The sequence below is a fragment of the Luteimonas sp. e5 genome (assembly GCF_054031035.1).
In genome coordinates, this window is the sequence record NZ_JBSTRX010000002.1 from 112830 (window position 1) to 168919 (window position 56090).

Below are 56090 nucleotides of genomic sequence, written 5' to 3' on the forward strand. Positions count from 1 at the left end.
GGTTTCGCGCAATGGCGCGGACACTCTTGGATGAGGTGCTTGGGTTCCGGCCCGATTTCATCGAGCATCAGCTGGCGCACGCGGTTCGTGACCCGCTAGGCCGAGCCTACAACCGGACCACGCATCTCGAAGAGCGAAAAAAAATGATGCAATCGTGGGCCGACTACCTTGAGCAACTGCGACTCACGTCCGTCGATCGGGAGCGTTCGATTTAAGGGCTGTGGGCGACATCGGAAGGTACCGGATCTATTCGCGAAAGCGCGTCCGTAGCGGCAAGCCCCTCTTACACAGTAGCTTCAACGGTCGCAGCGTCCACAAGCGACGCAACTTCGGTGTACATATCAACTCTAGTCCCTGGTGCTGAAATCGAGATCACCAGTGCGTAGCGCCCGATATCTGTAACGCGCCGCTGACCGGTATGTGACTTCCACCAGCCCCCGACAGGATAAACAGCGATCAAATCGTGTCCCGCGAGGTCGATCGCGTGACCCCGCCATAGGTCGCAGTGGAGTGAGCCGGCTTGTACGGCCTTGGAACCTAGGAGCCAGTAATCCTGTTCGCGTTCAGCGGGGGACGTGCCGCGCTCTTGGGCAGCGTTGACGCGAGCGCGAAAGGCCGCCGCCGTCTCGTTACGCTTCTTCATCGCGAACCGAAGTCCAAACGAGCGGTAGGTCTCGGGGCGCGTTGCGGCCTTTCCAGACAGGTTAGGTTCGACGAAATAAGATAGGGTCACTTTCATCGTGACAACTTGGTTCTCAAGCTGCTCAAGCGCTTCGCGCGGCCACGGAAGATCATAAAAGTGCATCTCGTTGAACACGCCTGACCGATCATCGGCGCCCAGGGCAAACGGCTGGATCTCCGCTTCTGCAACGAGAGTTAGGTCATTACTTGCCGAAAGAGCCGCGCGCTCGAACTCCGGTACCCCATAGCCAACTTCGCGCAATAGCATCTGCCGCTGCCGTTTGGATGAGCCTCTCCAATGATCCCCTCGGCCAATTAACTGATCGCGGATCGGCTTGGGCCATCTTGCAGCATCGACTGTTAGCGCGCGGTGGGTCTCCGGCCATAGATCTGGCAGCGCGGCTTGTAGTCGCCCCATAAAGTTTCCAGCTACGCCCACGGCTGCACTAGTTGCCCAGAATGGCACCAGTGGCTCGGTCGTTACCTCTGAACCGGTTGCAAGCAGCGATACTGCTTCGTGCCAACCGCAAAAGTTACTGGAATCCGCTGCCATGTTACCGGCTTCAAACAAGACCTCGGGTTTGATTGGAGTGAGGTCGTAAGGTAAAGACCGCGAGCCGCGGCTGAATGGGCTACGATTATTGGCCTTGACCACGGGCTTATATGACGGGGGTGGTGCGGGCATCTGCTCCTTGCGAGTAAAACCGCCAATGGTCAGTGCGTTCCAACTCTGCGAAGGATCTTCGAGCGGCTTTGGCTGCACGACGTCGTCTAACATCCCTCCAGAGACGTTTCCGGTGGCCACCATGAGCAACCGCTTGGGCGTACGGGAAGCATGGCTATTGTCTGCTGCATCTCCGGCTGTCGAGCCAGAAGCTATCTGGTCCAGAGCGCCACTCCAAGTAGAAGGTCGGTCCGACGGGAAGTCTGTTGTAGTGGTTGCAAGACAAAAAGCGCGAGCGACCCCGGGACGCGCGACTTCTACCTGAGCTACTGCACCTTGTGTTACGACCCCGTAGCTAGGCGGTTCCGTTGCAGGAAAGCCGTTCGGCGGCAGCAACTTCATCGACTCCACCGCATGAGTGAGTTCTACGGGGCCCGTGCTGTTCATGTAAGGCTCGAGGTCGCCGTAGAGGATCAGACCAGCCAAGGCGGTTCCGTGCCCGCCGTCAGGGTAGTGATCATCGGCTCCCCAAGCCTCATCATACGCCCACGCGCCTTCCAGGCCGAAGGAAAGGAGTGGATGTGCGGCCGCGACCCCCGTATCAAGAGTGCATACCACGCCGGCTGTCTCAATAGGCCGGACAACCCGAGTGGCCAAATCGTCAACCCAATCCGAAGAAGTAACACCGGTGCCGTAGCGGTCAAGGAATGGCTGGATCGTCCCTGTTGCGCGCCGGACCTCGGTGATTGCACCCGGCAGCCGGGCGGTGAACTCCGCCAAAGCGCGGGCGTGCGTATGCACGAAAACCACAACAGTCTCTGGAAACGCCAGTCGGTCGGGATGAACGTCGAGATTCAATGAGCGAGCAAGATTCGATACGTAGTCCGCGCGCCGTGAATCTCCCGGAACCCACAATTCCCACCAGGCCGCAGTTGTAGATCCTAAGTCCACGTCACCGACAAAAATCGACTCTGCCCTAGCAGCGCTGATTGTCTCGAGCACTTCAAAACGCTCGATGTCAGGTCGCCGTGTGTTGCGCGGCGCGCGGCCGTAGGCGGCGAGCCGGTCGCGTAGAAACGCACGTGCGTCGTCAGGAATGAATAGGAGAGCGCTCTCGATCCTGTCAAGACGTTGAGTTCGCAGGGTTCGTATGTCCTGCGAGGCAAAGTCAAGCGTGGTCGGCACCTTGACGGCATTTACAAACGAGCCTTCATCTGGCGGGCGCGTTGTAACCTCAACTATCCTGCCGAGCTTCAAATCCGGAATCGGAAGTCGTGTGTCCGCCTCGCCTGTGGGTACTTCATCCAGCGCGGCGGTGAGCTGACTAATGAGCCCCTCCGCATGTGCGGCGTAGTTTTCGCGCAGAGGTCTCCTCGATTGGGCGCGTGAAGGAAACCCATACCTGGCGGATTCGCGAAACGCGTTAATGGTTAGGTGCGGCTTATCGCGCGCTCCGTACTCATTAGACTCTGTCATGCTACCCCATTGCTACGCATGTTCTAAACACCGCTTTCCCCGGCGGTGGCCTAATCAATCGTAGAGCGGCGAAACTTTCCCTTCAGCGTGTGACGGTTCCTTAGGGCGTGCATGAGCGCATTCCCCGATACCTTGGACGAGCCCTCAAGGATCGCATCTTTAACCACCGCGTCTGCGGCACGCACTAGTTCACCTTGGCTTAGCCCACACGAAGCAGGCGCAATCCCAGCCAACACCTTTGGGCCGGGCTTCAACTTACCAAGGCGTCGTTCAAGAATGGCTCGAGCAGCCAACGCATCCGGCACCTGATATTCAATTACTTCGTCGAATCGCCGCGCTAGTGCCTCATCAAGAATTTCAACGTGATTGGTTGCGGCTAGTACCAGGCTGTCGGTTGAGTTCGGCTCTTCCATGAAGGCCAAGACTGAATTGAGGACGCGTCGAATCTCACCTACGTCGTTAGGATCGCCACGGCGTGCGCCTATCGCGTCGAACTCATCGAGTAAGTAGACACCACGAGTTTGTGCGATCTGATCGAATAGGAGTCGCAACTTCGCAGCCGTCTCTCCAAGAAATCGGCTAAACAGTGCTTCAAGCCGAACGGTGAAGAGCGGAAGATGGAGCTCACCCGCTAACGCAGACGCTGTCATCGTCTTGCCGGTGCCGGGAGGTCCAACCAGCAAGATGTGCGTCGTCGGGCGATGACCGTGCTCTCGTAGTCGTGCGCGTTCTCGCTGCTGACGCACGACGCGAGCAAGCCGCTGATGCACGTCTTCCGATAGGACCATGCTCTCTAGAGTGACCTTCGGATAGGTGCTCTCGACGAGACCCTGTAGCTCTCCACGCGGACGGGCGAGGGGGATCGGTGTCTGTCCGCTTGGCTGTCGTTCGTTCCGTTGCTGGTCCCGGGCGCGCTGCACCAGACGCTTGAGCTTATTGGCCTCCTCAAGGCGGCCTTGCCTAGCCTCTTGGGCTGCAACTTGAAGAGCAATTGACAAGAATTGCTCCTCGTCGCGCTCAATGTGCGAGTTGAGGAGCGCAATCAGCTGCTTTGTGGACATAGGAGGCTCCTCGCGTTACAGCTGCCAGACGCGTGAACATGCACATCGTGGTCTGCGCCAGATGTGCGGTCGAGCATGTCCAGCCAGCGCTTTAGGTTAGCACGAGCCGGTGCACAAATCGTGCCCTGTGTTGTCTTGAAATGGCACTGGTTCCGAAAGTATTCAAAGCAAATGAGTTTCAAATACATATTACTCTTGTGAGGCTGGCTGAGGGCCCGCCTCGCGGGAGGGCGCTCCGCATCGTAGCGCCTCTGAACGGCTGAAACATGATCCCTCCAAAGAACGACATCGTGACCTGTGTTCTCGTGGTCACCGCAGCACTGTTGGTGAGCCTCGCAAAATGTGCGGGCTGCACGACCAGGCCCCTCTGAACCTATTAACCAATGCCACCGCACAAGGCCCGGGTCGTCCCGGGCCTTGTGCTTTATGGCGTCTGAGGAATTGAACATGCATCTTGTTGAGTCAATGGCCTACACCGGGGCGACTCCCTGGCACGGGCTGGGCAATCGGCTTCCGTCGAATCAGTCCATCGACGACTGGAAGAAGAGCGCTCGGATGGACTGGGACATCCGAGAAGCCGAAGTCCGCTACATCACCGGTGAGGACGGCATCGGCGTCGTCAACGCCTTCCCAGACCAGAAGGTCCTGTACCGCTCCGACACCAAGGCTCCCCTGTCGGTGGTCGGCAAACGCTTCAAAGTGGTCCAGCCTGGGGAGGTCCTGGAGTTCTATCGGGACCTGACCGAGGTCGGCGGGTTCGAGCTGGAGACGGCGGGCGTGCTGCGGCAGGGGCGCAAGTTCTGGGCGCTCGCCAAGACAGGCCAGAGCACGATGCTCAAGGGCCGGGATCGGGTCGAGGGCTACCTGCTGCTGGCGACCGCGTGCGACGGCACCCTGGCGACGACCGCGCAGTTCACGTCGGTTCGTGTGGTCTGCAACAACACCCTGGCGATCGCGCTGGGGAGCAACGCAGGTGCCGTCAAGGTTCCGCATCGCAGTCAGTTCAACCCCGACGTGGTCAAGCGGCAACTGGGAATCACGGTGTCCACGTGGGATCCGTTCGTTGCCCGCATGAAGGCGCTGGTGGAGTGTCCCGTCGACCCGGACTCGGTGGATGGGCTCCTGCGTCGCGTCCTCACCTACCCGACGCCGGATGGAACCGGCGTTGTGGTGAACGAGCAGGCGTACAAGGTGGCGCGAGCGCTCTATGACGGTGCTGGCAAGGGTGCGGACATGAAGTCCGCTCGCGGCACTGCCTGGGGCGTCCTGAGCAGCGTGACGGAGTACGTAGACCATCATCGACGTGCGCGCAGCGATGACCATCGCAGGGACGCGGCTTGGTTCGGGGTCGGTGCCCAGATCAAGCAGCGGGCGTGGGATGAAGCCGTGAAGATGGTTGCCTGAGCATGGACGTGGATCCACTCGATATCGCGTACATCGCTTTGGGCGCGAAGCAGGCGTTGTCTTCGAGCCGTCCGTCCCATGGAGTGGGGGCCTTCGACGGCGAGCTGGCCTACGTGCAGGCGTGCATCGAGCACGCAGGTCTGCTCGATGAGGCATGGGAGCGGTGTAGCGACACCTTCCCGGGTGTCTGGTGCTACGAGGTCGCCGAGCCCTTCGGTTTTCAGATGGGCAAGCACCTGCTCCATGGCGGGGATGCGAAGGAAGCCCGGTCCATCCTGGACACGATCGTAGCGGCCGTAGACCCGGTACCTGCGTAACCGCCTTAACCAATCAACCCGTACGACAGGCCCGGCCTCAGCAAGGAGTGCCGGGCCTTCTTCTTTGGAGGATTCGTAATGAGCAGATCACCGGCATTGCGCCTGGTCGATACGCGTTCGCTCCCGCGCCAACAGTGGCTGGAGGTTCGCAAGAAGGGAATCGGCAGCTCGGATGCTGCCGCCGCAGTTGGCCTGTGTCCGTACAAGAGCCAGTTGGAGCTGTGGATGGAGAAGACCGGGCGAACTGTCCGGCAGGAGGAGCCGGGTCAGGACTCGCCGATGTACTGGGGCACCTTGCTGGAGCCGTACGTGGCGACCGCCTATACAGAGCGCACCGGCAACAAGGTCCGTCGCCTCAACGCCGTCCTGCAGCACCCCACCTACAGCTACATGCTGGCCAACATCGACCGCGAGGTCGTGGCCAACCCGCACGTCCAGATCCTGGAGTGTAAGACGGCCGGGGAGTTTGGATCTCGCCTGTGGCGCGACGGGGTGCCCGAGTACGTCCAGCTCCAGGTCCAACACCAGTTGGCCGTGACGGGCAAGCAGGCCGCCGATGTGGCCGTGTTGCTGTGTGGCCAAAAGCTTGAGCTCCACCGGATCGAGCGTGATGAGGACTTGATCGGACGGTTGATCGTGCTGGAAGCACGGTTCTGGGAGCACGTGACGCAGGACGTGCCGCCGTCTGCAGACGGCAGCGAGTCAGCGGCCAGGGCGTTGCGCAACCTGTATCCCGGCACGGACACGACGATCGATCTCACCGAAGACCGCCAGCTATGCAGCGACTTCCAGTCCTTGGTCGCGTTGCGCGATGAGATCGCCGAGAAGGACAAGCAAGCGGAGTGCCTGCGCCAGCGCCTGCAAGAGGCGATGGGCGATGCATCCCGCGCGCTCTTCCTCGGTGGGGAGATCACCTTCCGTCGCTCCAAGGACAGCACCAGCGTCGATGCCAAGCGGCTCGCGCAGGAGCACCCGGAGCTCGTAGCGCAGTACACGGTCGACCGCCCCGGCAGCCGCCGGTTCCGCATCGTTCCCCACAAAGAAGGAGAGTGAGCATGTTGAAGGGCTTGGTGATCACCCCGCCCGTAGTGGGGAGGATCTCGATTGGACGTGTGGTTGAACGCAACGGCAAGCGCCTGCCCGAGAAGGACGACCAGTTCACCCTGACCAGTCAGGTACAGAATCGGGCAGGGTGGGTGCTCCACCCGCTGGATGAGGCATTGCGCAAGAACGCGGGGGGCAAGCTGCGATCGATCCCGGTGCGGCTGCTGTTCAACGACCCGGGTCTGAACCTGCGAGCGGACTACTCGTTGTTCGATCGGGCGACCGGACGGCCGATGTGTGTAGGCAACGGCGAGAGCTGCCGGCGCTTGGACAAGGGGGAGATCTCCCAAGTGCCCTGTCCGGGGCCCGACAGCTGCGCGTATGCAGGGGGAGACTGCAAGGCCTACGCACGTCTGAACGTTGGGATCGGAGACGAGGACGAGTTGGGCAGCTTCGTGCTGCGCACAACGTCTTACAACACGATCCGCACCTTGGCGGCACGGCTCGAGTATTTCAGCGCGGTGTCGGGTGGGCTGCTCGCGTGTATGCCTTTGGAACTCAAGCTGCGGGGCAAGTCCACCGCGATGAGCTTTCGGTCGGCGATCTACTACGTGGACCTGGTGGTTCGGTCGGGGATGACCCTGGAAGAGGCCATCACCCACGCGCGTGAGGTGGACCGGGCGCGCAAGGAAGCGGGCTTTGACCAACGGGCGCTGGACGAGGCTGCTCGACGGGGCTTTGCGAAGGGCGCGTTCGAGGACCTAGACGAGGACGTTCCCAGCGTGGTGGAGGAGTTCTATCCCGACGGCAGTGAGGTCGCAGCGGCGGAGCCGGCCAGTGCGAAGCCAATCACCTTGAACGACCGACTGGAGCAAAAGGTCGCCTCGGCTAACAATAACCACTAGGAGGGCAGACGCAATGCTCATGAAAGCAATCGGCAGCGTCGTCGTGTACGGCTTCGCGTTGTACGGGCTGGGCGGGTTCCTGAAGAGGGTCCACGCCGTCAGAAAAGCACAGCCACAGGTTCACGTGGATGGGTGAGGAGCAGATGGAGATCACAAGCGCAGTAGCCACACCGCTCTACGTACGGAGCAAGTCCCGCTCCTACAAGGCGGCGAGCAGCGACGAGATCTTGGAGGCGGCGAGGGCCGTCGTTGGGCAGCGGATGAGCCGCGGGACGTGCTTTTCAAACCCTGGCACTGCCAAAAGCTTCTTCCGGGACAAGCTGGGCGGCCTTCACCGGGAGGTGTTCGCGGCCGCGTTCCTAGACACCCGCCACAGGCTGATCGAGTACGTGGAGCTGTTTCATGGATCGATTGATGGCGCAGAGGTGCACCCGAGGGAGGTTGTGCGGCACGCACTTCGGTGCAATGCAGCCGCAGTCCTCATCGCGCACAACCACCCGTCGGGCGCGGTCGATCCTTCTGCAGCGGACCGAGCCGTTACCATCCGGCTCAAGCAGGCTCTCGCGCTCGTGGATGTCCGATTGATAGATCACATCATCGTGGGCGGGCTGAAGACAGCGGCACTGGCCGAACGAGGGGGGCTGTAGGGGAGCAGGTAGGAGTACCGCCGGGCCGGGGGCGCATTGCGCCCCCGGCCTCCGTGCCCCGCCTCCTTTTTTGCCTCTTAATCACAAAAGTAGGCTCTACCCTATTGACGTCATGTCTACGGAGGCGTAGATTGCCGACCGTCAAGGCAGGCGGAGCAACCATGAACACGACACTTCACTTTTCACAACGGATGTCCCAGCGAGGGGTCAGCCGTGAAATGGTGCGACTCGTCCGTGAGTACGGAGTTCTCGAAGGCGAGAAGGTGGTGCTGGGCCAACGTGCCGCTGGGCAAGTGATTGATGAGCTCATGGACAAGCTCAGGGTGCTCAAGAAGATCCAGGACAAGGGAGGCGTGATCGTTGTCGAGGACGGCGACTCGCTTATCACGACCTACAACTATTCCCGACGCCGTAAGCGGACGGGAGCGAGGCGCTCATGAGCTCGAAGATTTTGCGGCAGGTGACGGAGGCACTCCGGGGATCACCCATGCCTCGCCAGGACATCGCCATCCTCGCGGTGCAGCTTCTGGTTTGGGCAAGGATCGGCAAGAAGGAGTGGGTGACTAACACGGTGCCTAGCTTGAGCGAGGCGGCTGACTCGGGATTGGGACTTCTCGACGCGGGTGTGGCTGCCCTGGAGCGCGCAAACGGCACCTTGGGGCAAGCATTTGCTGGCATACAGCGGCGGGCCGAGCTCGCTGGTCCCGGCCTCCTGGTCGCCGCGAACATCTGTATTCGTCTCGAGCGCGACGGGTTGTTGGATGGACTCGATCTCCACGAGTTGATCGCCAGTTTGGGCGCGGAGGTCGGTACAGAGTGGGCGCTGTACCACTCTTCCTTGGTTGACCTAATGGTTCGTTTGGTAGGGCCTACGGCTGGCACCACCACCTATTGTCCTTGGGACCAGATCGCCCAAGCCTCGTCCAGCGTGCTCCGTGCCGGGGGTGAGGCAGCTGTAGAGAATCCATTGATCACTCCGTTTCCGGCCCTGGCAGCCATCTTCTCGGGGAAGGAAAGCCGGACTGCCTACAGCGACCCCATCGGGTCACCATCGTTTATTGAGAGCGGAAGGCTCGAGCGTTTCGATCAGTCCGTCGCACTCCCCCCTCTCGGGATCAAGGTGCGTGGTGACGTGGTTGACCGAGACCTGTTTGGCCGCTTCGACAACCCCAAAGCCACTTGGGCTGTCTTGTGCATTCAACACCTGATGGCGCACTCGCGACGTCGGGTTGTCGTCGCTGTTCCGTACAGCCTGCTGACCGGTGTTGGTGCCGACAAGAAGCTGCGGGAACAACTGGTCCGAGCCGGCCAGGTCCGGACCGTGATCTCGCTATTTCCCGGGCTGGCGTCCGGCACCGCGATCCAGCTGGCGATCTTGGTGCTTGATCCGCGGGGCGGCACCAAGCAGGTGCGCTTCGTCAACGCAAGTGGGGAGTGCTTCAAGATCCAGCAGGGGCGCTCCAGGGTTGCGATCGGCAACGTGGATAAGCTCCTGGAAACGGTCCAGTCGAGAAGCGAATCCGACCTGGCACGCTCCGTGGAAATCGGAGAGATCGAGGCCAATGAGTTCTCGCTTCAGGTTGAACGTTACGTTCTCGACGAGGGCAGGATGGAGCTGCAGCGCAGGCTTGCGCACCTAGAGACAGTCGCTCTTGGTGACCTCGTTTCCACCGTACGAACCCCTCCTGCATCCAAGGCGGACTCGGATGGCGTTCCGGTGCTCGAGGTCGGCGCGTCTGACATCGCTCGTACCGGCTATACGCGCCCGGGACGAGAGGGAACGGTGCGGGATGTCGACAGTCACGACCCGGATCACTTCCTCAGGGAAGGCGACATCGTGCTTACGATCCGCGGCAACGTCGGCAGGGTGGGAATCATCCCACCGGACGCCGCCAGGCCGGGGCGCGGGGGCTGGACGGCAGGCTCGTCATTAACCGTCTTGAGAGCTCGCCCTGAGAATCGCGTTGATCCGGCGGTTCTCGCACTCTTGCTCCGGTCGCCGTTGGGACAAGAGCTGCTGTCGGGGATCTCGTCTGGCGTCACGATTCCGATGATTACGTTGCGTGATCTGCTTCGACTTGAGCTCCCGGCGCCGGGCACGAATGCCTCGCATACAGCTCGAGCAATTCTCGATGAGGAAGAGGCTCTCGGCAGGCAGATCGCCGAGATGGTCAAGAAGCAACAGAACGTGGCTGGGCTCGATTCGGCCTATGGCCTTTTGGACTAGTCCGGAGACAGACAAACAACTGATGAATACGCCTGGTACAGACCTGAAGCGACTTGAGAGCCATCTGTGGGAGTCGGCGAACATCCTGCGGGGGCCTGTCGATGCCGCCGACTTCAAGACCTACATTTTCCCGCTTCTATTCTTCAAGCGCATCTGCGACGTCTGGGATGAGGAGTACCAGGAGATCGTCGACGAGACGGGCGATGAGCAACTCGCTTGGTTCCCGGAGTCGCATCGCTTCCAGATTCCCGAGGGTTGTCACTGGAACGACGTGCGGTCAACGGCCATGAACGTGGGCGCCGCACTACAGCGGGCGATGCGCGAGATCGAGAAGGCAAATCCGGACACGCTCTACGGGGTGTTTGGCGATGCCCAATGGTCCAACAAGGAACGCCTATCGGACGCGCTGATCAAGGACCTGATCGAGCATTTCTCGAAGATCCCGCTTGGCAACGCGAACGTCGACTCTGACGTACTGGGTGATGCGTACGAGTACCTGATCAAGAAGTTCGCAGATGCCACAAACAAGAAGGCGGGCGAGTTCTACACGCCCAGAAGCGTGGTGCGCTTAATGGTCGAGATGCTGGACCCTCACGAGGGGGAAACCATCTATGACCCTGCTTGCGGAACAGGCGGTATGCTCCTGGCCGCGGTTGAGCACGTGCGAGAGCGGCGCGGGAACATCAGACTGTTGTGGGGCAAGCTGTACGGGCAAGAAAAAAATCTCACCACGTCATCCATCGCGCGGATGAACCTGTTTCTCCACGGCATCGAGGATTTCCAGGTGGTGCGCGGCGACACGCTGCGCGACCCAGCCTTCTTCGAGGTCGATCGGCTGGCCACCTTCGACTGCGTGATCGCGAATCCGCCGTTCTCGCTGGAAAAGTGGGGCGAGGATCTGTGGCTGAACGATCCCTTCGGCCGCAACTTTGCCGGTTTGCCACCCTCATCCAACGGTGACTTCGCGTGGGTGCAGCACATGGTCAAGTCAATGGCGGAAGTCAGCGGTCGGATGGCCGTGGTACTGCCCCAGGGCGCACTGTTCCGCAAAGGTGTGGAAGGCAACATCCGCCAGAAGCTACTAGAGATGGACCTGGTAGAGGCCGTGATCGGCTTGGCGCCCAACTTGTTTTACGGCACCGGCCTGGCCGCCTGCATCCTGGTTCTGCGCAAGCGCAAGTTGGTTAAGCACAAGAAGAAGGTGCTGATCGCCGATGCGTCGCGTCTGTTCCGCCGTGGCCGCGCGCAAAACTATCTGCGGGCCGAGCACGCTGCCGAGATCCTCGGCTGGTATCGCGGCTTTGCCGATGTGCAGGACGCGGCCCGAGTGGTCAGCCTGGACGAGATCAAAGCCGAGGACTGGACTCTGAACATTTCGCGCTATGTGCTGCCGCCATTGCAGGAAGACACCCCACCGCTGCCCGATGCAATTGCGGCATTCAAGGACGCGCTCACCCGCTGCCGTGAAGCCGAAGAGCGGCTCGCGCAGGTCATGACTGAAGGGGGATGGCTGAAATGAGTCACCCAGGTAAACGAATCAGCCAACAAGAACTCGAAAGCTACCTGTGGGGCGCCGCCGTATTACTGCGCGGTCTCATCGATGCCGGCGACTACAAGCAGTTCATCTTCCCGCTGCTGTTCTACAAGCGTATCTCGGACGTCTGGGAAGAGGAGTACCAAGTGGCACTAGCCAACTCAGGCGGCGACCTCTCCTACGCGCAGTTCGCGGAGAACCACCGCTTCCAGATTCCCCAAGGTGCTCACTGGAGCGATGTTCGCCAAGCACCCAAGAACGTTGGCGCGGCCATCAAGAAGGCCATGCGCGCAATCGAGACCACGAACCCGGATCTGCTCGATGGCATCTTCGGCGATGCCCCCTGGACCAACCGCGAGCGCCTGCCAGATGAAACGCTAAAGAACCTCATCGAGCACTTCTCCACCCAAACGCTATCGGTGGCCAATGTGCCCGAGGACGAGCTCGGCAACGCCTACGAGTACCTGATCAAGAAGTTCGCGGACGATTCCGGCCACACAGCCGCCGAGTTCTATACCAACCGCACCGTTGTGCACCTGATGACACAACTCCTGGCGCCACAGGCAGGCGAATCGATCTACGACCCCACCTGCGGCACCGGTGGCATGTTGATCTCGGCGCTGGACGAAGTGAAGCGCTCGGGCGGCGAGTACCGCACGCTCAAGCTCTACGGGCAGGAGCGCAACCTCATTACCTCATCCATCGCTCGCATGAACCTGTTCCTGCACGGCGTGGAGGACTTCGAGATTATCCGGGGCGACACCCTGGCCGAACCCAAGCACATCGAAGGTGACCGTTTACGCCAGTTCGATGTGATCCTGGCTAACCCGCCGTATTCCATTAAGCAGTGGGATCGCGAGGCCTGGAGCAGTGACAAGTGGGGCCGCAACTGCCTGGGTACGCCGCCGCAAGGCCGCGCCGATTATGCCTTCCAGCAACACATCCTGACCAGCCTCACGGCCAAGGGGCGTAGTGCCGTACTCTGGCCCCACGGTGTGCTGTTCCGTAATGAAGAACAGGTCATGCGCGCCAAGATGGTGGAGCAGGACTGGGTCGAGGCCGTCATCGGCCTGGGCCCCAACCTGTTCTACAACTCCCCGATGGAGTCGTGCATCGTCATCTGCAAACGCAAGAAGGCCGCCGCTCGCAAGGGCAAGGTGATCTTCATCGACGCGGTGAACGAGGTCACCCGGGAACGGGCGCAGAGCTTTCTGAAGCCCGAGCACCAGCAGCGCATCCTGAGCGCCTACCAGACCTTTGCGGACGTGCCCGGTTTTGCCAAGGTCGCCACCCTGGCTGAAATCGGCGCCAATGCGGGCAACCTCTCGATCCCGTTGTACGTGAAGCGCATCGCCGCCGCCATCGCCACCGACAGCAATGGTGACGCGGTATCGCTGCGCTCAGCCTGGGATCAATGGCAAACCGATGGCCGTGCCTTCTGGCAACAGATGGACGCGCTGGTGGAAACGCTGGATGGACTGAATACGGAGCACATCGAGCGTGTCTGACAAGAACAATAATACCCTGAAGCCCGGCTGGCGTCGGGTGAAATTCGGCGACGTGGTGCGCCAATGCAAAGAAAAGGCCGATCCGGAAACCTCGGGCCTAGAGCGCTACATCGCAGGCGACCACATGGATACCGATGACCTACGCCTTCGTCGCTGGGGTGAAATTGGCGCGGGTTACTTGGGGCCAGCCTTCCATATACGCTTCAAGCCGGGTCAAGTGCTCTATGGATCGCGTCGAACCTATTTGCGCAAGGTGGCGGTGGCGGATTTTGAAGGAATCTGTGCCAATACGACCTTTGTGCTGGAGCCGAAGAATCCCGAAGAGCTTCTGCCGGAGTTCCTACCATTCTTGATGCAGACCGAGGCATTCAATGAATTTTCGATCAAGAACTCAAAGGGCTCAGTCAATCCCTACATCAACTTCTCTGACTTGGATCGATTCGCGTTTGTACTGCCGCCGATCGAAGATCAGCAGGCCGCCGTTGATCTCGTGAAGAGTGCCAAAGGCCTTTGCTATGCGGTTGAAGAGGTTCATTTCTCGACCGGTCGAATGCTGCAAGCGCTCAAGGATTCGTTGCTCCGACTCGATGGTTCTGAAGTGGCGAAGTCCTACGTGCTTAGCGATCTCCTGCTCGCTGCACCGGAGGGCGGTTGCAGTGCGCCCCCGAGGGATGCCGACACGGGCTACTTCGTTCTTGGATTGGCTGCATTGTCCCGAGAGGGATACGTCTCAGGAGACTTCAAACCTGTCGAGCCGACCAACAAAATGCTTGCGGCAAAGCTCTCAACAGGAGACATGCTGATCTCTCGCTCCAACACAGTAGACCGCGTTGGATTCGTTGGTATCTTCAGTGACAACCGCGATGACGTGTCCTTCCCGGACACGATGATGCGTCTCAGACCAAACCCTGTACTGGTCCGTCCGGCGTTCCTGGAGGCCTTGCTGCAGACCACATCGGCGCGCGAATACCTGATCCGAATCGCAGCTGGCACCAGCGCGAGCATGAAGAAGATCAACCGGGCCAACTTGCTACAGATGCGCCTGAATGTGCCAAGTCTGGACGTGCAAGACTCCGCGCTCAGCCAACTGCGAGAGGCCGAGAGGGCAATGGCAGCGCAAAAGTCACGTTGGGATGCCGCCCGGAAGCTGGCGAAGCTCATGACGGCCAGGGCTATTGGGGGAGAGGCGTAAGTGTTCAATGAATCTAATACCGTCGAAGCCTACGTCCGCGATCTGCTCGCCGGCCCAGTCAAGGCTGTCCCAGCCAACACCGCCCAGGAGCCTCAAGCCAGCTACGGTCCCAGCTCCAAAGGCATCGGCTGGCGCTACGCTGCTCCGTCTGAGGTGCCGCGCCAGATCCAGGAAGTGCTGGTCGAACCCTGGCTGCGCGATGCACTGATCCGCCTAAATCCCGAGATTGCCGCCCAGCCCGACCGCGCCGACGAGGTGCTCTACAAGCTGCGCGCCATCGTGCTGTCGGTGCGCTCGGATGGCCTGATCCGCGCCAACGAGGAAATGACCGCCTGGATGCGCGGTGAGCGCTCGATGCCCTTCGGCCCCAACAACGAGCATGTGCCGGTACGGCTGATCGACCTGGATGATCTGGCGCAGAACCAGTACATCGTCACCCAGCAGTTCATCTACCGCGCAGGCCCCACCGAGCGCCGCGCCGATCTCGTGTTGTTGGTCAACGGGCTGCCGCTGGTGCTGATCGAGGCCAAGACGCCAGTCAAGAAGTGCATCAGCTGGGTCGATGGCGCGGTGCAGGTGCACGACGACTACGAGAAGTTCGTGCCTGAGCTCTTCGTCTGCAACGTGTTCTCGGTGGCGACCGAAGGCAAGGCTTACCACTACGGGTCCATCGGCCTGCCGGTCAAGGATTGGGGGCCGTGGCATCTGGATGGCGACGGTGACGATGGTCAGCACCACCCGCTGAGTTCGCTCAAACTGTCTGCTGAAAGTATGTTGCGCCCGCATGTGGTGCTGGACATCCTCGGCAGCTTCACCCTGTTCGCCACCAATAAGAAAAAGCAGCGCATCAAGATCATCTGCCGCTACCAGCAGTACGAGGCGGCCAACAAGATCGTCGAGCGCGTGCTGGCGGGCTACCCCAGGAAGGGCTTGATCTGGCACTTCCAGGGCTCGGGCAAATCTCTGCTGATGGTCTTCGCCGCGCAGAAGCTGCGCATGCATGCCGGCCTGAAGAATCCCACCGTGCTGATCGTGGTGGATCGGATCGACCTGGATACTCAGATCACCGGCACCTTCACTGGCGCTGACATTCCCAATCTTGAGAAAGCGGACACCCGCGAGAAGCTGCAGCAGCTGCTGGCTCAGGACGTGCGCAAGATCATCATCACCACGATCTTCAAGTTCGGCGAGGCCACTGGCAGCCTGAACGACCGCAGCAACATCATCGCCTTGGTGGACGAAGCCCACCGCACGCAAGAAGGCGACCTGGGCCGCAAGATGCGCGAAGCCCTGCCCAACGCGTTTCTGTTCGGTCTGACCGGTACGCCTATCAACCGTGCCGACCGCAACACCTTCTACGCGTTTGGTGCCGACGAAGACGAGAAGGGCTACATGAGCCGGTACGGCTTCGAGGAGTCGATCCGCGACGGTGCCACGCTGAAGCTGCACTTCGAACCGCGCTTGATCGATCTGCACATCGACAAGGCCGCGCTGGACGCTGCCTACAAAGACCTGACCGGCGGCCTGTCGGATCTGGACAAGGACAACCTCGCGAAGACCGCCGCCAAGATGGCCGTGCTGGTCAAGACGCCCGAGCGCATCCGCAGGGTGTGCGAGGACATCGTCGAGCACTTCCAGACCAAGGTGGAGCCCAATGGCTTCAAGGGCCAGATCGTCACCTTCGACCGGGAGTCCTGCCTGCTGTTCAAGGCCGAGCTGGACAAGCTGCTGCCGCCCGAGGCTACAGACATCGTGATGTCGGTGCAGGCGTCCGACAAGAAGGAGCATCCAGAGTACGCGGCCTACGACCGTTCACGCGATGAGGAAGAACGGCTGCTCGATCGCTTCCGCGACCCGGCCGACCCGCTGAAGCTGATCATCGTCACGGCCAAGCTGCTGACCGGCTTTGATGCGCCGATCTTGCAGGCCATGTACCTGGACAAGCCGCTGCGCGACCACACGCTGTTGCAGGCCATCTGCCGGGTGAACCGCACTTACTCCGAGCAGAAGACCCACGGCCTGATCGTCGACTACCTCGGCATCTTCGATGATGTGGCAGCAGCGCTGGAGTTCGACGACCAGAGCGTCAAGCAGGTGGTCAGCAACATCCAGGAGTTGAAGGACAAGCTGCCTGAGGCGATGCAGAAGTGCCTGGCCTTCTTCGCCGGCTGCGACCGCAGCGTGCAAGGCTATGAGGGCCTGATCGCCGCGCAGCAGTGCCTGCCCAACAACGAGGTGCGGGACAACTTTGCTGCTGAGTACAGCGTGCTCAACAAGATCTGGGAGGCGCTGTCACCGGACACCGTTCTGGGCCCCTTCGAAAAGGACTACAAGTGGTTGTCGCAGGTGTACCAGTCGGTGCAGCCCTCCAGTGGCCACGGCAAGCTGATCTGGCACTCGCTGGGCGCCAAGACCATCGAGCTGATCCACCAGAACGTGCATGTGGACGCCGTGCGGGATGACCTCGACACCCTGGTGCTGGACGCTGATCTGCTGGAGGCCGTGCTGTCGAACCCCGACCCGAAGAAGGCCAAGGAGATCGAGATCAAGCTCAAGCGTCGGCTGCGCGGGCATGGCGGCAACCCCAAGTTCAAGAAGCTGTCGGAGCGGCTTGATGCGCTGAAAGACCGGTTCGAGTCTGGCCAGATCAACAGTGTCGAGTTTCTGAAGCAGCTACTGGAGATCGCCAAGGAGACGCTTCAAGCCGAGAAGGACGTCCCACCCGAAGAGGATGAGGATCGCGGCAAGGCGGCGCTCACCGAACTATTCAACGAGGTCAAGACGGCCGAGACGCCCATCATGGTCGAACGCGTGGTCGCGGACATCGACGAGATTGTGCGACTGGTCCGTTTCCCGGGCTGGCAAGGCACGCAGGCCGGTGAGCGTGAAGTCAAGAAGGCCCTGCGCAAAGCCCTCTTCAAATACAAGCTGCATGCGGACGAAGAGCTGTTCGAGAAGGCCTACAGCTACATCCGGCAGTATTACTAAAGAGGGCGGGGGATGACCACTCAGACGATAGATAGTGCAACGCATGCAACCTGGTTTGTCGGCGCCAGCTACGGCGGTACCGATGATCAGATGCCGCGATTTCTTGCAGAAGGAATTTGGGAGAACGGCTACGACGACAAGCTCCTCGATGTGGTGCGTTCCATGCGCCCGGGGGAGCGGATCGCCATCAAGTCGTCTTACACGCGAAAGCACGGTCTGCCTTTCGATAGCCGAGGCCGAGCGGTTTCGGTTATGGGCATCAAGGCGGTCGGCACGATCACCGAAAACCTGAACGACGGGAAGCGGGTGAAGGTGGACTGGGCCAAGGTCGAGCCGGTACGGGAGTGGTACTTCTACACTCACCGAGCAACGATCTGGCGTGTGCTGCCCGGCGAATGGATGAACGATGCGCTGATTGCATTTGCGTTTGACGGCAAGCCGCAGGATGTAGATCGCTTTCGCAACGAGCCCTTTTGGCGGGAGCGTTACGGCACGACGTTGCCAGAAAAGCAGCGCTTCGAGTGGACGGACTTCTACGAGGCAGTGGCCGAAAAGCTGCTGGCCCACGCAGACGATCGAACTTCGCTCATCGAGGGCATCCACGAGATCGCGTCCCGGGTGCCGGGGTTGACCTATCTCCAGGATAAGTTTCCCGATGGAACCAGTGGTCCGCTGCGGGACATTTGCCCATTCACCACGATGGGCACCTTTAACCGATCCATGACCGATGCCAACCGCAAGACCATCGCGGGTGAACTTGCCAAGTTGCTAGGTGTGACGGTGCCGGTCCCGCCTTCATTCGAAGGCATTCCCGTTCTTAACAACCAACGTTCCTGGTTTTTTGCCTATGCCGACAAGCGTGGTGCGGGTGACATCGACGCGCTATGGAAGGTATTCGTTGCCGCGAGCAAGATGGTCGATGGCGATCAGTTGGACACTCGCGATGCCTTCATCCGGGCTTATGACGAGGCAACCCAAGTGTGGGGTGTCGCATGGAACCTTTCGACAGGTCTCTACTGGGCGCATCCGTGGGAATTCCTGACCCTGGATAGCCAGTCGCGCCACTACATCAACAAGCGGCTCGGCCTGAATGTCGCCATCAGTGGCCAGCAAGGCCCATGTGATGGTCGGACCTATCTGAAGCTGCTGGACGATTTGCGTTCCCGCTTCGGCGAAGACGGCTACCCGGTCCACAGTTTCCCGGACCTGTCGCTGGCGTCCTGGATGTACAAAGACCCGGTTGACGAGCCTGTGCCGGCTGGCGATATCGCTACCACTGCCGGAGCAGAGCAGGAAACTGAAGGTGAAGTTCGCGAAGCCTCTCAGGGGGCAGCGCCAATCGTTCCCTACTCGGTGGAGGACATCCTCAAGGACGGCTGTTTCCTGGAGCGGGCCGAGATTGACCGCTTGCTCGATCGTCTGCGCACAAAAAAGAACCTCATCCTTCAGGGGCCTCCGGGCACGGGCAAGACCTGGCTAGCCAAACGGCTCGCGTTCGCGCTGATGGGGCAGAAGGACGACAGCAAGGTCCGCGCAGTGCAGTTCCACCCCAACCTGTCCTACGAGGACTTTGTTCGAGGATGGCGCCCCACTGGCGAAGGCAAGTTGTCGCTGGCGGACGGTGTCTTCATGGAAGCCATCAAGGCTGCATCGAAGGAGCCTTCGTCGAAGTTTGTCGTGGTGATCGAGGAGATCAACCGTGGAAACCCGGCGCAGATCTTCGGCGAGTTGCTGACGCTGCTTGAGGCGGGCAAACGAACGCCCAACGAAGCGCTGGAACTCTGTTATCCGGATGCGGACGGCAAACGACGTCCCGTCCATATTCCCGAGAATCTCTACGTGGTCGGCACCATGAATATCGCCGACCGATCACTTGCACTGGTCGATCTGGCACTGCGTCGCCGCTTTGCTTTCGTTGGGCTGGAGCCAAGACTGGGCCAGGTTTGGCGGGAGTGGGTGGTCAAGGAGTGTGCTGTCGATCCGGGCTTGGTCGCGGATATTGAACGCCGTATCGCCGATCTGAACGAACAGATCGCGGCGGATGCACGCCTTGGCAAGCAATTCCGGATTGGTCACAGCTATGTGACACCCGCACATCGACTGGAGGCGGGAGACACGAAGAAGTGGTTCCAGCAGGTCGTGGAGACGGAGATCGGCCCGTTGCTGGATGAATACTGGTTCGACGCGCCCGACGAAGCACAAAAGGCGATTGCACGGCTGACGCAGGGCTGGTGATGACCGCCGTCGCAGAACGGGTGGAAAGTGCATCCATGAGGGCTGAGGGGTTCATCGGACGCATTCCGGTGCGCAACCTCTGGCTGCTGATGCTCTACGCCTCTGACCTGTTCCGCACTCGCGGCATCGGCCAGATCGGCTTGGAAGACAGCCCGGACGATCTACCGGATCTAGTTGCGGAGATCCTTGCCCACTCGGTTGAAGTGCGACAGCGTCACCGCTTGAGTCTTGGGTACCGATCTCGTGACGCAGTCATCAATCGCGTGCGTGGCCGGATCGACGTCTTGACCACCGAACGCCATCAGTTGATGGATAGAGGCCTGGTGGCGTGCCGGTTCGACGAACTCACCATCGACACCCCACGCAATCGTTTCGTACGAGCAGCATTGGAGTCCATCTCCAGGATCGTTCAGAGGAAGGACGTTGCCCATCGGTGCCGCGCACTTGCGGGTGGCATGAAGGCAATGGGTGTATCAGGGGACGCACCGACCCGCGCCCAAATGAGCACCGATCGTTTCGGTCGCAACGATGCGGACGACCGGTTCATGGTGGCAGCCGCAAAGCTGGCGTTCGACCTAGTGCTACCTACGGAGGCGTCGGGTGCGAATGTGCTCTCTCTACCGGACAGGGAAGCGACGTGGGTACGCCGTTTGTTCGAGCGGGCAGTGGGGGGTTTCTACGAAGCCGTATTGAGTCCGCAGGGCTGGCGGGTGCTCTGCGGCCGGACGATGGGCTGGCAGGTCGAGCAGAAGACGGCAGGGATCGACAAGATCCTGCCGTCGATGCGAACTGATGTCGTGCTCGACCATCCGTCAACCGGGCAGAGGATCGTCATCGATACCAAGTTCACCTCGATTGTGACGAGCGGTTGGTACCGTGAGGAAACCCTGCGCAGCGGATACGTGTACCAGATCTACGCCTATTTGCGCTCCCAGGTTGGTTGCGGCGATGCGCTTGCAGATCATGCGAGTGGGTTGTTGTTGCATCCCGCGATCGGCCAGATGGTCGACGAGACAGTGGTAATCCAAGGACACCGCATCAGGTTTGCTACGGTGGACCTGGCATCGTCGCCTTCGAACATCCGATCACAGCTGTTGCGGCTGTGCGAGAGAGCTCCTGCAGACTTATCGTATCCAGGTCAGTTTGTGAGTCGATGTGAAGACCCAGGCCGGTGAGCGAGAAATCAAGAAGGCGGTCCGCAAAGCAAACTTCAAGTACAAGCTGCACGCAGATGAAGAACTGTTTGATAAAGCGTTCGGATACATCCGGCAGTACTACTGATCACTGTAGCGGGCTTGACCCGCGCTACAGGACGAAGGAGGGGTAATAATTTACCTGTGCACCACTACGGTATGAGTCGACATGGATTTGGACAGTGAGTACGTAGTACAGCGCCCATGAATAAGTAGGGGGGCAAAGCCTACGCGCACTTACCGTTTCTCGTCTGTGCGGCTCTTGGCGCACCAAAAGAGGCCTGCGGAGATGACTTCGCGGGCCTTTTTCGTGCTTTCATAACCGAGAAAGGGTAGTGCAGAAGATGGCAACGTTCCATTTCGAGATCAAAAGCGGCCGTAAAGGGACTGCTGGAGATCACGCGAACTACATAGCACGTAAAGGATTCCACGGTAAACGCGAAGATCTGATGTATGCGGAACACGGCAACCTTCCAGCCTGGGCCGCGGGAGACCCAAGCACCTTCTGGCGAGCCGCGGACAAGTACGAACGAAAAAATGGCGCGGTATACCGAGAGACCATCATTGCGTTGCCAAGTGAGTTGACCGACGAGGAGAACGTAAAACTAACACGCGCTCTCGTTCGACAGCTGGCACAAGGGAAGCCGCACCAAGCCGCTGTCCATGGACCTACGTCATCCCTGGAAGGTGCAGCCAATCCGCACGTGCATCTGATGATGTGCGACCGAGTTGATGACGGCATCGATCGCCCACCAGAGCGATTCTTCTCGCGCTACAACAGGTCAAGTCCGGCCGAAGGCGGTCGCAGGAAGGTGAGCGGCGGCCGGAATCGGATGGAACTCAGGAACGAGGTGATTGCGACACGAAGGCTAGTGGCTGAGACGATCAATCACCATCTGGAGCTGAACGGGCACTCTGCGCGTGTCGATCACCGTACGCTGCGGGAGCAAGGAGTCGAGCGACGTCCGGAGCGCCACTTGGGGCCGGCGCGGATCGGAAGCATGTCCACTGAAGAGAAAACGCAGTACATCAAGCTGCGCAGCCAACTCAGGTGCAGTGCAAGGTGATTCAACGATCCAGGAGAACGGCCCGGTCATGGCGTCGCAGGACCCACGCTCGGCTGCACCGGGCGCGATACGCGACACTTGCCGCGGAGTTGCACCCGCGCAGAGTGGCGCTTTTTGGAGGATCCAACTCCAGTGCCGGGGTGCCGAGTTCGACGGGGTCGATTTTACCATAACACTGCGCGGCAGCCAGCGAGTCCGCTTCGATCTTGGAGCGGGGCGGACTCGCTGGCTCGACTCGAATTGCTAGCCGGCGGTGACCTGACTGAACACAGTCGGGTTGAGGTGGATCCAGAGCCTTCCCTTGCCACGGACCGCGTTTTCGTGCATCACTTGGACAGAGCCCTCCATCCACAACTGGTGCAGGGCCAGCTCGAACCGTCGCTGGTCGCGAATCGGGCCGCACTTGCGAACGTCATTCCGAACAGCCGCCGTGTAGCCCGCAGTCCAGTAGCGGCGCCACAGATACATCGCCAGCGCGCGGACGTCCCTGTGCTGCTCAGGCTCGTCGTTGCTGTCGCCGAACAAGCGGACGAACTCTTGAAAGTGCCACCCCACGATGTCGAGAGCCCGATGCAGGGTCTCCATCGTTATCAACACACCTTCCTGAGCGCTGAAGTGATGGAGAATCGCTGCTACACGCCCAGCGATCTCCATCGACTTTGATGCGAAATCGCGGACGCTGACGAGGTCTCCACCGTCACGCAGGCGCGGTTCCATCGTGTTCTGCGTCTGCACCCACAATTCCTTCGCTTCAGCTGTGAAGGAAAGTGCGCGGCGCGTGTGGTCGCCCGAGGCGCGGCGTGCATGATTGGCCTCAAGGAGCTCACTGACCCGCGAGTGGAACCTCGGCAGGTGTTCCCAGACCGGCTGATCGAGTGACGTGAACCGGAAGCCCTGCGTGGACGGCGGGTACGCTACGAGGTAGCGCGCGAGGTGCCCTGATCCGCGAGCCGCGTGTCCTCGCTTGTCCATGAAGGCGCTAAACACCTTCTCCTGAACCATCATGCTGATGGTCAAGCGAGGGTTGCGCACCTCGATGTTGTCGTCCACCCGGTCCAGCTGCAGCGTCTTCGGGCCGTCCCAAGCTTTATTGAGAGTGCCGAACGTGCGCATGGCGCCGCCCTTCAAGACAATTTCACCTTCATCGCTGAGGATCGCAATTGACTTGCCATCGCCCTGCATCGCCTCGATCAACGGGCGTTCGGTGATGTTCTGATGAACGATGCGGGCCTTTGCCGGTCTGGTCGGCTTACACGCCTCATGAGAAATCAATTCTTGGCGCAACTGCTGCTCGGAGGCCTCCTCACAGTCGGTCAGGGCCTTGCCGATCTTGCGCTGAATCGACGAGTCCTTCGCCTCCCATAAACGGAGATCAGCGTGATACCCAAGCATCGCGCTGGCGTGCTCCTGTGCCATACGCGCGTCGTGGTCGTAAATGGGCGCACAGACAATGCTATCGGTGGCGGTCTTGCGCTCGCCAGAGTCCGCGACCGTCAGGATGCTAAGAGAGACAGGACGAACCTGGCCGGTCGGAAGTTCAACGTCCACGTCACCCTGGCATGCGATGGACATCGCGGTGAGGAACGAACCTGCAATCAGCGCGTCAGGTGCCTGAAGGTTGCCTTGCACTTCAAGAATAGCCTGCCTGACATCGCTGTACATCGCATGAGTCGGATAGGCGTGGGAGAGGCGGGAGTAAGTCACTTCACACCCTCCGTCGCGCCCGAGTGCCGAGACAACTTCTTTGCCTCTGCCGACATCAACTCCTTGAAGCGGGCGGGATGCAGCTTCAAGCCTTCGCTTGCCAGAACCTCGAGGATCGCCTTCTGAGTGACCTTCTGGCCCAGCATCTCAACGATGGTCGGGTACAGCAATTCAAAAAGCTGGTTCTTTCGGTGCTGCGCATTCGGCTGAAGCGCCTTCAGCTTATCGGCGACGTGGCGGGCAGCGGTGTCCAGGTCCCTCTGGCTGGACGACGCTTCGTTAATCATCTTCGTCATGGTCGTCCTCGTCACCGCGCCTGCCGAGTTTCAGACTTTGCCTGCAGGTATGCGATTACCTCCCACGCCCACCACGCCGACGGCGAGCCGGGCGATGCCCCGAGCTTGAAGGGGCGGGGGGCTTCGGGGTCGTATGCAGAGTCACGAGGGTTGAGCTTGGCGTACCACGTGCTCCGGCTCAGGCCCGTCAGGCGGAGGACTTCCGGCAGCCGGATGGCCCGCTGCAATTCAAGCGAGCGCAGATCCAGCGGACCAGGCGACGACCCGCACAGCGCGGACCTTTCATTGCCAGTGACCTGGTGGTGCTGCGAAAGAGCGTGAAAAGTGGTGTTCATTGCATGCTTCCGTAACGCTGCGACATTGCAGCGTCACGAAAGTTATTTGCCATCGTCGGCCAACACACCCGTGTCTGCATGCAGGAGGGGTAAGCGCAGGTCTATGGCGACCAGGCATAAAAAGTGGACGCTCCGCGGGTGTGCTGGCCCGGCCCATGGTGGTCACGACAGCAACGCTCGCAGTCCATGACCGGTCCCGGCAGAGGCATGAGCGCCCTTCCCAGACGAGTCGTCGACGCACCCACCCTGAGCATCAAGCTCAGGAGGGAAACACTTATGGGTAAAATGAGAAACGCGGGCTACGGGGCTTCGCTCCGCGAAACCTTTACCGTCAGTCGGAACTCGTCTTTTAGGTAGTGTACGAGTCGGAGATAGAAGTCAGAGTCGTCCAGCTCGATGCCCTCGGTGGTTTCCACGCGCGGGACATGATTGTTTCCTTCTAGCTTGCGGGTGCGCTTGCTGAAAACCGAGAATGCCTCGGAGATTTCCGGGTATGGGCCGCTGGGTAGAGCCCATTTGTCTAGGAGGTTTCGTATGCGGTCAAAAACATCATTCTTATGTTTTGCTGCGGTGCGCCCCTTTACTTTGTCAGACACCACTGCATCGAACTCAGCCACCCAGCTGGCGACTTCAGGATTTTTTGCCGCAACTTTACGTAGTATCTCTACAACCCGGTTTTTCGCACCTTCAATGCTGTCTTCTGCCCCGTTTTTCTCAATCGCATCAAGCGTCCCAACCACCATGCCTCTAAGCTTCTCTGTGCGGGCAGCATGCATGAGCTGAGCGGCCTTCGCGGTGTTCTGAATGGTCGAATGAGGGGTGCTTAGACCAAGGTGGTAATACGCCATTGCAACAATGTGCCATGCGCGATCACTCTCTCCTTGTCCACACAAGCGTCGTGCCTCATGTAGATAGATGGCCGAAATAAACAGGCCTTTGTACGGAAAGGCCTTCCGGCTGTCCCACATCGGAGGCACCTCAGACCCGAGAGTGATTTGCTGTCGCAGCCACTCTACCCAAGAGTGACTTGGCGTACGTTGCGGCTTGTAAACTAGTGACTTCGCGTGCTCCCAAATGTACGCATTGTCATGCGTGTTATTTGAGTAGACGGCTTCGTGCCAGAGAAGGATGGCGTTCTCAATGAGTAGCGTCTGCTCGACGGGCCTCGGACCTTCGTACTCGTAGAAGAAGTGTGTGATCGGGTCGTTGCCAGTGAGGCTTTCTTGTAACGAAGGTATATTTTCCATTTTATCCGTGTTAGTAAGAACTGACGTATTCGACCACCAGCAGTATCGTAAGTTGCCGCGCCCATTGGCCGCTACGGTCGCGTGATAGAGTCCCGCAAGCGGGAAGAGAGGGCTTAGCTGGCTAGCGGCGCCGCCCACTCCCGGCCAGGCTGGGCGAGAGAGGTAGTAGGTTGTCGCCAGGGACGGGAGGGAGCGAGCCACAGATGTACTGGTACGATCCGTGCCCCGGTTCAGCGCGGCTAGATGCGCCTCTCGCCCAGGCACGGGTGATACAGCCGGTTGAAGAGCTTGGCGAACACCTTCAGTTACGGGCCCTGACAGCCACGATCGCCGGGCGCGGCGCAGGACGCGATCGTCGTCAGAAGGGGTGCGACCGAGTGCAATGACACTTGCACGAACAGGCAACTGTCGTTTGCTCTCGTGCAGCTGCCCCGATGCGCCGGGTCGCCGGCACGGAAGGGACGCCCCGTAGCTTGTGAGTAAGCAAGTGAGTAACCATCAGGTGTAGCAACCATCACAATCCCGTAGTATCAGTAAGTTAGGGTGCGCACTGGGATTGATGGTGGGCCACCATCGCGGCGGGCTTTTGCACACGGCCCGACAGTGCCGCCGGCAGCCGCAGTGCTGCGCGCGCTATGCTGGCGCGCATGAGGATGAACCTGCTTCGCGGTACCTGCGTTCTGCTTTCGGTGCTCCTGCCGCTGTTCGTGCTGGGCGGCTGCGTGCATGCGCCGCGCGCGGGCAGCGCGACGGCGGCGATGCCGCAGGAGGCGCGAGAGGCGGGGCTGGTGGACGTGGCCGATTTCGTGGCCGATGCGCAGTTCGATATCCGCTATGCCGGGCACGACAATTTCGTCGGCGTGCCGGTGGATGGCTATGCGGCGCCACGCTGCTGGTTGCATCGGCCGGCGGCGCAGGCGTTGGCGCAGGTGGCGGACGAGCTGCGTGCGCAGGGCCTGCGCCTGCGCATCTTCGACTGCTATCGGCCGGCGCGTGCGGTGGCGCATTTCATGCGCTGGGCGAAGGATCTCGAGGACGTGCGCACCAAGCCGGCCTACTACCCCAACCTCGACAAGCACGAACTGGTGGGCGAATACATCGCCGAGCGTTCCGGGCACAGCCGCGCCGCCACCATCGACCTGACCGTGATGCAGTGCACGACGGCGGGCAACGCGTGCCGCGAGCTGGACATGGGCACGCCGTTCGATTTCTTCGACACGCTTGCCAATACCGATGATCCGCGCATGTCGCCGCAGCAGCGCTGCAACCGCGACCTGCTGCGCGATGCCATGCAGCGCCACGGGTTTGCCAACTATGCGATGGAATGGTGGCACTTCACCTTCAAGCCCGAGCCGACGCCGCAGACGCATTTCGACATCCCGCTGCGCTGAGCGCGACATGCCGGGCCGTTGCTTTCATGGCAGGCTATCGCCTCCTTCCGCCATGCCATCGCCATGACCATTGAATTGCCCGAAACCGTCGAACACGAAACCGCCGCCGATCCGCGCTGGTCGGTGATCTGGCTGCACGGTCTGGGTGCGGACGGCAATGATTTCGTGCCGATCGTGCCGGAACTGGTGCGCCCCGACTGGCCGGCGTTGCGCTTCGTGTTTCCGCATGCGCCGACGCGTGCGGTGACCATCAATGGCGGCATGCGCATGCGCGCTTGGTACGACATCCGCGATCTGGACATGTCCAATCGCGCCGATGCCGAGGGCGTGGCCGAGTCGGTGGCCCAGGTCGAGGCATTGATCGCGCGCGAAGGCGAGCGCGGGGTGCCGGCGTCGCAGGTGATCCTGGCCGGTTTCTCGCAGGGCGGGGCGATCACCCTCGCCGCCGGCAGTCGGCGCACGCAGCCGCTGGCCGGACTGGTCGCGCTGTCCACCTACCTGCCGCTGGGGCCGGGCATGCTGGCCGGGCTGGAGGCCGCGGCCGCCACGCAGCCGCTGTTCATGGCGCATGGCACGCATGACCCGGTGGTGCCGTACACCGCCGGCAAGCGCAGCCGTGATGCGCTGCGTGATGCCGGCTTCGCGGTGGACTGGCATGCCTACCCGATGGCACACCAGGTGTGCGCCGAGGAAATCGCCGACCTTGCGGCGTGGATGGGACAGCGTTTCGGCGGCTGAGCCGCGTCGGGTCTGCACGCGCGGCATGACCGCCGCGCCGGCCTGTGCCACCATCCGCGCATGGGGCAGGCATTGCGTGTGTTGATCGTGGACGACGAGCCGCTGGCGCGTGCGCGCCTGCGCGGCCTGTTGGCGCGCGAGGCGGGCATCGACGTCGTCGGCGAGGCGGCGGACGGCGCCGCCGCATTGCACGCCTGCGACACGCTGCGCCCGGAGCTGGTGCTGCTGGATGTGCGCATGCCGGGCATGGACGGACTGGAAGTGGCGCGCACGTTGGCCGCGCAGCCGTCGCCGCCGTTGATCGCGTTCTGCACCGCGCATGACGAACACGCGCTGGCCGCCTTCGACTGGGAGGTGCTGGATTATCTGGTCAAGCCGGTGCGCGGCGAGCGCCTGGCCGAAACCCTGCGTCGTGCGCGCGCGCGGCTGAAACGGCCCGACATCGCGCCGCACGCCGCGCCACGCACGCAGTTGTGTGCGCGCCTGGGCGGGCACATGCGCCTGATCCCGGTGGCCGAGATCCGCTACATGCAGGCCAGCGAGAAGTACGTGATGGTGCATCACGCCGCCGGCGAGGATCTGATCGAGGAATCGCTGAAGTCGCTGGAGCAGGAGTTCGGCGAGCGCTTCCTGCGCATCCATCGCAATTGCCTGATCGCGCGCGATGCGCTGAAGGAGCTGCGCCGCGTGGGCGATGGCCAGGCGCAGGTGATCCTGCATGGCGTGGAGCAGCCGCTGGATGTCAGCCGGCGTTGTCTGGCCGAACTGCGCGAAACCATGCGCGACTGGGTATGAGCGCGCGCGGCGGCGATAATGCACGGATGAACACGCTTCGCATCGCCACCCGCAAGAGCCCGCTGGCGCTGTGGCAGACCGAACACGTCGCCGGCTTGCTGCGCGCGCACCATCCCGATTTGCGGATCGAACTGGTGCCGCTGTCCACCCGCGGCGACGAACTGCTGGATCGCTCGCTGGCCGCGATCGGCGGCAAGGGGCTGTTCCTCAAGGAGCTGGAACTGGCGATGCTGCGCGGCGACGCCGATTGCGCGGTGCACTCACTCAAGGATGTGCCGATGGCGCTGGAGCCGGGCTTCGCGCTGCCGGCGGTGCTGGCGCGCGCCGACCATGCGGATGCCTTCGTCAGTGCGCGGCATGCCGACATCGCCGCGCTGCCGGCCGGTGCACGCGTGGGCACCTCCTCGCTGCGGCGCAAGGCGCAGTTGCGCGCGCGACGCGATGACCTGGTCATCACCGACCTGCGCGGCAACGTCAATTCGCGCCTGGCCAAGCTCGATGCGGGCGAGTACGACGCCATCCTGCTGGCCTGCGCCGGCCTGCAGCGGCTCGGCTTCGACGAACGCATCCGCGCACGGCTGGAGGCGCCGGACTGGTTGCCGGCGCCGGCACAGGGCGCGATCGCGATCGAATGCCGAGATGACGCCCCCGCGCTGCATGCGCTGCTGGCGACGCTCGATCATCTCGACACGCGCTGCTGCGTTGCCGCCGAGCGGGCGATGAATCGCGCCCTGGAAGGCAGCTGCCACGTGCCGGTGGCGGCGCATGCGCGGCTGCAGGGCGACCAGCTGCACCTGCAGGGGCTGGTCGGTTCGGCCGAAACCGGCGAGCTGCTGCGTGCCGAGGTGCGGGGCGCGGCCGAGCGGCCCGAGTCGCTGGGCGAGCAGGTCGCGGCGATGCTGCTGGCGCAGGGTGCCCGGGCGCTGATGGGTTGAGCCCGCGGCGACATTGCCGGCGCGCCGACGCATAATCGGTGCATGGACCGTTACGAACGCATCACCGCCCTGCATCGCCTGCTCAAAGGCGCGCGGGTGCCCCTCAACATCGCCCGCCTGATGGACGAGCTGGGTTGTTCGCGCGCCACCGTCTACCGCGATCTGGCGTTCCTGCGTGATGGCCTGATGGCGCCGATCATCGGCGACGGCGAGGCCGGCTTCCGCTACGACCCGAAAGAGTCCGACCGCTTCGAACTGCCCGGACTGTGGCTGTCGTCCGAGGAGCTGTATGCCCTGCTTGCCGCGCAGCAGATGCTCTCGCGCAGCAGCGGCATGCTGACCTCGACCCTGGCGCCGTTGCGCAACCGGGTGGAGAGCCTGCTGGCCGAACAGGCCGGCGGCAAGCCGTGGCCGATCGAGCGGGTGCGGGTGATCCAGCATCACACGCGCAAGCTGGACGAAGCCGGCTTCCGCACCGTGGCCTCGGCCACCTTGCAGCGCCGCCAGCTGGCGTTCGAATACCGCGCGCGCTCCACCGAGGAGCTGACCCGGCGCACGGTGTCGCCGCAGCGCATCACCCATTACCGCGACAACTGGTACCTGGATGCCTGGGATCACGGGCGTGAGGCGCTGCGCAGCTTTTCGCTGGATCGCATGCAGGGCGCGCGCCTGTTGCAGGAAGCGGCGGAGGACGTGGACGAGGCCGAGCTGAACGAGCACCTCGCCGCCGGCTACGGCATCTTTTCCGGCACCCCCAAGGGCTGGGCGACCATCGTGTTCAGTGCCAAGGCGGCACGCTGGGTGGCCGAGGAACGCTGGCATTCCAAACAGGAAGGCCGCTTCCTGCCCGATGGCCGCTATGAACTGAAGCTGCCCTACAGCGCCGGGCGCGAGCTGTTGATGGACGTGCTGCATTACGGCGCGGACGCGGAGATCGTGGCCCCGGAGTCGTTGCGTGCACAGGCGCGCACGCTGCTCGATCTGGCGCGCTCCAATTACGACTGAAGCCCGTCGCGCCGGGCTCCGCACGCCGGTCGCAGTCCGTGCGACACGCGGCCGGCATGCTGGCCGCACGTCCGCTTCGGAGCCCTGCCATGCCTGTCCAAGCCCCCGTGTCCGCTGCCGCCCGCGTGCAGTCGGTGCTGTCGCTGCTGTTCCTTGGCGCTGCCGCCAGCGCGCTGTTGCTGCCCTTCCTGCAGGTGCATGCCGCGATCGGCTGGCTGCCGCTGTGGCTGGTCGGATTGCCGGGCAGCGCGTGGCTATGTGCCCATGGCCTGCAACGCCTGCGCAGTGCGCCGTCCGGGAGCCGGATGCAGGAGGGGGCACGCCTGCCGCGCATGCGTCGGCGTGATCCCGCGGCGACTTGGCGGCGACGCGAATCGCGCCTGCCGCAACGCGGCGTGCGCCACGGCCGGGCATGACTTCCGGGCCGGGGCCGGCGCGGTCGGTTGTGCTAGCGTTCGGGGCTGCCTTGCCACAACGGAAGTCGCCATGAACAAGCTGTTCCACGTCGCGGGTCTGGCCGGCCTGGCTGCGGGCCTGGCCGCCTGCGCCAGCCAGCCCGTCACCCCGTCCGCCTCGACCCAGGAATCCGTCATGCCCGCCGCTGCCAGCACCGAAGACGCCCACCAGTGGCTGGAGGAGGTGGAAGGCGAGCGCCAGCTGGACTGGGTGCGCGAGCGCAATGCGCGTGCCGAGGCCGAACTGGCGGCGACGCCGGCGTTCAAGCGCATGGAAGCGGAGATCCTCGCCATCCTCGACTCCGACGAGAAGATCCCCGGGGTCTACAAGATGGGCGATCACTACTACAACTTCTGGCAGGACAGGCAGCACGAGCGCGGCATCTGGCGACGCACCACGCTGGCCGAATACCGCAAGCCCAACCCGCGCTGGGAAACCATCCTCGACCTCGACGCGCTGAACAAGGCCGAGAACGAAAACTGGGTCTGGCATGGCGCCCGCTGTCTGCGTCCGGCCTACACCCGCTGCCTGGTGGCGCTCTCGCGCGGCGGCGCCGATGCCGACGTCACCCGCGAGTTCGACATCGAAGCGCGCGGCTTCGTCGAGGGCGGTTTCTTCCGCCCCGAGGCCAAGGGCTCGCTGGGCTGGGTCGATCAGGAGCACGTGTTCGTGCAGACCGATTTCGGCCCCGGCAGCATGACCACCTCCGGCTACCCGCGCACCGCGCGCCTGTGGAAGCGCGGCACGCCGATGGAAAGCGCGCAGCTGGTGTACGAGGGCAAGCCCACCGACATGTACATCTCCGCGGTGCATGACGACAGCCCCGGCTACGAGCGCGATTTCGTCAGCAACACCGTCGCCTTCTACAACAGCGAGCTGTACCTGCGGAACAAGGACGGCAGCCTCAGCAAGATCGACGTGCCCAACTCGGTGGAGAAGGGCGTGGTGCGGCAGTGGCTGACCCTGCGCCCGCGCGAGGATTGGACCGTGGGCGGCAAGACCTACAAGGGCGGCAGCTACCTGGTCGCCAACTTCGACGACTGGATGGCCGGCAAGCGTGAGCTGAGCGTGCTGTTCGAGCCGACCGAGCGCAGTTCGCTGGCCGGGGTGGCGTGGACCAAGAACCACGTCGTGCTGAACGTGCTGGAAGACGTCAAGAACACGCTGACCGTGCTGACCCCCGGTGCGGACGGCTGGAAGCGTTCGGCCTTCGTCGGCGCGCCCGAGATCGGCACGGTCAATGTCTCGGCGGTGGACAGCGACGAATCCGACGCGCTGTGGATGACGGTGTCCGGCTACACCACGCCGACCACGCTGGCGCTGGCCGAAATCGGCAAGCAGCCTGAAGTGCTGAAGACCATGCCGACCTTCTTCGATGCACAAGGTCTGGTCACCGAGCAGCATTTCGCCACCAGCAAGGATGGTACCCGCGTCCCGTACTTCATCGTGCACCGCAAGGACATGAAGCTCGACGGTGACAACCCGACCCTGCTGTACGGCTATGGCGGCTTCGAGATCTCGTTGACCCCGGGCTATTCCGGCGCCATCGGCAAGGGCTGGCTGGAGCAGGGCGGTGTGTACGTGGTCGCCAACATCCGCGGTGGCGGCGAATACGGCCCGCGCTGGCACCAGGCCGCGCTCAAGCAGAACCGGCACAAGGCCTACGAAGACTTCGCCGCGGTGGCGCAGGACCTGATCCGCCGCAAGATCACCCGTCCGGCGCGGCTCGGCATCCAGGGCGGCAGCAATGGCGGCCTGCTCACCGGCAACATGCTGACCCAGTACCCGGAGCTGTTCGGCGCGGTGGTGGTGCAGGTGCCGCTGCTGGACATGCGCCGCTACAACAAGCTGCTGGCCGGTGCCTCGTGGATGGCCGAATACGGCGACCCGGACCAACCCGAGCAGTGGGAATACATCCGCGGCTTCTCGCCGTATCACCTGTTCGATCCGGCGCGCGAGTACCCGCCGACCCTGTTCACCACCTCGACCCGCGATGACCGCGTGCACCCGGGCCATGCGCGCAAGATGATGGCGCTGATGGAAGCGGCCGGAAAGGACGTGCGCTATTACGAAAACATCGAGGGCGGCCATGGCGGCGCGGCCAACAACGCGCAGCGCGCGCACATGACCGCGCTGGCCTATGCCTTCCTGTGGAAGCATCTGGCCGGCGACAAGCACTGAGCCGGCGCTGATCAGGCGCCGGCACGCGGGACAGGCGGATGGATACGGCAACGTTGACCATCGCGGTGCTGATCGTGCTGGCGGCCTGGGCGCTGTTCGAGCTGGGCCGGCAACGGGATCGGCGTCGTGAGCGGCGCTGGCCCACGCGCGGGCTGACGCCGCCATCGCGCGGCTTGCCGTCACCCTCGGCCGCGGTGCGCGAGCGGATCGCGGCGGGTGACCGGATCGGTGCCATCAAGCTGTACCGGCAGCAGACCGGCGCGTCCCTGCGCGATGGGCATGACGTGATCCGCTGGCACGAGCACCATCCGCACGCATCGCCCGCGCCGCCGCAGGAGCCGGCCGAAGTGCCGCCGGCAGCGGCCAGTGCCGAGCCATCGCCCGAAGTCCGGCGCCTGATCGCGGCCGGTGAGCGGATCGCCGCGATCAAGCTGTACCGGCAGCAGACCGGCGCGTCCCTGCGTGGTGCGCATCAGGTCATCAAGCAGCATGAGCGCGATCCGCAGCCGCTGAGCGAGGCCGAACTGGCGCAAGCGCAGCCCGAACCGGAAGCGCCGGCTTCGACGGTCCCCTCGATGCAGGTGCGCAGCCTGATTGCCGCCGGGCAAACCATCGCCGCCATCAAGTTGTATCGCCAGCAGACCGGGGCTTCGCTGCGCGATGCGCGTCGGGTCATCCTGCAGCATTCACGCCTGCTTCGTTCGGGCTGATGCCGCCGCTGCGCCTGAGTGTGGCGGCCCGGCTCGGTCGCCGGCTGTTGCTACACTCCGCCGGACGCGTGTCTGCGCTGAACATGTGTTCGTCGCCGCCAGCCGTCCTTCATTCGCGCGGGCCTGCCCGCCATTTGCATTCCCAGTCCGGAACCCGCATATGAACCGCTCCCCCTACGCCGTTGCCCTCGCGCTTGCCATGAGCATGACCACTGCCAATGCCGCCCCGCCCGCCACCGCCCCCACGCCGCCAGAGGTGGCGAAGAAGCCGCATGTGGTCAAGGCACCGCACGGCGCCGAACGCCAGGACGAGTACTACTGGCTGCGCGATGACACGCGCGAAAACCCGGAGATGCTGGCCTATCTCAATGCCGAAAACGCCTACGTCGATGCGGTCATGGCGCGGCTGAAGCCGGTCGAAGATGCGCTGTACGAGGAAATCGTCGGCCGCATCAAGCAGGACGACAGCTCGGTGCCGTATCGCGACCGGGGCTGGTGGTATTACAGCCGCTACGTCGCCGGCCAGGATTACCCGATCCATGCGCGGCGCAAGGACGGTCCCGGCGTGGATGCACTGTCGATCCAGCAAGCGAATGAAGCCGGCGACTTTGCTGCCGAACAGGTGCTGCTGGACGTCAACAAGCTGGCCGAGGGGCACGACTACTACGCCGCACGTCCGGTGGCGATCACCCAGGACGGCAAGCGCATGGCCTGGGCCGACGATACCAATGGCCGCCGCCAGTACACCCTGCGCTTCCGCGATCTGGAGAGTGGCAAGGACCTGCCCGACAGCATCCCCGGCACCAGCGGCAACGCGGTCTGGGCTGACGACGGCAAGACCCTGTTCTACGTGGTCAACCATCCCGAGACCCTGCTCACCACCTGGGTGAAGCGGCATGTGCTCGGTGGCGATGCCAAGGACGACCCGATCATTTACGAGGAAAAGGACGACACCTTCTACATGGGCGTGGGCCGCAGCCGCGATGACCGCTACATCGTCATCGGCCTCAGCAGCACGGTGTCCAACGAGTTGCGCTACACCCCCGCCGCCAACCCGGGCGAGTTCACCGTGCTGGCTGCACGCGAGCGCGATGTGGAATACGACGCCGACCATCACGATGGCCGCTGGGTGATCCGCACCAATGCCGATGGCGCCAGCAACTTCAAGATCGTCACCGCGCCCGAAGGCGCTACCTCGCGCACACAGTGGAAGGACTGGATCGCGCACGACCCGGATGTGTACATCGAGGATATCGAGCTGTTCGACGGGTTCACCGCGATCGGCGAGCGCTCCGAGGGCCTGGAGCGCATCCGCCTGCTCAAGCGCGACGGCAGCGCCGAATACGTCAAGGCCGATGAAACCGCCTATTCGATGGGCCTGTCGGCGAACCCGGAAACCGATACCGACTGGCTGCGCTACAGCTACACCTCGCTGACCACGCCGGCGATCACCTACGAGGTCAACACCGCCACCGGCGAGCGCCGCGAACTCAAGCAGCAGCCGGTGCCCGGCTACGACAGCGGCAAGTACGTGACCGAACGGGTCTGGGTGCCTTCGCGCGATGGCAAGGTGCGCATCCCGGTTTCGCTGGTCCATCGCAAGGACTTCAAGCGCGACGGCAGCGCGGCGATGCTGCAGTACGCCTACGGCAGCTATGGCATGTCGATGGATCCGGGTTTCAACTCGACCATCGTCAGCCTGCTCGACCGCGGCATGGTCTACGCGCTGGCGCATGTCCGTGGCGGCCAGGAGATGGGGCGCGCCTGGTATGACGACGGCAAGATGTTCAACAAGGTCAACACCTTCACCGACTTCATCGACGTCACCCGCTGGCTGGTCGAGAACAAGTACGTGGCGCGTGATCGCGTCGCGGCGATGGGCGGCAGCGCCGGCGGCCTGCTGATGGGTGCGATCTCCAACATGGCGCCGGACGATTACCGCGTGATCCTCTCGCAGGTGCCGTTCGTCGACGTGGTGACGACCATGCTCGACGCCAGCATCCCGCTGACCACCAACGAGTACGACCAGTGGGGCAACCCCGAGACCAGTGTCGAAAGCTACAACTACATGCTGTCGTATTCGCCCTACGACAACCTGGAAAAGAAGGCCTATCCGGCGATGTTCGTCGGCACCGGGCTGTGGGACTCGCAGGTGCAGTACTGGGAGCCGGCCAAGTACGTGGCGCGGCTGCGTGATCTCAACACCTCCTCGCACCCGGTGCTGTTCCGCACCAACATGGAAGCCGGCCACGGCGGCAAATCCGGCCGCTTCCGCCGTTTCCGCGAGCAGGCCGAGATGTACGCGTTCATGCTCGACCAGCTGGGCGTGGCCGAGCCGCGCTGATGCCGGTTGCGGCCTGCCCCGGTCACGGGTGCAGGCCGCGCACGGCTTGGCAGCGTTTGCGAGGTCGGAGGTGGTGTGCGGCTGTGCGCCATGCAGGCCGGCGTGACTCGCGGTTGACGGCGCTGCGTGATGTCATGAAACGTGGGTGACAATCCCTGCGCGTGCCGCGGGCCATGCCCGGCGCGCGCCGGTCGTGGCCGTGGCCGCGTACGCCGTGGCGGCTGCCCGCCTGTGACCGATCCCCCAAACAGCAAGGAGAACCCCGGCATGCGCCTCCCGCGACTGCTTGCCACCGCCATCACCGCCACCGCGCTGGCCGCCTGCCAGCCATCGGATACCCCGCCGCCATCCAGCGCCGATGCAGGCGCGCCTGCCGATCAGGCGCCGATGGGCGCGCCCGCCGATACCGCAGCGGCAAGCGCCGCCAGCGCCTTCGACATCGATGCCGTGCCGCTGTCGAGCGCGGCCTTGGGCGATTTTCCCTTCGTGACCCTGGCCGAAGGTTGCAGCTTCGATGCCGCCGCGCCGCGGCATGCCAGGGCGCCGTACTGGACCGGCGACCGGATCGAATGGGTGGAAGGGCCGACCGTGGCCTCGTACATCAGCACCGAAGGTACCGCCGACTGCGGGTTTGCCAACGTCGTCGCCAACATGGATGCGGTGATCGGCCGCTTGCAGGGGGTCAAGGTCAATGCCTCGCGGATGTCGGCGGCGGCGTTCAAGGAAATCAATGACGAAGGGGCGCTGGCGCGTCTGGAGGCGGGCCTGCAGGGCGCCTCCGGCAACCCGCTGGCCACCTGGCTGGTGCGCCAGGCCGATCGGCAGATCTGGGTGCAGGTGGTGGCCGACCATACCGACCGCGCCTACAACATCCTGCTCACCGAGCGCGCCGCGCCGGCGGTCACCGCGAAATTGCTGCCGGCATCGGAAATGCGGCAGCAGCTGGATGCCAGCGGCAAGGTCGCGCTGCAGGTCAATTTCGCCACCGACAGGACCGAGATCCTGCCCGAGTCGATGCCGCAGATCGAGCAGGTGGTGGCGCTGTTGCAGCAGGATCCGGCCCTGCGGCTGGCGGTTGACGGGCATACCGACAACACCGGCAGCCCGGCGCACAACCAGACCCTGTCCGAAGGCCGCGCGCGTTCGGTCGTCGCCGCCCTGCAGGCGGCCGGCATCGACGCCTCGCGGCTGAGCGCCGCCGGCCACGGCGACACCCGTCCGGTGGCCGACAACGCCAGCGAGGAAGGCCGCGCCCGCAACCGGCGCGTGGAACTGGTCAAGCAGTAAATCCCGCATACAGGCCGGCGGGCAGGCGGCCCGCCGGCCTGCACAGCGTCGTCGACGCGCGCGTCGCAACGGGCGTGGTGGACGGGGCATCGGTATTCATCGCGGTGTCCCGGCGGATGGTGTCGCCCGGATTGCATGTGCGGCATTGGGGTGGGCACGTTCGTACCGCGATGACAAAGATTCCCGCGTTTGGGAAAGACCCGGCCGGTGATCGTGCCCCGGGTCTCTTGCCGCCTGCTTGACCTGGCGCATTTCCCGCACGATGGGCGCCGGTCCAGACTGTGGGCATGACCTCGCTTGCGCGCCTTGCCTGGTGGTTGCTGGCCCATGTCGCACTGGGGCTGGCGGTGCTCGGGGTGTTCGTGCCGGGGCTGCCGACGGTGCCGTTCATCCTGCTGGCCGCATTCGCTGCCGCGCGTGGCTCGCGGCGCCTGCATGTGTGGCTGCGCCGCCATCGCCGCTTCGGGCCGATGATTCGCGATTGGCAGGCGCATGGCGCGGTCAGCCGACGGGCCAAATGGCTGGCGCTGGCGATGATGACGTCCTCGGCGCTGCTGATGCTGGCGTTCATGCCCGATCCGCGCATGGCCGCACCCGGCATCGTGGTGATGGCGGTGGTCGCGGCATGGCTGTGGCGACGGCCGGAGCCACCCGCCTGAACCACCCGCCTGAACCGTGCCCTGACGACCCCGGCGCGGCATGCGATTTTGCCTGTGGCAAGGTTCCCGGCATCGCGGGTGCGCGTTACCATCGGCGCATGAACATCCTCCGTCCCGCCGCGCTGTGCGTGCTCGTTCTTGCCCTGGTGGCCTGCGGCAACAAGGGCCCGCTGCGCCTGCCGCAGAAACCGCAGCCGGTGGATCTGCCGGCACCACCGGACAGCACCGGGTTTGACGAGGCGGATCCGCCTGCCACTGACCTGGACGAAGCCGTGCCGCCGGAGGAGAGTGAGCCGGTGGGTGATGAGCCGGTCGACGGCGATCCGGCCACGCCGACCGTGCGGGACGATGACCCGCCCGCCGCCACCTGAAGTGGCGCGCCTGCGGTTCGACAAGATGCACGGGGCGGGCAACGACTTCGTCGTGCTCGACCTGCGCGATGGCCAGGCCGCACCCGATGCCGCGCTGTGCCGCCATCTGGCCGACCGTCACCGCGGTGTCGGCTGCGACCAGATCCTGACCATCGAGCCGCCGCGCCACGCCGACGCGCATGCGCGCTACCGCATCTGGAATGCCGATGGCAGCGTGGCCGGGCAGTGCGGCAACGGCGCGCGTTGCGTCGCCGAATGGCTGGCGCGTCATGACGGGCTGCACGATGCCGGGCTGTGTCTGGAGTCGCCCGCCGGCCTGCATCAGGCCACGCGCGTGGATGCGGGGCGTTGGCGCATCGGCATGGGCCGTCCGCGCTTTGCACCGGCGCACATCCCGCTGCACGGGTTCGAGCATGAGCAGGCGTTCTACACCCTGCTCGTCGAGGGCGACGAGCTTCGTTTCGGTGCGGTGTCGATGGGCAATCCGCATGCATTGATCGAAGTCGAGGACCTCGCCACCACCGATGTCGCAGGCATCGCGCGGCAGCTGCAGCAATCGGCCTGTTTTCCCGAATCGGTGAACGTCGGCTTCGTCCAGGTGCTTGCGCCGGGCCGGGTACGCCTGCGCGTGTACGAGCGCGGCGCGGGCGAAACCCTGGCCTGCGGCAGCGGCGCCTGTGCCGCCGCGGCGATCCTGATCCGGCGCGGGCATCCGGCGCGCAGGATCCGGGTCGAACTGCCCGGCGGCGAGCTGGAGATCGACTGGAGCGACGAGGACGCGGGCATCGCGATGGCCGGTCCGGCACAATTCGTGTTTGCCGGCGTGATCGACGCCAGCGGAAGTGGAGCACCATGAACGAACAACCCGAACGCCTGGGCATGCACGAGGTCGCCACCTGGCTGCGGCGTCATCCCGACTTCCTGCAACAGTTCCCCGACCTGGCGCTGAGCCTGGTGGTGCCGCGCGAGGACGGCCCGGCGGCATCGCTGGCCAGCTACCAGCTGGACGTGCTGCGCGACAAGAACCGCGAGCTGTCGCGCCGGCTGCACGAGTTGTTCGCCAATGCCGAGGAAAACGAGCGGCTGGCGGTGCGCACCCACCAGCTCACCCTGCGCCTGATGCAGCAAACCAGCGCCGCCGACAGCGTGCGTGCGATGGCGGCCTCGCTCGGCGAGGACTTTCATGGCGACCTGGTGCGCATCGTGCTGTTCCACGAGGTGGTGGGCCTTGAAGCCGGGGAATGCTGGCAGGTGGTGGCCGATGACCGCCTCGCGCTGGAGCCGTTCCGCGACGTGCTGGCCGAGGGCGAGCCGTTGTGCGGGCGGTTGAACCCGGACAAGAACGTGCTGCTGTATGGCGAGCGCGTGGGCGAGGTGCAGTCCAGCGCCTTGCTCGCCTTGCCCGGCACCGGCCTGGTCGCGGTCGGCAGCACCGACCCCAACCGCTTCTACCCGGGCATGGGCACGCTGTTCCTGCGCATGATGGGTGAGGCGTTCGCGGTGGCGATGGCACGCTTCGCGCCGAACGTGGACTGAGCGCGGTGCCGGCGATGGATTCCGACCTCGCCGCCTACCTCGAACACCTGCGGGTGGAGCGGCGCATGTCCGCGCATACGTTGGCCGCCTACCGTCGCGACCTGCAGGCGCTGGCCGACTGGGCCGGGGACACTGCCGCCGGCGCGCCGGCACAACTGGACGAAGCCGCGCTGCGCGCGTTCATCGCTGCCGGGCATCGCGGCGGCCTGTCGCCGACCAGCCTGCAGCGCCGGCTCTCGTCCTGCCGCGGGTTCTATCGCTGGCTGCTGCGTCAGGGGCGGCTGCAGGCCAATCCGGCCGCCGCGGTACGCGCACCCAAGGCGGCGCGCAAGCTGCCGCAGGTGCTGGACGTGGACGAAGCGGTGCAACTGGTGGAACTGCCCACCGACGCGCCGCTCGGCCGCCGCGACCGCGCCATGCTGGAACTGTTCTATTCGTCCGGCCTGCGCCTGTCCGAACTGTGCGCACTGCGCTGGCGCGATCTCGACACCGCCCAGGGCCTGCTGCAGGTGCGCGGCAAGGGCGGGCGCGAGCGGGTGGTGCCGGTCGGCTCGCATGCCTGTCATGCGCTGGCCGAATGGCGCGCCGAATCCGGCGGCGGCGAGGATGCGCCGGTGTTCCCCGGCCGCGGCGGTGAAAAGCCGATCACGGCGCGCGCGGTACAGCTGCGCCTGCGCCAGCTGGCGCAGCGCCAGGGTGTGTTCAAGCGCGTGCACCCGCACCTGCTGCGGCACAGTTTCGCCACCCACATGCTGGAATCTTCCGGCGATCTGCGCGGGGTGCAGGAACTGCTCGGCCATGCCGACATCGCCACCACGCAGATCTATACCCATCTGGATTTCCAGCATCTGGCGCGGGTCTACGACGCCGCGCATCCGCGCGCGCGGCGCAAGCGCGAGGATGATGCGTCCGATTGACCGTGGTCAATGCGCCTCACCGCGCGGACGGGCGAAAGTCGGCGCATGGTCGAAACCATCGAGGCATGGCAGTGCGTCGGCTGTGGCCGCTTGCAGGCCGAACGGCCGTGCATCGGCGTGTGCACCGATCGCAAGGTGGAATTGGTCACGGCGCAGGACTACGCCGAACTTGCCTGGCGGGTGGAGCAGCTGGAAGCGGCGCTGGCGCTGATCGCCCGGGTCACGCCCAAGCCGGGCGAGCTTGAAGCGAGCTGGCGCGCCTTGCAGGCGCGTGCGCGCGAGCTGCTGGACTGACATGCCGCGGCTTGGACCGCTGCTGGAACTGGCCCGCGAGCATCATGGCGCGCTGCTGCTGGCGCGCGACGCACGGCGTGTCGATCCGGCCGACGCCGAGGCCCGGGCGGCGATGAACCGGCGCATCGCGGCGTACTGGGAGCAGGAAATGGCCGCGCACTTCCGTCACGAGGAAGCGCTCTTGCAGCGCTTCGCCGATGCGCTGGAAGCACCGTTGCGCGAGCGGCTGCTGGCCGATCACGCGGTGCTGCAGGCGATGTCGCAACGTGCCGCGCACGGCACGCTCGATGCGGCATCGCTCAATGCCTTCGGCGAGCGCCTGGCCGCACACGTGCGCTTCGAGGAGCGCGAATGTTTCGATGCGTTGCAGGCCGCGTGGGCGGCGCAGGCTCAGCTGCGGAAGTAGGGCTCGACGGTGCCCTTGATCTTCATCGTCATCGGCTGCCCGCGGCGATCCAGCGCACGGCCCACCGCCACCCGCACCCAGCCTTCGCTGACGCAGTATTCCTCGATGTTGCTGCGCTCCTGGCCGTTGAAGCGGATGCCGATGCCGCGCGCCAGCAGTGCTTCGTCGTAATGCGGGCTGCGCGGGTCGTTGCTCAGGCGGTCGGGTGGGGTGTCGGACATGGCACGCGGGGAATGACGGGAGTCGCGCAAGGATAAGCCTTCGCGCCGGCTCTGGCATGATTCACCTGCCAGTGCGGTGCACTGGGACACCATTGTCTGCCGTTGGTTCCGGAATACGCCGTGCGTCCGATCATCGTGTTTCTCACCCTGCTCTGGCTGCTGGCCGGCGCGCCTGTCGCGGCGCAGATGCCCTGGCAGGCGCGTGATCCTGCGCGCGAACTGCCGGCGCAGGAGGTGCCGGTCTCGCCGCCCGCCGACGCCGTGGCGCCACCGCCCTTGCCGCCGCAGCCGCCGATCCCGCCACCCGAGCCGGTTGAACCCGTTGAACCGCAGCCGCCGCAAGTGGCGCTGCCGACCGCTGCCGACGAGGCGATGGTGCCGCGCGGTGACGAACAGCCGCTGCCCGAGCGCAGCAGCGACCCGGCCGACATGGTCGCCGAACCGCTGGCGCCGCCCGCGCAGCCTTCCGCGCCCGATCTCAGCGACGCACGCAGCGGCTTCCTCGGCCTGTTGCGCGCGCAGGTGCTGATGGACCGTGCCTGGGTGTCGCCCGGTGAAATCGACGGCCGTGCCGGCACCAATACCACCCGCGCCATCGGTGGCTTCCAGCGCCTGGCCGGGTTGCCGGTCACGGGCAAACTGGACGAGGCCACCTGGGAGGCGCTGGAGCGGCACGGCCCGGCACTGGTGCATTACACCCTGACCGAGGCCGATGTGCGTGGCCCGTTCCGCAGCATTCCCGCCGGCATGTACGCCAAGGCCCGGCTGCCTCGGCTGTCCTACGGCAACGTGGCCGAGGCACTGGGCGAGAAGTTCCACATCCGCCCGGCGGCATTGATGGCGCTGAATCCGGACACGGATCTCGCCGTCGCCGGCACCCGCATCATGGTGCCGAATGTGCTGGACATCCCGCCGCTGCCGCCGGCCACGCGCATCGTGGTGTCGGATGCGGCCAAGCTGCTGATGTTGATCAATCCCGAGGGCCGGGTGTACGCCCAGTTCCCGGTGACCACCGGCAGCGAGCGCGACCCGCTGCCGATCGGCGATTGGGAGCTGCGCAGCGTGGCGCGCGACCCGCACTACAACTACAACCCCAAATTGTTCAAGGGCGCCCGGCCGGGGCCGACCGCAACCCTGCCGCCGGGGCCCAACAGCCCGGTCGGGGTGATGTGGATGGGCCTGTCCAAGCCGCATTACGGCATCCATGGCACGCCCGAGCCGGGCAACATCAGCAAGACCCATTCCAATGGCTGCATCCGCATGACCAACTGGTCGGTGCTGCAGGTATCGAATGCGGTCACCCAGGGCACCCCGGTAACCTTGATCCCGTGAGCGCACGCGCAACCGGCGTGTTCCACCTCGTCCTTCCCCGACCCCGTTGCCAGCCGAGTCCCGCATGAACGATCTTCCCCCCAACACCCCCCAGCCGCCCGCGGAGCCGGCACCGCCCGAGCCGCGCGTGGTCGAGCGCCGCGTGGTCGAGAAGCGCGGTGCCGGCTTGTTCCGCCAGTTCCTGCTGTTCGTCGCCGGCCTGCTGGTCGGGGCCAACGGCGTGTATTTCTGGATGCAGCGCGAAGCACGCGCCGCCGCCGAGGCCGCGATGGCGCCACCGGCCACGCCGCCGTTGCCGGTGCCCGGAGGCGGCACGCGCGCCCCGTCGGCCGCGGCAGCCGCGCCGGGTGCGCAGATCATCGTCGACCCGCACGGCAACGAGCCCGGGTTGGGCGCCGTGGCCGAAACGCCCGCCGCCGCTGATGCGCCGGCCGGCCTGCTGATTCCGGTGCAGGGCGTGGGCGCGCAGGCGCTGATCGACACCTTCAGCCAGGCGCGCGGCAGCGACCGCGTGCACGATGCCATCGACATTCCCGCCGCCGCCGGCACCCCGGTGCTGGCCGCCGCCGATGGCGAAGTGGTCAAGCTGTTCGAAAGCAAGCTGGGCGGTACCACGCTGTACCAGTTCGATCCCTCCGGCCGCTTCGTCTATTACTACGCGCACCTGCAGGGCTATGCGCCGGGCATCGTCGAAGGCAAGCAGCTCAAGCGCGGCGAGGTGCTGGGTTACGTCGGCAGCAGCGGCAATGCGGATGCCCAGGCGCCGCACCTGCACTTCGCGGTCGGCGTGCTGGGTGCGGAGAAGAACTGGTGGGAATACACCGCGCTCAATCCCTACCCGCTGCTGGGCGGGCGTTGAGGCACGCGCCAGGCCGGGCGTGGAGCAGGCCGATTCCGGAATCCGTGGATGCGCAGCGATCCCGCCCTTGATGCCCTGTGGCTCCCGTTCGCCCAGGGCCTGCTGAAGCCCGAGGCGGACGTGCTGTTCCTGCGCGCGCGCGAAGGTGCCGCGCTGCACGCCAGCGGCCTGCGCGCCGGGTTGCACTGCGTGCAGCCGTTCAAGCCGTGGGCCGATGCGCTGCAGCGCGCCGGATTCGCCGTACGGCCCGAGGCCGACGACACGCGCACGCATGCCCAGGTGTGGCTGCTGCCGCCGCGCCAGCGCGAGGAGGCGCGCGCACTGCTCGCCACTGCGCTGGATCGCTGCGCGCCGGGTGGCGTGGTGCTTGCCAGCGTGGCCAACGAGGAGGGCGCCAAGGCGCATGAAGGCGATCTGCGCCGGCTGGTCGGTGGCCTCGAAGGCACGCTCAGCAAGTTCCATTGCCGCGTGTTCTGGGCGCGCCGCGACGAGGCGCGCATCGACCACGACCTGCTGGCGCAGTGGCGCGAAGCGGACGCGGTGCGCCCGATCCTCGATGGCCGCTTCCACAGCCGGCCCGGGGTGTTTGCCTGGAACCGGGTCGACGCCGGTTCCGCGCTGCTGGCCGAGGCCTTGCCCGGTGATCTTGCCGGGCGCGCCGCCGACCTGGGAGGCGGCTGGGGCTGGCTGAGCGCCGCGCTGCTGGCGAAGAACCCGCGCATCACTGCGCTCGACCTGTACGAAGCCGATCATCGTGCGCTGCAACTGGCCGCGCGCAACCTGGCGCCGTTCGCGCAGCGGGTTGCGCTGGATCTGCATTGGCACGATGTCGAAGCGGGCCTGCCGCACACGGCGCGCTGCGACGTGGTGGTCTGCAATCCGCCGTTCCACGATCCGGGCAAGGCCGCGCGCCCCGGCATCGGCCAGCGGTTCATCGAGGTCGCCGCCGATGCACTGCAGGCGCAGGGCGAGCTGTGGCTGGTGGCCAATGCGCGCCTGCCCTACGAGGCCACGCTTCAGGCACGCTTCGCACAGACACGTACGGTGCTCGCGGCACGGGGCTTCAAGGTGCTGCATGCGCGCGGGCCGCGGCGATGAGCCGTGCGCCGAAGCTGCTGCGCTACCTTGCCAACCTCGGTTACGGCAGCCGTCGCGAGGTGCTGGCGCTGCTGGCCGATGGCCGCGTGCGCGATGCCGCCGGCGAGCGCCTGTATGGCGATGACGTGCGCGCGCATGAGGACATCCGCATCGATGGCGAACCGCTGGACCCCGCGCCCGGCCTGCTGCTGATGCTGCACAAGCCGACCGGCGTGACCTGTTCGCGAAAGGACCAGGGGCGTCTGGTCTACGACCTGCTGCCGCGGCGCATGCGCCTGCGCTCGCCGATCGTCTCGCCGGTCGGTCGGCTCGACCGCGACAGCTCCGGCCTGTTGCTGTTCACCGACGACGGCCAATTGCTGCACCGGATCATTTCGCCGCGTTCGCGGCTGGCCAAGGTCTATCTGGCCGAGCTGGCGCGTGATCTGCGCGGTGACGAGGCGGCGCAGTTCGCCAGCGGCCGCCTGATGCTGGAAGGCGAGAACACCCCTTTGCTGCCGGCGGCGCTGCAGGTGCTCGGCCCGCGCCGCGCGCGGCTGACCTTGCACGAGGGCCGCTACCACCAGGTGCGGCGCATGTTCGCCGCGCTCGGCAACCACGTCGAGGCGCTGCACCGCGAGCGCGTCGGCGGCCTGTCACTCGGGGAACTGGCCGAAGGCGAATGGCGTCTGCTGAGCGACGCGGAACGCGAGGCGATCTTCGCCTGAGCGAGCGAGGCATGCCGGTCAGCGGCATCCGCGCGTGCGCGCTGTCGTGGAGTGGGGCTTGCACGTGGCAAGGATTGCGCGGCATACCGCGTCAGCCCGCATCCGCCTCCATCGGCGCGTCATCGAGCAGGGCGCGGTAGCCGGCATGGCCGAGGCGGCGCATGGTCTGCAGATTGCGCTGGATGATCCGATCCGGATCGGGATACGCCGCCACCGCGCGTGCCACGCTGTCCTCGCGCAGCAGGTGCAATGCCGGCCATGGCGCGCGGTTGGTCAGGTTCTCCGCGTCATCGGGGCGGCTGTCGGCGAACCGGTAGTGCGGGTGGAAACTGGCGATCTGGATCTCGCCCACCAGATCGAGGGATTCCAGCAGCGCTTCGGCCGGGTCGAGGAAGTCGTTGTAGTCGAGGAACTCCGCCAGCATGTGCGGATGCACCAGCAGCGTGGTGTCGATCTCTTCGGCGGGCGTGTCGCGCAGATGCAGCAGCTCCGCACCCAGGTGTTCCAGCAGGGCGGCCTCGCTGCGCGCATCGCTGACCACGATGCGCACCTGCTCCCGGACGTACACCGCCTTGGCGAACGGGCACAGGTTGAGCCCGATCACCGCGCGCTCGATCCAGCGTCGGATGTCGGCTTCGACCTGATGTGCCTGCGGCATGGTCGCTCGCGCCGTGCGCTCAGTCGCGGAAGTTGTCGAATTGCAACGGCAGCTCGAACTGCTTGCCACGCAGCAGCGCGATGGCCTGCTGCAGGTCGTCGCGCTTCTTGCCGCTGACGCGCAGCTTGTCGCCGTTGATCTGGGTATCGAGCTTGAGCTTGCTGGCCTTGAGCTCGGCCTGCAGCTTCTTCGCCAGCTCACGGTCGATGCCCTGGCGCACGCTGATCTTCTGTCGTGCGCCGGCGACATTGGTTTCGATCTCGCCCGCCTCCAGGCAGCGCGCATCGATCTTGCGCGCGATCAGGCGCGCGTCGAGGATGTCGCGCATCTGCTGCAACTGGAAATCGCTCGGCGCATGCAGCGCGATGATCGCGTCATCCAGCGCGAAGCCGGCATCCACGCCCTTGAAGTCGAAGCGGGTCGACAGTTCACGGTTGGCCTGGTCCACCGCATTGGTGAGTTCGTGGCGATCGACCTCGGAGACGATATCGAAGGAAGGCATGCGGCATCCTCAAACGGAAAGCCCGAGCATACCCCGCAGCGCGGCGCGCGACCCGCGTCGCTGCCGGCGCAGGCATCATGCCCGCGATAGATGCGCGATCACCGACGGAGCCGTGCGCCATGCCGCTGCTGCTGATCCCCCTGCTGATCCTGTTGCTGTTCCTTGTGCTGACGCTGCTGATGCCGTTTTCGCTGTGGCAGCGCTATCGCCAGGGGCGCAAGCGGCGCAAGGTGTGGCCGTGGATGAACGCCGTCAACGCGTGGCTGCTGCTGGTGTCGCTGCTGATGCTGCTGCTTTCGGCGTGGATCAGCGCGCGCTGGCTGCCGGGCTCGCCGCGGATGGCATTCACCGGCCTTGGCCTCGGGCTGGCGCTGGGCTGGCTGCACCTGCGCATCAGCCGTGGCGAAGCGCGCGCCGACGGCTACTGGCTGACGCCCAATGCACTGATCGTGTTCGCGCTCACCGCGCTGGTGGCCGCGCGCATCGGCCTGGGCATCTGGCAACTCGCGACGCATGGCCTGGACTGGCGCAGCGCCGCGGCCGGGCAGCCGTGGTACCTGCGCCATGACAGCCTGTTCGCACTCGGCGGACTGCTGATCGGCCATTGGCTGGCGTGGGCCTGGCTGCTGCGCGCACGCCTGCGGCGCTTGCCCGGTCGCTGAGGGAGCGCAGGAAGAGGGATCGCGGGAAAAGGAAAACGGGCCCGCAGGCCCGTTCCCGTGTTGCGGTTTGCGGCCGTGCGCGGATCAGAAGCGCGCGCCGACGCCGACGCCGACCAGCCACGGATCGAGGCGTGCTTCGCCGACCTTCTCGCCGGCCACCTTCACGTCCGAGCTGCCCTTCATGTAGCGCGCCTCGGCGCGGGTGAACACGCGCGGGGTGATGTTGAAGTCCGCACCCACGGTACCGATCGCGCCCTTGGGCGTGCTCATGCCGAAGTGCTCGCCGTTGCCGTCGCGCTCATCGCTGATGTTGGCTTCGTAATAGCCCAAGCCGACGAACGGGCGGATCGCGTTGTCCGCCTGACCGAAGTGGTATTGGCCACTGACCGCGTAGGGCTGCGACTTGACCCGGCTGCCGCCACCGATGCGATGGGTCGCCTTGTCCACGCCGCCCCATGCTTCCACGGCGATGTTGGGGGTGATGTGCCAGGCCGCCGACAGGGTCGGCATGCCGCTGCCCTTGACCCCGGTCGCGGGGGTATCGAAGGCATCGGTGCGTGGCTTGAGATGGCTGTAGCCGCCGACCACCGAGAAGCGCTTGTCGGCAACGCTGTCCGAAGCCTGCTGGGCAAACGCGCCCGGCGCGGCAAGGACCAGTGCACCGCAAATGGCAAGACTCATGGTGCGAAATTTCATGGGGATCTCCTGTTTTCGTGTTTTGAGCCCTGGAGTGGGCAGCGCCGAGGCTGCAAAAACGCGAATGAACCGACGCTGGGTGGCGGGGCCACGTTCAGATTGCGGGCAGCTGCGGTTCATGCGCGGTTTTTGGCCGGGCAAAAACGTGCACGTCGAGCCATTCGGACGCGTGTGTTTGTTTGCGTCACGGTTCTGCGTTCACAATAGGGATTCGACATAGTCTCCGGAGCGGTCATGGCTGAACTCAAGGAAGCACGCGTCCCCGACATCGGCGGGCACGAGGGCGTGCCGGTGATCGAGGTGCTGGTCAAGCCGGGCGATACCGTCAGCCGTGACCAGGGCCTGATCACGCTGGAGTCGGACAAGGCGACCATGGAAGTGCCCGCGCCGTTCGCCGGCACCGTGCGCGAAGTCAAGGTCAAGCTGGGCGATACCCTGAGCGAAGGCGACCTGGTGGCGATGATCGAAGTCGAGGGCGAGGCGGACGCCAAGCCGGCGCGCGCCGAGCCGGAAGCCGCGGGCAAGGAAGTGCCCGCCGCCGAAACCGGCGCGCAGGTGGAGCCGACCGAAGTCGCCAGCGAGCCTGACCGCCTGGCCGCGCAATCGCAACAGGCAGCCGAGGCGCGTTCCGGGATGGATGAAATCAGCGCGCGGCGCTCGGCACGTGGTGAGTCGGCCGACCTCGCCGATGCCGAGCCGGCGCGCCCGCCGCTGCGCTTCGAGGCGGATGCGGTGCTGCCGGGCAAGGTGCCCTATGCCAGCCCGGCGGTGCGCCTGTTCGCACGCGAGCTGGGCGTGGACCTGATGCAGGTGCAGGGCAGCGCGGAAAAGGGCCGCATCACCCGCGAGGACGTGCAGAAATTCGTCAAGCAGGCCTTGGCCGGCGGCGCCGGCAAGGTGGCGACCGGTGGTGGCGGGCTCGACCTGCTGCCGTGGCCGAAGGTGGATTTCTCCAAATTCGGCGAAACCGAAGTGCAGCCGCTGTCGCGGATCAAGAAGATTTCCGGCGCCAACCTGGCGCGGAACTGGGCGATGATCCCGCACGTCACCCAGTTCGACAGCGCCGACATCACCGACCTGGAAGCGCTGCGCGTGCAGCTCAACCGCGAGAGCGAGAAGAGCAAGAGCGGGGTCAAGCTGACCATGCTGGCGTTCCTGATGAAGGCCTCGGTCGCGGTGCTCAGGCAGTACCCGGAATTCAATGCCTCGCTCGATGCCAGCGGCGAAAACCTCACGCTGAAGAAGTATTTCCACATCGGCTTCGCCGCCGATACCCCGAACGGACTGGTGGTGCCGGTGGTGCGCGACTGCGACAAGAAGGGCGTGAACGAGATCGCGCGCGAAACCGCCGAGCTGGCGAAAAAGGCGCGCGATGGCAAGCTCGGCCCGGGCGACATGCAGGGCGGCTGCTTCAGCATTTCCTCGCTGGGCGGCATCGGCGGCAGTGCGTTCACGCCGATCGTCAACGCACCGGAAGTCGCCATCCTCGGTGTCTCGCGCTCGGCCATGCAGCCGGTGTGGGACGGCAGCGAGTTCCGCCCGCGGCTGATGCTGCCGCTGTCGCTGAGCTATGACCACCGGGTGATCGATGGCGCCGCCGCGGCGCGCTTCACCGCCACCCTGGCGCAGTTGCTGGGCGACATGCGCCGCGTGTTGCTGTGAGTTGATGCGCATGCAGCCGGACAACGCCAGCACGGTCGAGCGCGCCGCCGAACGGGTGCGTGACGCCGCCGGCGATGTCGGCGGGCGCGCACTGGCCGATCTGCAGCCGCTGCTGTCGACCAAGCTGGTGCAGGCCGGCGGGTTCACCCTGACCCTGGGCGGGGTGATCAGCGCGGTGCTGGTGCTGATCGTGGTGCTGGTGCTCTCGCGCGTGGCGCGCGCGGCGATCCGGCGCTATGGCGAGCGCCATGCCAAGGTCAGCCAAGCGGCGCTGTATACCGTCTCGCGCATGGTGCACTACCTGTTGCTGGCGCTCGGCCTGATGCTGGCGCTGGATGCGCTGGGCATGCCGCTGAGCAAGTTCACCGTGTTCGCCGGCGCGCTCGGCGTCGGCCTCGGCTTCGGCCTGCAGCAGATCTTCAGCAACTTCGTCTCCGGCCTGATCCTGCTGTTCGACCGTTCGCTCAAGGTCGGCGACTTCGTGCAGATCGACGACAAGGTGCGCGGCGTGGTCAAGGCGATCAACATTCGCGCCACGCGCATCACCACCAACGACAACATCGACATCCTGGTGCCGAACTCGGAGTTCGTCAGCGGTCGGGTCACCAACTGGACCTACCGTTCGGTCAACCGCCGCATCCGCATCCCGTTCGGCGTCGCCTATGGCGTGGACAAGGAGCTGGTCAAGAAAGCGGCACTGGAGGCCGCGTCCAAGGTGCCGTTCACCCTGAGCATGGAAGGGCAGAAAGCACCGCAGGTATGGCTGGTGGGCTTTGGCGATTCGGCGGTGGAGTTCCTGCTCGCGGTGTGGCTGACCGAAGCCGCCGCACGGCGCAACATGGGCGTGCGTGCGGCCTATCTGTGGGAGCTGGATACCGCCTTGCGCAAGTACGGCATCGACATTCCGTTCCCGCAACGCGACCTGCACGTGCGCAGCCTGTTCGGCCTGGAAGGCGAGCAGGCGCTCGCGGCATTGCGCGGGCAGCTGGAGGCGATGCCGATCGAGGCCGCTCCCAGCGTGCCGGTGGAACTGAGTGAAGAAGAGCGCGCGCGCCTGTCGCGCAACGACGCGCAGGCCGATGCCGAGCGCGAAATCGCCGCCGACCGCCGCGCGGAGGAAGAAGCGGCCATGGCCTCGTCATCCACGGAGAACCCGAATGAGCAGCAATGAAGTGAAAGTCCCGGACATCGGCGGACACGAAGCGGTCCCGGTGATCGAAGTGCTGGTCAAGCCGGGGGACGTGGTGACGAAGGATCAAGGATTGGTCACGCTGGAGTCGGACAAGGCGACGATGGAAGTGCCTTCGCCGCTGGCGGGCACGGTCAGGGAAATGCGGGTCAAGGTGGGTGACACGCTGTCCGAAGGTGACATCGTCGCGCTGATCGACGCTGCCGAAGACACGGCATCCGCGCCTGCGGCGGCGAAGCCCGCAGCGCAGCCGGAGAGCGGGGATGGCGGAAAACAGGACGCTGCGGAACAGGAGAAGCCCGCAGCGTCGGCCGCCAAGTCGGCTGCCGCGACAAGCGCCCCCAAGGCTGCCGCCGACAGCGGCAAGCAGGCCGACATCGAATGTGCGCTGGTGGTGATCGGCGCCGGTCCCGGCGGCTATACTGCCGCGTTCCGCGCTGCCGACCTTGGCGTGGACACGGTGCTGGTCGAGCGCCATGCCACGCTGGGCGGGGTCTGCCTCAACGTCGGCTGCATCCCATCCAAGGCGCTGCTGCATGCCGCCGAAGTGATCGACGCGGCGAGCCACGCCGGCGACTTCGGCGTCGAGTTCGCCAAGCCCAAGATCGACCTCGACAAGCTGCGCGGCTACAAGGACAAGGTGGTCGGCCAGTTGACCCGTGGCCTCGCCGGCATGGCCAAGCAGCGCAAGGTGCGTGTCGAACAGGGCCGCGCCCGCTTCACCTCGGCACATGAACTGCTGATCGAAGGCGAAGATGGCGGCACGCGCACGCTGCGCTTCGAACACTGCATCATCGCCGCCGGCTCGCAGGCGGTGAAGCTGCCGGGCTTCCCGTGGGACGACCCGCGGGTGATGGATTCCACCGATGCACTGACGTTGCAGGACGTGCCGAAGAAGCTGCTGGTGGTCGGCGGCGGCATCATCGGCCTGGAGATGGCCACCGTGTACCGCGGCCTCGGCAGCGAAGTGACCGTGGTCGAACTCGCCCCGCAGCTGATCCCGGGCGCCGATGCCGACCTGGTCAAGCCGCTCGCCGCGCGACTCAAGGCGCAGGGCATCAAGGTGCACCTCAAGACCCGCGTGGCCGAGGCCAAGGCGCAGAAGAACGGCATCGCCTGCCGCTTCGAGGGCGAGGACCTGCCCGAGGCGAAGATCTACGACCGCGTGCTGGTGGCGGTGGGGCGCAGCGCCAATGGCGGCACGCTGGATGCGGACAAGGCGGGCGTGCAGGTCGGCGAACGCGGCCTGATCTCCGTGGATGCGCAGATGCGCAGCAACGTCGCGCACATCTTCGCCATCGGCGACTTGGTCGGGCAACCGATGCTGGCGCACAAGGCCACCCACGAGGGCAAGCTGGCGGCGGAGGTCATTGCCGGCGCGAAGAAGGAATGGGTGGCGCGGGTGATCCCGAGCGTCGCCTACACCGACCCGGAAATCGCCTGGGTCGGCGTCAGCGAGAACGAGGCGCGGGAAAAGGGCTTGGACATCGGCGTCGGCAAGTTCCCGTGGGCCGCGTCCGGGCGTGCGATCGGCCTCGGCCGCACCGAAGGCTTCACCAAGCTGGTGTTCGATGCCGAAAGTGGCCGCGTGATCGGCGGCGGCATCGTCGGCCCGCATGCCGGCGAGTTGATCAGCGAGGTCGCGCTGGCGATCGAAATGGGCTGCGAGGCCGGCGACATCGGCCACACCATCCACCCGCACCCGACCCTGGCCGAATCGGTGGCGATGGCCGCCGAAGTGTTCGACGGCACCGTCACCGACCTGTACATCCCGAAGAAGCGCTGAAGCGGCGTCGGCTGACGCGCATTCGCGGTCTGCCATGAGCTGCCGATGATGGCCGCGCACGCGTGTGCCGCAAGCAGGTGTGATGCCGCATTCAGACTGCCCGCAGGCGAGTGCTGACAGGCAGGTTTCAGGCATGTGTCAAGCGGCCGCGTGAACCCGCCACGAACGGCGCGCGGCTTGCCCGGCCATTTTCACGCCTGCTATACTCCCGAAGCTGACCCGGACGGTTTTCCGCCCGGGATGTCCTCGCCGCAGGAATACCCTTGTTCGATCCAGTCGCCCGATCCAAGCGGATGGTGAGACAGGCCTCCTTGCGGCAGGCGTGGGTGGTGGTGCTGGTCGCCGTGGTTGCCGCATTGCTGGCGCCACAGGGCCTGCGCTTCGGCCTCGGCGTCGCTGCCGGCGGCCTGGCGATCATTCTCGGCAGCCTGCTGGCATCGAGAGTGGCGCTGGCCGAGGGGGTGGCGCCAGCCAACATCGTCCTGATCCGCTGGGTGCTGGGGATCGTCGTGCGCTGGGGCATTTTCCTGGCAGTGGCGATCGGAGCAGTCGCGGCATGGAAGCTGCCACCGGCGGCCCTGTTGCTGGGCGTGGTGTCGGCGCTGTTGGCCTACGTGGTGAGTGTGGCATTCAAACCTGTCAGGAATCCCGATTAATGGCGCCCGAAAGCGGTCAACTGACCCCGACCGAATACATCCAGCACCACCTGCAGAATCTGACCGCCAGTTTCGGTCAGGGCGATTTCATGACCCTGCACGTGGATACCTTCATCACCGCGGTGCTGATGGGCCTGCTGATGGTGTTCATGTTCTGGCTCGCGGTGCGCAAGCCGACCGCGGGCGTGCCCGGCAAGTGGCAGGCCTTCGTCGAGATCCTGCTCGAGTTCGTGCACAACCAGGTCAAGGACACCTACCACGGCAAGTCCAAGCTGGTCACCCCGATCGCCATCACCATCTTCTTCTGGATCCTCCTGATGAACCTCATCAAGATGATCCCCGCCGACTTCATCGCCAAGCCGCTGGAGTGGGCCGGCATCCACTACTGGAAGCCGGTGCCCACCGCCGACGTCAACGCCACCCTGGGCATGTCGATCACGGTGTTCCTGCTGATGATCGTGTTCGCCCTGCGTGCCAAGGGCCTGGGCGGCTTCACCAAGGAGTTCCTCACCGCGCCGTTCGGCAAGTGGATGATGCCGTTCAACCTGATCCTCAACATCGTCGAGTGGATCTCCAAGCCGATTTCGCTGGCGATGCGTCTGTTCGGCAACATGTTCGGCGGCGAGATCGTGTTCCTGCTGATCTGGGTGCTCGGCGGTGCCAGCATCCTCGGCCTGTTCGGCGGCGCCACCTTCGGTTTTGCCTGGATGGTGTTCCACATCCTGGTGGTGCCGCTGCAGGCCTTCATCTTCATGATGCTGTCGATCGTCTACCTGAGCCTGGTCGAAGACAGTCACTGATTTCGTGTTCCAACCTTTCGCTGTTCCCTTTCAACTTCGCTAAAACCGTTTGGAGATCACCATGGAAGCTCTTGCCAACCTCGCCCAGGTCCAGTCCTTCACCGCACTGGCCGTCGGCATCATGATCGGCCTGGCCGCACTGGGCGCCGGCCTGGGTCTGGCCATCATGGCCGGCAAGTTCCTCGAGTCCGCCGCTCGCCAGCCGGAGCTGATCCCGGCGCTGCAGGTGCGCATGTTCATCACCGCCGGCCTGATCGACGCCGCGTTCATCATCTCGGTCGCCGTCGGCCTGCTGTTCGCGTTCGCCAACCCGTTCATCGGCGAATTCGTCTCGCGCCTGAGCTGATCGCCCGCCGACGGCGCGGCATCGTCGCCGCGCCGTGACGCATTGCGCGCCGTCCCGGCGGCGCCCACGTTCAACGCCGAGATCCGCACATGAGCATCAACCTCACCCTCCTGGCCCAGGCCATCGCCTTCCTGGCGCTGATCCTGCTGGTGGCCAAGTTCATCTGGCCGCCGCTGCTCAACGCCATCGAAGAGCGGCAGAACAAGATCGCCGAAGGCCTGGCCGCGGCCGACAACAGCCAGAAGGCGCTGGCCGAAGCCGAAGCGCGCGCCAATGACGAGCTGAAGGCCGCGCGCGCCAAGGCCAACGAGATCATCGAGCAGGCGCATCAGCGTGCCAACCAGATCGTCGAGGACGCCAAGCACGAGGCGATCGAGGAAGGCGCGCGGCAGAAAGCCATGATCGAGGCCGACATCGCCGCCAGCGCCAACCGTGCCCGCGAGGACCTGCGTCGCCAGGTGTCCGCGCTGGCGGTCAGCGGTGCCGAGAAGCTGATCCGGCGCGAGATCGATCCGGCCACGCATCAGGCGCTGCTGGACGAACTGGCAGCCGAGATCTGACATGAGCCAGGCCCTGACCCTCGCCCGTCCCTACGCCCGCGCCGCATGGCAAATCGCCCGCGACAGCGGTACCGCCGCCGGGTGGTCGAGTGCGCTGGCTCTGGCCGCGCGCATCGCTGCCGACCCGGAAGTGGCACGCCTGCTGGGCGATCCGCGCCTGAGTCGCGACGAAGCGGTGAGCCTGCTCTCGCCCGATGACGCGGGCGAGACGGTGCGCGGCTTCATCCGCCTGCTGGCCGAGAACGGCCGCCTGCCGCTGTTGCCGGAAATCGCCGGTCTGTTCGAGCAGCAACGCGCCGAGGAACAGCAGATCGTGCGTGCCCGCATCACCTCGGCGGCGCCGATGACGCAGGCCGAGCTGGACAAGCTGACCGCCGCGCTCAAGCGCCGTTTCGGTCGCGAGGTCGAGGTCGAAGCCGGCATCGACGAGTCGCTGATCGGCGGCGCACTGATCGACACCGGTGATCTGGTGATCGACGGCAGCGTGCGCGGCAAGCTGGCACGGCTGCAAAGCGCGCTGGCGCAATAGGGTCGGAAACGAGTGGAGAGAGGCGGAAAACGGATCGGCGGCAATACCACGACAGAAGGTTGAGTCACCTCCCGCCC

The 56090-nt window shown here is 64.7% G+C and carries 55 protein-coding genes (1 of these 55 only partly in view); 45 read left to right on the top strand and 10 right to left on the bottom strand.

The window, feature by feature from the left end; all coding sequences use genetic code 11:
* Positions 1-215 carry the 3' end of a tyrosine-type recombinase/integrase gene (locus ACW11F_RS05955; protein ID WP_456995996.1) on the top strand. It extends 985 nt beyond the left edge of the window, so 215 of the gene's 1200 nt are visible here — the last part of the coding sequence; its start codon lies off the left edge, out of view; the stop codon is at positions 213-215.
* A gap of 68 nt (positions 216-283) precedes the next feature.
* Here ACW11F_RS05955 and ACW11F_RS05960 read toward each other — a convergent pair whose 3' ends face one another.
* On the bottom strand, positions 284-2821 hold the full coding sequence (locus ACW11F_RS05960; RefSeq protein WP_456995997.1) for a S8 family serine peptidase: 2538 nt from the start codon (positions 2819-2821) through the stop codon (positions 284-286).
* A 50-nt stretch (positions 2822-2871) separates the two neighbouring features.
* Positions 2872-3882 (bottom strand): AAA family ATPase, encoded by a 1011-nt coding sequence (locus ACW11F_RS05965; RefSeq protein WP_456995998.1) that lies wholly within the window; start codon positions 3880-3882, stop codon positions 2872-2874.
* 447 nt (positions 3883-4329) lie between these two features.
* On the opposite strand from ACW11F_RS05965, the gene ACW11F_RS05970 reads away from it, so the two are divergent.
* The 14 genes from ACW11F_RS05970 (at position 4330) to ACW11F_RS06035 (ending at position 22143) form a co-directional block, all read left to right on the top strand.
* On the top strand, positions 4330-5286 hold the full coding sequence (locus ACW11F_RS05970; protein WP_456995999.1) for a DUF932 domain-containing protein: 957 nt from the start codon (positions 4330-4332) through the stop codon (positions 5284-5286).
* An 8-nt stretch (positions 5287-5294) separates the two neighbouring features.
* Positions 5295-5603, top strand: a complete 309-nt coding sequence (locus tag ACW11F_RS05975; RefSeq protein ID WP_456996000.1) for a hypothetical protein — start codon at positions 5295-5297, stop codon at positions 5601-5603.
* A gap of 78 nt (positions 5604-5681) precedes the next feature.
* A complete protein-coding gene (locus ACW11F_RS05980) occupies positions 5682-6656 on the top strand; it encodes a YqaJ viral recombinase family nuclease (RefSeq protein ID WP_456996001.1) in 975 nt (324 codons plus the stop codon).
* Between the two features lie 2 nt (positions 6657-6658).
* Complete coding sequence (locus ACW11F_RS05985; RefSeq protein WP_456996002.1) at positions 6659-7552, top strand: recombination directionality factor; 894 nt, start codon at positions 6659-6661, stop codon at positions 7550-7552.
* Between the two features lie 128 nt (positions 7553-7680).
* On the top strand, positions 7681-8199 hold the full coding sequence (locus tag ACW11F_RS05990) for a JAB domain-containing protein (RefSeq protein ID WP_456996004.1): 519 nt from the start codon (positions 7681-7683) through the stop codon (positions 8197-8199).
* Between the two features lie 161 nt (positions 8200-8360).
* A complete protein-coding gene (locus ACW11F_RS05995) occupies positions 8361-8639 on the top strand; it encodes a DUF4258 domain-containing protein (protein WP_141519694.1) in 279 nt (92 codons plus the stop codon).
* Positions 8636-10426 carry an N-6 DNA methylase gene (locus ACW11F_RS06000; protein ID WP_456996005.1) on the top strand — a complete coding sequence of 597 codons (1791 nt, stop codon included), beginning with the start codon at positions 8636-8638 and terminating at the stop codon, positions 10424-10426. Before ACW11F_RS05995 ends, ACW11F_RS06000 begins: the two co-directional genes overlap by 4 nt.
* Positions 10427-10448: 22 nt before the next feature.
* Complete coding sequence (locus ACW11F_RS06005; protein ID WP_456996006.1) at positions 10449-11945, top strand: type I restriction-modification system subunit M; 1497 nt, start codon at positions 10449-10451, stop codon at positions 11943-11945.
* Positions 11942-13468 (top strand): type I restriction-modification system subunit M, encoded by a 1527-nt coding sequence (locus ACW11F_RS06010; protein ID WP_456996007.1) that lies wholly within the window; start codon positions 11942-11944, stop codon positions 13466-13468. Before ACW11F_RS06005 ends, ACW11F_RS06010 begins: the two co-directional genes overlap by 4 nt.
* Positions 13461-14660 carry a restriction endonuclease subunit S gene (locus ACW11F_RS06015; RefSeq protein WP_456996009.1) on the top strand — a complete coding sequence of 400 codons (1200 nt, stop codon included), beginning with the start codon at positions 13461-13463 and terminating at the stop codon, positions 14658-14660. The genes ACW11F_RS06010 and ACW11F_RS06015 overlap by 8 nt, the downstream gene beginning before the upstream one ends.
* The gene (locus tag ACW11F_RS06020; RefSeq protein ID WP_456996010.1) at positions 14661-17648 is read left to right on the top strand and encodes a type I restriction endonuclease subunit R; all 2988 of its coding nucleotides are present in this window, start codon (positions 14661-14663) and stop codon (positions 17646-17648) included. It abuts the gene before it with no gap.
* Between the two features lie 12 nt (positions 17649-17660).
* Positions 17661-19883: an McrB family protein gene (locus ACW11F_RS06025; protein ID WP_456996011.1), complete on the top strand. Its 2223-nt coding sequence runs from the start codon at positions 17661-17663 to the stop codon at positions 19881-19883.
* Entirely contained in the window at positions 19883-21058 is a 1176-nt protein-coding gene (gene mcrC / locus ACW11F_RS06030; protein ID WP_456996012.1) for a 5-methylcytosine-specific restriction endonuclease system specificity protein McrC, read from the top strand. Before ACW11F_RS06025 ends, mcrC begins: the two co-directional genes overlap by 1 nt.
* Before the next feature lie 362 nt (positions 21059-21420).
* Positions 21421-22143, top strand: coding sequence for a MobA/MobL family protein (locus tag ACW11F_RS06035; protein WP_456996552.1), 723 nt, complete (start codon positions 21421-21423; stop codon positions 22141-22143).
* A gap of 243 nt (positions 22144-22386) precedes the next feature.
* Here the strand turns inward: ACW11F_RS06035 and ACW11F_RS06040 are convergent, their stop codons facing one another.
* The 4 genes from ACW11F_RS06040 to ACW11F_RS06055 all read right to left on the bottom strand — a co-directional run bounded on the left by ACW11F_RS06040 (position 22387) and on the right by ACW11F_RS06055 (position 25725).
* Complete coding sequence (locus ACW11F_RS06040; RefSeq protein WP_456996013.1) at positions 22387-23847, bottom strand: YfjI family protein; 1461 nt, start codon at positions 23845-23847, stop codon at positions 22387-22389.
* Positions 23844-24143 carry a hypothetical protein gene (locus ACW11F_RS06045; protein ID WP_456996014.1) on the bottom strand — a complete coding sequence of 100 codons (300 nt, stop codon included), beginning with the start codon at positions 24141-24143 and terminating at the stop codon, positions 23844-23846. The genes ACW11F_RS06040 and ACW11F_RS06045 overlap by 4 nt, the downstream gene beginning before the upstream one ends.
* 11 nt (positions 24144-24154) lie before the next feature.
* Positions 24155-24478 carry a helix-turn-helix transcriptional regulator gene (locus ACW11F_RS06050; RefSeq protein ID WP_456996015.1) on the bottom strand — a complete coding sequence of 108 codons (324 nt, stop codon included), beginning with the start codon at positions 24476-24478 and terminating at the stop codon, positions 24155-24157.
* A gap of 299 nt (positions 24479-24777) precedes the next feature.
* Positions 24778-25725, bottom strand: a complete 948-nt coding sequence (locus tag ACW11F_RS06055; RefSeq protein ID WP_456996016.1) for a hypothetical protein — start codon at positions 25723-25725, stop codon at positions 24778-24780.
* Between the two features lie 647 nt (positions 25726-26372).
* Between ACW11F_RS06055 and ACW11F_RS06060 the strand changes: the two genes are divergently transcribed.
* The 17 genes from ACW11F_RS06060 to ACW11F_RS06140 all read left to right on the top strand — a co-directional run bounded on the left by ACW11F_RS06060 (position 26373) and on the right by ACW11F_RS06140 (position 41750).
* Positions 26373-27116 carry a M15 family metallopeptidase gene (locus ACW11F_RS06060; RefSeq protein ID WP_456996017.1) on the top strand — a complete coding sequence of 248 codons (744 nt, stop codon included), beginning with the start codon at positions 26373-26375 and terminating at the stop codon, positions 27114-27116.
* A 63-nt stretch (positions 27117-27179) separates the two neighbouring features.
* On the top strand, positions 27180-27854 hold the full coding sequence (locus tag ACW11F_RS06065; RefSeq protein WP_456996018.1) for an alpha/beta hydrolase: 675 nt from the start codon (positions 27180-27182) through the stop codon (positions 27852-27854).
* Between the two features lie 60 nt (positions 27855-27914).
* Positions 27915-28649, top strand: a complete 735-nt coding sequence (locus tag ACW11F_RS06070) for a LytR/AlgR family response regulator transcription factor (RefSeq protein WP_456996019.1) — start codon at positions 27915-27917, stop codon at positions 28647-28649.
* 26 nt (positions 28650-28675) lie between these two features.
* Positions 28676-29584: a hydroxymethylbilane synthase gene (gene hemC, locus ACW11F_RS06075; RefSeq protein WP_456996020.1), complete on the top strand. Its 909-nt coding sequence runs from the start codon at positions 28676-28678 to the stop codon at positions 29582-29584.
* A gap of 42 nt (positions 29585-29626) precedes the next feature.
* Positions 29627-30589: a helix-turn-helix transcriptional regulator gene (locus ACW11F_RS06080; protein ID WP_456996021.1), complete on the top strand. Its 963-nt coding sequence runs from the start codon at positions 29627-29629 to the stop codon at positions 30587-30589.
* Between the two features lie 89 nt (positions 30590-30678).
* The gene (locus ACW11F_RS06085; protein ID WP_456996022.1) at positions 30679-31005 is read left to right on the top strand and encodes a hypothetical protein; all 327 of its coding nucleotides are present in this window, start codon (positions 30679-30681) and stop codon (positions 31003-31005) included.
* A gap of 70 nt (positions 31006-31075) precedes the next feature.
* Positions 31076-33226, top strand: coding sequence for a prolyl oligopeptidase family serine peptidase (locus ACW11F_RS06090; RefSeq protein WP_456996023.1), 2151 nt, complete (start codon positions 31076-31078; stop codon positions 33224-33226).
* 38 nt (positions 33227-33264) lie between these two features.
* Positions 33265-33936: a hypothetical protein gene (locus tag ACW11F_RS06095; RefSeq protein WP_456996024.1), complete on the top strand. Its 672-nt coding sequence runs from the start codon at positions 33265-33267 to the stop codon at positions 33934-33936.
* Positions 33937-34141: 205 nt separating this feature from the next.
* Positions 34142-36280 carry a S9 family peptidase gene (locus ACW11F_RS06100; protein ID WP_456996553.1) on the top strand — a complete coding sequence of 713 codons (2139 nt, stop codon included), beginning with the start codon at positions 34142-34144 and terminating at the stop codon, positions 36278-36280.
* Between the two features lie 267 nt (positions 36281-36547).
* Positions 36548-37567, top strand: coding sequence for an OmpA family protein (locus ACW11F_RS06105; RefSeq protein ID WP_456996025.1), 1020 nt, complete (start codon positions 36548-36550; stop codon positions 37565-37567).
* Positions 37568-37854: 287 nt separating this feature from the next.
* The gene (locus tag ACW11F_RS06110; protein ID WP_456996026.1) at positions 37855-38226 is read left to right on the top strand and encodes a YbaN family protein; all 372 of its coding nucleotides are present in this window, start codon (positions 37855-37857) and stop codon (positions 38224-38226) included.
* 98 nt (positions 38227-38324) lie between these two features.
* On the top strand, positions 38325-38597 hold the full coding sequence (lptM, locus tag ACW11F_RS06115) for an LPS translocon maturation chaperone LptM (protein ID WP_456996027.1): 273 nt from the start codon (positions 38325-38327) through the stop codon (positions 38595-38597).
* Complete coding sequence (gene dapF / locus ACW11F_RS06120; protein ID WP_456996028.1) at positions 38575-39453, top strand: diaminopimelate epimerase; 879 nt, start codon at positions 38575-38577, stop codon at positions 39451-39453. The genes lptM and dapF overlap by 23 nt, the downstream gene beginning before the upstream one ends.
* Positions 39450-40133, top strand: coding sequence for a DUF484 family protein (locus ACW11F_RS06125; RefSeq protein WP_456996029.1), 684 nt, complete (start codon positions 39450-39452; stop codon positions 40131-40133). The genes dapF and ACW11F_RS06125 overlap by 4 nt, the downstream gene beginning before the upstream one ends.
* Positions 40134-40147: 14 nt before the next feature.
* Positions 40148-41050: a tyrosine recombinase XerC gene (xerC, locus tag ACW11F_RS06130; protein ID WP_456996030.1), complete on the top strand. Its 903-nt coding sequence runs from the start codon at positions 40148-40150 to the stop codon at positions 41048-41050.
* Between the two features lie 45 nt (positions 41051-41095).
* Positions 41096-41344: a hypothetical protein gene (locus ACW11F_RS06135; protein WP_456996031.1), complete on the top strand. Its 249-nt coding sequence runs from the start codon at positions 41096-41098 to the stop codon at positions 41342-41344.
* A 1-nt stretch (position 41345) separates the two neighbouring features.
* A complete protein-coding gene (locus ACW11F_RS06140) occupies positions 41346-41750 on the top strand; it encodes a hemerythrin domain-containing protein (RefSeq protein WP_456996032.1) in 405 nt (134 codons plus the stop codon).
* On the opposite strand, the gene ACW11F_RS06145 is transcribed toward ACW11F_RS06140, so the two are convergent.
* Positions 41735-41971: a DUF3297 family protein gene (locus ACW11F_RS06145; RefSeq protein ID WP_456996033.1), complete on the bottom strand. Its 237-nt coding sequence runs from the start codon at positions 41969-41971 to the stop codon at positions 41735-41737. The two genes, ACW11F_RS06140 and ACW11F_RS06145, sit on opposite strands and share 16 nt — an antisense overlap.
* 429 nt (positions 41972-42400) lie before the next feature.
* On the opposite strand from ACW11F_RS06145, the gene ACW11F_RS06150 reads away from it, so the two are divergent.
* From ACW11F_RS06150 to ACW11F_RS06165, 4 genes are all read left to right on the top strand, one after another.
* Positions 42401-43303 carry a L,D-transpeptidase family protein gene (locus tag ACW11F_RS06150; RefSeq protein ID WP_456996554.1) on the top strand — a complete coding sequence of 301 codons (903 nt, stop codon included), beginning with the start codon at positions 42401-42403 and terminating at the stop codon, positions 43301-43303.
* A 232-nt stretch (positions 43304-43535) separates the two neighbouring features.
* The gene (locus ACW11F_RS06155; protein ID WP_456996555.1) at positions 43536-44162 is read left to right on the top strand and encodes a M23 family metallopeptidase; all 627 of its coding nucleotides are present in this window, start codon (positions 43536-43538) and stop codon (positions 44160-44162) included.
* Positions 44163-44210: 48 nt separating this feature from the next.
* Positions 44211-45260 carry a class I SAM-dependent methyltransferase gene (locus ACW11F_RS06160; RefSeq protein WP_456996034.1) on the top strand — a complete coding sequence of 350 codons (1050 nt, stop codon included), beginning with the start codon at positions 44211-44213 and terminating at the stop codon, positions 45258-45260.
* The gene (locus ACW11F_RS06165; protein WP_456996035.1) at positions 45257-45967 is read left to right on the top strand and encodes a pseudouridine synthase; all 711 of its coding nucleotides are present in this window, start codon (positions 45257-45259) and stop codon (positions 45965-45967) included. The genes ACW11F_RS06160 and ACW11F_RS06165 overlap by 4 nt, the downstream gene beginning before the upstream one ends.
* 91 nt (positions 45968-46058) lie before the next feature.
* Here the strand turns inward: ACW11F_RS06165 and ACW11F_RS06170 are convergent, their stop codons facing one another.
* Together ACW11F_RS06170 and ACW11F_RS06175 are read right to left on the bottom strand one after the other, a co-directional pair.
* Positions 46059-46625, bottom strand: a complete 567-nt coding sequence (locus ACW11F_RS06170) for a DUF1415 domain-containing protein (protein ID WP_456996036.1) — start codon at positions 46623-46625, stop codon at positions 46059-46061.
* Between the two features lie 19 nt (positions 46626-46644).
* Positions 46645-47127: a YajQ family cyclic di-GMP-binding protein gene (locus ACW11F_RS06175; protein WP_456996037.1), complete on the bottom strand. Its 483-nt coding sequence runs from the start codon at positions 47125-47127 to the stop codon at positions 46645-46647.
* Between the two features lie 119 nt (positions 47128-47246).
* Between ACW11F_RS06175 and ACW11F_RS06180 the strand changes: the two genes are divergently transcribed.
* On the top strand, positions 47247-47789 hold the full coding sequence (locus ACW11F_RS06180; protein ID WP_456996038.1) for a DUF1453 domain-containing protein: 543 nt from the start codon (positions 47247-47249) through the stop codon (positions 47787-47789).
* A gap of 84 nt (positions 47790-47873) precedes the next feature.
* Here the strand turns inward: ACW11F_RS06180 and ACW11F_RS06185 are convergent, their stop codons facing one another.
* Positions 47874-48485: an OmpW/AlkL family protein gene (locus ACW11F_RS06185; protein ID WP_456996039.1), complete on the bottom strand. Its 612-nt coding sequence runs from the start codon at positions 48483-48485 to the stop codon at positions 47874-47876.
* A 234-nt stretch (positions 48486-48719) separates the two neighbouring features.
* Here ACW11F_RS06185 and ACW11F_RS06190 point away from each other — a divergent pair, with 234 nt between their 5' ends.
* The 8 genes from ACW11F_RS06190 (at position 48720) to ACW11F_RS06225 (ending at position 56013) form a co-directional block, all read left to right on the top strand.
* Positions 48720-50147, top strand: a complete 1428-nt coding sequence (locus ACW11F_RS06190; protein ID WP_456996040.1) for a dihydrolipoyllysine-residue acetyltransferase — start codon at positions 48720-48722, stop codon at positions 50145-50147.
* A 10-nt stretch (positions 50148-50157) separates the two neighbouring features.
* Positions 50158-51318: a mechanosensitive ion channel family protein gene (locus tag ACW11F_RS06195; RefSeq protein WP_456996041.1), complete on the top strand. Its 1161-nt coding sequence runs from the start codon at positions 50158-50160 to the stop codon at positions 51316-51318.
* A complete protein-coding gene (gene lpdA, locus ACW11F_RS06200; RefSeq protein ID WP_456996042.1) occupies positions 51305-53122 on the top strand; it encodes a dihydrolipoyl dehydrogenase in 1818 nt (605 codons plus the stop codon). The genes ACW11F_RS06195 and lpdA overlap by 14 nt, the downstream gene beginning before the upstream one ends.
* Before the next feature lie 296 nt (positions 53123-53418).
* Entirely contained in the window at positions 53419-53778 is a 360-nt protein-coding gene (locus ACW11F_RS06205; protein ID WP_456996043.1) for a hypothetical protein, read from the top strand.
* On the top strand, positions 53778-54578 hold the full coding sequence (gene atpB, locus ACW11F_RS06210) for a F0F1 ATP synthase subunit A (RefSeq protein WP_456996044.1): 801 nt from the start codon (positions 53778-53780) through the stop codon (positions 54576-54578). Before ACW11F_RS06205 ends, atpB begins: the two co-directional genes overlap by 1 nt.
* A 55-nt stretch (positions 54579-54633) precedes the next feature.
* Complete coding sequence (atpE, locus tag ACW11F_RS06215) at positions 54634-54924, top strand: F0F1 ATP synthase subunit C (RefSeq protein ID WP_456996556.1); 291 nt, start codon at positions 54634-54636, stop codon at positions 54922-54924.
* Positions 54925-55013: 89 nt separating this feature from the next.
* Complete coding sequence (locus ACW11F_RS06220) at positions 55014-55484, top strand: F0F1 ATP synthase subunit B (RefSeq protein ID WP_456996045.1); 471 nt, start codon at positions 55014-55016, stop codon at positions 55482-55484.
* Between the two features lies 1 nt (position 55485).
* Positions 55486-56013, top strand: coding sequence for a F0F1 ATP synthase subunit delta (locus ACW11F_RS06225; protein ID WP_456996046.1), 528 nt, complete (start codon positions 55486-55488; stop codon positions 56011-56013).
* Positions 56014-56090 lie beyond the last annotated feature (77 nt).

What these genes read in the sequence shown, in the direction of transcription:
- ACW11F_RS06135 (WP_456996031.1), top strand. Translation starts at nt 41,096, where the DNA reads ATGGTCGAAACCATCGAGGCATGGCAGTGCGTCGGCTGTGGCCGCTTG.
- ACW11F_RS06065 (WP_456996018.1), top strand. Translation starts at nt 27,180, where the DNA reads ATGACCATTGAATTGCCCGAAACCGTCGAACACGAAACCGCCGCCGAT.
- ACW11F_RS06000 (WP_456996005.1), top strand. Translation starts at nt 8,636, where the DNA reads ATGAGCTCGAAGATTTTGCGGCAGGTGACGGAGGCACTCCGGGGATCA.
- ACW11F_RS06150 (WP_456996554.1), top strand. Translation starts at nt 42,401, where the DNA reads ATGGTCGCCGAACCGCTGGCGCCGCCCGCGCAGCCTTCCGCGCCCGAT.
- xerC (WP_456996030.1), top strand. Translation starts at nt 40,148, where the DNA reads ATGGATTCCGACCTCGCCGCCTACCTCGAACACCTGCGGGTGGAGCGG.
- ACW11F_RS06175 (WP_456996037.1), bottom strand. Translation starts at nt 47,127, where the DNA reads ATGCCTTCCTTCGATATCGTCTCCGAGGTCGATCGCCACGAACTCACC.
- ACW11F_RS05985 (WP_456996002.1), top strand. Translation starts at nt 6,659, where the DNA reads ATGTTGAAGGGCTTGGTGATCACCCCGCCCGTAGTGGGGAGGATCTCG.
- ACW11F_RS06080 (WP_456996021.1), top strand. Translation starts at nt 29,627, where the DNA reads ATGGACCGTTACGAACGCATCACCGCCCTGCATCGCCTGCTCAAAGGC.
- ACW11F_RS06105 (WP_456996025.1), top strand. Translation starts at nt 36,548, where the DNA reads ATGCGCCTCCCGCGACTGCTTGCCACCGCCATCACCGCCACCGCGCTG.
- mcrC (WP_456996012.1), top strand. Translation starts at nt 19,883, where the DNA reads ATGACCGCCGTCGCAGAACGGGTGGAAAGTGCATCCATGAGGGCTGAG.
- atpB (WP_456996044.1), top strand. Translation starts at nt 53,778, where the DNA reads ATGGCGCCCGAAAGCGGTCAACTGACCCCGACCGAATACATCCAGCAC.
- ACW11F_RS06170 (WP_456996036.1), bottom strand. Translation starts at nt 46,625, where the DNA reads ATGCCGCAGGCACATCAGGTCGAAGCCGACATCCGACGCTGGATCGAG.
- ACW11F_RS05990 (WP_456996004.1), top strand. Translation starts at nt 7,681, where the DNA reads ATGGGTGAGGAGCAGATGGAGATCACAAGCGCAGTAGCCACACCGCTC.
- ACW11F_RS05965 (WP_456995998.1), bottom strand. Translation starts at nt 3,882, where the DNA reads ATGTCCACAAAGCAGCTGATTGCGCTCCTCAACTCGCACATTGAGCGC.
- ACW11F_RS06145 (WP_456996033.1), bottom strand. Translation starts at nt 41,971, where the DNA reads ATGTCCGACACCCCACCCGACCGCCTGAGCAACGACCCGCGCAGCCCG.
- ACW11F_RS05995 (WP_141519694.1), top strand. Translation starts at nt 8,361, where the DNA reads ATGAACACGACACTTCACTTTTCACAACGGATGTCCCAGCGAGGGGTC.
- ACW11F_RS05970 (WP_456995999.1), top strand. Translation starts at nt 4,330, where the DNA reads ATGCATCTTGTTGAGTCAATGGCCTACACCGGGGCGACTCCCTGGCAC.
- ACW11F_RS06165 (WP_456996035.1), top strand. Translation starts at nt 45,257, where the DNA reads ATGAGCCGTGCGCCGAAGCTGCTGCGCTACCTTGCCAACCTCGGTTAC.
- ACW11F_RS06220 (WP_456996045.1), top strand. Translation starts at nt 55,014, where the DNA reads ATGAGCATCAACCTCACCCTCCTGGCCCAGGCCATCGCCTTCCTGGCG.
- lpdA (WP_456996042.1), top strand. Translation starts at nt 51,305, where the DNA reads ATGAGCAGCAATGAAGTGAAAGTCCCGGACATCGGCGGACACGAAGCG.
- ACW11F_RS06140 (WP_456996032.1), top strand. Translation starts at nt 41,346, where the DNA reads ATGCCGCGGCTTGGACCGCTGCTGGAACTGGCCCGCGAGCATCATGGC.
- ACW11F_RS06225 (WP_456996046.1), top strand. Translation starts at nt 55,486, where the DNA reads ATGAGCCAGGCCCTGACCCTCGCCCGTCCCTACGCCCGCGCCGCATGG.
- ACW11F_RS06155 (WP_456996555.1), top strand. Translation starts at nt 43,536, where the DNA reads ATGCAGCGCGAAGCACGCGCCGCCGCCGAGGCCGCGATGGCGCCACCG.
- ACW11F_RS06085 (WP_456996022.1), top strand. Translation starts at nt 30,679, where the DNA reads ATGCCTGTCCAAGCCCCCGTGTCCGCTGCCGCCCGCGTGCAGTCGGTG.
- ACW11F_RS06195 (WP_456996041.1), top strand. Translation starts at nt 50,158, where the DNA reads ATGCAGCCGGACAACGCCAGCACGGTCGAGCGCGCCGCCGAACGGGTG.
- ACW11F_RS06045 (WP_456996014.1), bottom strand. Translation starts at nt 24,143, where the DNA reads ATGACGAAGATGATTAACGAAGCGTCGTCCAGCCAGAGGGACCTGGAC.
- ACW11F_RS05980 (WP_456996001.1), top strand. Translation starts at nt 5,682, where the DNA reads ATGAGCAGATCACCGGCATTGCGCCTGGTCGATACGCGTTCGCTCCCG.
- ACW11F_RS06070 (WP_456996019.1), top strand. Translation starts at nt 27,915, where the DNA reads ATGGGGCAGGCATTGCGTGTGTTGATCGTGGACGACGAGCCGCTGGCG.
- ACW11F_RS05960 (WP_456995997.1), bottom strand. Translation starts at nt 2,821, where the DNA reads ATGACAGAGTCTAATGAGTACGGAGCGCGCGATAAGCCGCACCTAACC.
- ACW11F_RS06025 (WP_456996011.1), top strand. Translation starts at nt 17,661, where the DNA reads ATGACCACTCAGACGATAGATAGTGCAACGCATGCAACCTGGTTTGTC.
- ACW11F_RS06190 (WP_456996040.1), top strand. Translation starts at nt 48,720, where the DNA reads ATGGCTGAACTCAAGGAAGCACGCGTCCCCGACATCGGCGGGCACGAG.
- lptM (WP_456996027.1), top strand. Translation starts at nt 38,325, where the DNA reads ATGAACATCCTCCGTCCCGCCGCGCTGTGCGTGCTCGTTCTTGCCCTG.
- ACW11F_RS06055 (WP_456996016.1), bottom strand. Translation starts at nt 25,725, where the DNA reads ATGGAAAATATACCTTCGTTACAAGAAAGCCTCACTGGCAACGACCCG.
- ACW11F_RS06160 (WP_456996034.1), top strand. Translation starts at nt 44,211, where the DNA reads ATGCGCAGCGATCCCGCCCTTGATGCCCTGTGGCTCCCGTTCGCCCAG.
- ACW11F_RS06125 (WP_456996029.1), top strand. Translation starts at nt 39,450, where the DNA reads ATGAACGAACAACCCGAACGCCTGGGCATGCACGAGGTCGCCACCTGG.
- ACW11F_RS06185 (WP_456996039.1), bottom strand. Translation starts at nt 48,485, where the DNA reads ATGAAATTTCGCACCATGAGTCTTGCCATTTGCGGTGCACTGGTCCTT.
- ACW11F_RS06005 (WP_456996006.1), top strand. Translation starts at nt 10,449, where the DNA reads ATGAATACGCCTGGTACAGACCTGAAGCGACTTGAGAGCCATCTGTGG.
- ACW11F_RS06100 (WP_456996553.1), top strand. Translation starts at nt 34,142, where the DNA reads ATGACCACTGCCAATGCCGCCCCGCCCGCCACCGCCCCCACGCCGCCA.
- ACW11F_RS06060 (WP_456996017.1), top strand. Translation starts at nt 26,373, where the DNA reads ATGAGGATGAACCTGCTTCGCGGTACCTGCGTTCTGCTTTCGGTGCTC.
- ACW11F_RS06035 (WP_456996552.1), top strand. Translation starts at nt 21,421, where the DNA reads ATGGCAACGTTCCATTTCGAGATCAAAAGCGGCCGTAAAGGGACTGCT.
- ACW11F_RS06110 (WP_456996026.1), top strand. Translation starts at nt 37,855, where the DNA reads ATGACCTCGCTTGCGCGCCTTGCCTGGTGGTTGCTGGCCCATGTCGCA.
- ACW11F_RS06180 (WP_456996038.1), top strand. Translation starts at nt 47,247, where the DNA reads ATGCCGCTGCTGCTGATCCCCCTGCTGATCCTGTTGCTGTTCCTTGTG.
- ACW11F_RS06095 (WP_456996024.1), top strand. Translation starts at nt 33,265, where the DNA reads ATGGATACGGCAACGTTGACCATCGCGGTGCTGATCGTGCTGGCGGCC.
- hemC (WP_456996020.1), top strand. Translation starts at nt 28,676, where the DNA reads ATGAACACGCTTCGCATCGCCACCCGCAAGAGCCCGCTGGCGCTGTGG.
- ACW11F_RS06050 (WP_456996015.1), bottom strand. Translation starts at nt 24,478, where the DNA reads ATGAACACCACTTTTCACGCTCTTTCGCAGCACCACCAGGTCACTGGC.
- dapF (WP_456996028.1), top strand. Translation starts at nt 38,575, where the DNA reads ATGACCCGCCCGCCGCCACCTGAAGTGGCGCGCCTGCGGTTCGACAAG.
- ACW11F_RS06090 (WP_456996023.1), top strand. Translation starts at nt 31,076, where the DNA reads ATGAACAAGCTGTTCCACGTCGCGGGTCTGGCCGGCCTGGCTGCGGGC.
- ACW11F_RS06010 (WP_456996007.1), top strand. Translation starts at nt 11,942, where the DNA reads ATGAGTCACCCAGGTAAACGAATCAGCCAACAAGAACTCGAAAGCTAC.